The organism is Noviherbaspirillum album, from assembly GCF_035916955.1.
Taxonomy (GTDB): domain Bacteria; phylum Pseudomonadota; class Gammaproteobacteria; order Burkholderiales; family Burkholderiaceae_D; genus Noviherbaspirillum; species Noviherbaspirillum album.
The window spans coordinates 1-51,153 of sequence record NZ_JAWIIV010000039.1; the positions used below are offsets into that span (position 1 = coordinate 1).

34 protein-coding genes and 2 pseudogenes are annotated in these 51,153 nt (G+C 60.3%); 19 read left to right on the forward strand and 17 right to left on the reverse strand.

All coding sequences use genetic code 11. From position 1 onward, the window contains the following. Positions 1 to 2,083: DUF6861 domain-containing protein (locus RY831_RS27480; protein ID WP_326509527.1), on the reverse strand; the 2,083-nt coding region annotated here is incomplete at its 3' end. 82 nt (positions 2,084 to 2,165) lie between these two features. Beyond that, positions 2,166 to 2,441: pseudogene (locus tag RY831_RS27485) on the reverse strand (IS3 family transposase); the annotation flags it as partial. Positions 2,442 to 2,868: 427 nt separating this feature from the next. On the opposite strand from RY831_RS27485, the gene RY831_RS27490 reads away from it, so the two are divergent. Next, entirely contained in the window at positions 2,869 to 4,506 is a 1,638-nt protein-coding gene (locus tag RY831_RS27490; RefSeq protein WP_326509528.1) for a hypothetical protein, read from the forward strand. A 330-nt stretch (positions 4,507 to 4,836) separates the two neighbouring features. Here the strand turns inward: RY831_RS27490 and RY831_RS27495 are convergent, their stop codons facing one another. The 3 genes and pseudogenes from RY831_RS27495 to RY831_RS27505 form a co-directional block, all read right to left on the reverse strand. Beyond that, positions 4,837 to 6,264, reverse strand: a complete 1,428-nt coding sequence (locus RY831_RS27495; protein WP_326509529.1) for a hypothetical protein — start codon at positions 6,262 to 6,264, stop codon at positions 4,837 to 4,839. Positions 6,265 to 6,619: 355 nt separating this feature from the next. Then, positions 6,620 to 6,703, reverse strand: a pseudogene (locus tag RY831_RS27500) (IS6 family transposase); the annotation flags it as partial. Positions 6,704 to 6,768: 65 nt separating this feature from the next. Further along, on the reverse strand, positions 6,769 to 7,215 hold the full coding sequence (locus tag RY831_RS27505) for a hypothetical protein (protein WP_326509559.1): 447 nt from the start codon (positions 7,213 to 7,215) through the stop codon (positions 6,769 to 6,771). Positions 7,216 to 7,220: 5 nt separating this feature from the next. Between RY831_RS27505 and RY831_RS27510 the strand changes: the two genes are divergently transcribed. Next, the gene (locus RY831_RS27510) at positions 7,221 to 8,003 is read left to right on the forward strand and encodes a hypothetical protein (RefSeq protein ID WP_326509560.1); all 783 of its coding nucleotides are present in this window, start codon (positions 7,221 to 7,223) and stop codon (positions 8,001 to 8,003) included. Between the two features lie 211 nt (positions 8,004 to 8,214). Here RY831_RS27510 and RY831_RS27515 read toward each other — a convergent pair whose 3' ends face one another. Together RY831_RS27515 and RY831_RS27520 are read right to left on the reverse strand one after the other, a co-directional pair. Next, a complete protein-coding gene (locus RY831_RS27515) occupies positions 8,215 to 9,156 on the reverse strand; it encodes a DUF4214 domain-containing protein (RefSeq protein WP_326509530.1) in 942 nt (313 codons plus the stop codon). Positions 9,157 to 9,415: 259 nt separating this feature from the next. Next, on the reverse strand, positions 9,416 to 12,001 hold the full coding sequence (locus RY831_RS27520; protein ID WP_326509531.1) for a josephin domain-containing protein: 2,586 nt from the start codon (positions 11,999 to 12,001) through the stop codon (positions 9,416 to 9,418). A gap of 157 nt (positions 12,002 to 12,158) precedes the next feature. Here RY831_RS27520 and RY831_RS27525 point away from each other — a divergent pair, with 157 nt between their 5' ends. Beyond that, positions 12,159 to 13,556 (forward strand): hypothetical protein, encoded by a 1,398-nt coding sequence (locus RY831_RS27525; protein ID WP_326509532.1) that lies wholly within the window; start codon positions 12,159 to 12,161, stop codon positions 13,554 to 13,556. Between the two features lie 63 nt (positions 13,557 to 13,619). Here RY831_RS27525 and RY831_RS27530 read toward each other — a convergent pair whose 3' ends face one another. Continuing rightward, entirely contained in the window at positions 13,620 to 15,263 is a 1,644-nt protein-coding gene (locus tag RY831_RS27530; protein ID WP_326509533.1) for a DUF4214 domain-containing protein, read from the reverse strand. Between the two features lie 784 nt (positions 15,264 to 16,047). Here RY831_RS27530 and RY831_RS27535 point away from each other — a divergent pair. Next, positions 16,048 to 17,592 carry a DUF4214 domain-containing protein gene (locus RY831_RS27535; protein ID WP_326509534.1) on the forward strand — a complete coding sequence of 515 codons (1,545 nt, stop codon included), beginning with the start codon at positions 16,048 to 16,050 and terminating at the stop codon, positions 17,590 to 17,592. A gap of 37 nt (positions 17,593 to 17,629) precedes the next feature. Here RY831_RS27535 and RY831_RS27540 read toward each other — a convergent pair whose 3' ends face one another. The 4 genes from RY831_RS27540 to RY831_RS27555 all read right to left on the reverse strand — a co-directional run bounded on the left by RY831_RS27540 (position 17,630) and on the right by RY831_RS27555 (position 21,820). Continuing rightward, positions 17,630 to 19,252, reverse strand: coding sequence for a DUF8728 domain-containing protein (locus RY831_RS27540; RefSeq protein WP_326509535.1), 1,623 nt, complete (start codon positions 19,250 to 19,252; stop codon positions 17,630 to 17,632). Between the two features lie 121 nt (positions 19,253 to 19,373). Then, a complete protein-coding gene (locus tag RY831_RS27545; RefSeq protein WP_326509536.1) occupies positions 19,374 to 20,111 on the reverse strand; it encodes an SDR family oxidoreductase in 738 nt (245 codons plus the stop codon). A 3-nt stretch (positions 20,112 to 20,114) separates the two neighbouring features. Next, entirely contained in the window at positions 20,115 to 21,434 is a 1,320-nt protein-coding gene (locus tag RY831_RS27550; protein WP_326509537.1) for an FAD-binding oxidoreductase, read from the reverse strand. Next, positions 21,434 to 21,820, reverse strand: a complete 387-nt coding sequence (locus RY831_RS27555) for a GtrA family protein (RefSeq protein ID WP_326509538.1) — start codon at positions 21,818 to 21,820, stop codon at positions 21,434 to 21,436. Before RY831_RS27555 ends, RY831_RS27550 begins: the two co-directional genes overlap by 1 nt. Positions 21,821 to 21,869: 49 nt before the next feature. Between RY831_RS27555 and RY831_RS27560 the strand changes: the two genes are divergently transcribed. From RY831_RS27560 to RY831_RS27600, 9 genes are all read left to right on the forward strand, one after another. Further along, positions 21,870 to 22,754, forward strand: coding sequence for a decaprenyl-phosphate phosphoribosyltransferase (locus RY831_RS27560; protein WP_326509539.1), 885 nt, complete (start codon positions 21,870 to 21,872; stop codon positions 22,752 to 22,754). A gap of 9 nt (positions 22,755 to 22,763) precedes the next feature. Beyond that, positions 22,764 to 23,180: a divergent PAP2 family protein gene (locus RY831_RS27565; RefSeq protein ID WP_326509540.1), complete on the forward strand. Its 417-nt coding sequence runs from the start codon at positions 22,764 to 22,766 to the stop codon at positions 23,178 to 23,180. A 4-nt stretch (positions 23,181 to 23,184) separates the two neighbouring features. After that, on the forward strand, positions 23,185 to 24,747 hold the full coding sequence (locus tag RY831_RS27570; RefSeq protein ID WP_326509541.1) for an O-linked N-acetylglucosamine transferase, SPINDLY family protein: 1,563 nt from the start codon (positions 23,185 to 23,187) through the stop codon (positions 24,745 to 24,747). 207 nt (positions 24,748 to 24,954) lie between these two features. Beyond that, positions 24,955 to 25,845 carry a hypothetical protein gene (locus RY831_RS27575; RefSeq protein WP_326509542.1) on the forward strand — a complete coding sequence of 297 codons (891 nt, stop codon included), beginning with the start codon at positions 24,955 to 24,957 and terminating at the stop codon, positions 25,843 to 25,845. 142 nt (positions 25,846 to 25,987) lie between these two features. Beyond that, entirely contained in the window at positions 25,988 to 26,437 is a 450-nt protein-coding gene (locus RY831_RS27580; RefSeq protein WP_326509543.1) for a response regulator, read from the forward strand. Between the two features lie 137 nt (positions 26,438 to 26,574). After that, the gene (locus RY831_RS27585) at positions 26,575 to 26,913 is read left to right on the forward strand and encodes a DUF5710 domain-containing protein (RefSeq protein WP_326509544.1); all 339 of its coding nucleotides are present in this window, start codon (positions 26,575 to 26,577) and stop codon (positions 26,911 to 26,913) included. Between the two features lie 164 nt (positions 26,914 to 27,077). Beyond that, the gene (locus tag RY831_RS27590; protein ID WP_326509545.1) at positions 27,078 to 28,142 is read left to right on the forward strand and encodes a hypothetical protein; all 1,065 of its coding nucleotides are present in this window, start codon (positions 27,078 to 27,080) and stop codon (positions 28,140 to 28,142) included. A gap of 366 nt (positions 28,143 to 28,508) precedes the next feature. Next, a complete protein-coding gene (locus RY831_RS27595) occupies positions 28,509 to 29,477 on the forward strand; it encodes a hypothetical protein (RefSeq protein WP_326509546.1) in 969 nt (322 codons plus the stop codon). A gap of 256 nt (positions 29,478 to 29,733) precedes the next feature. Beyond that, positions 29,734 to 30,078, forward strand: coding sequence for a hypothetical protein (locus RY831_RS27600; RefSeq protein ID WP_326509547.1), 345 nt, complete (start codon positions 29,734 to 29,736; stop codon positions 30,076 to 30,078). A 41-nt stretch (positions 30,079 to 30,119) separates the two neighbouring features. Here the strand turns inward: RY831_RS27600 and RY831_RS27605 are convergent, their stop codons facing one another. Both RY831_RS27605 and RY831_RS27610 read right to left on the reverse strand, forming a co-directional pair. Then, the gene (locus tag RY831_RS27605; RefSeq protein WP_326509548.1) at positions 30,120 to 30,464 is read right to left on the reverse strand and encodes a PilZ domain-containing protein; all 345 of its coding nucleotides are present in this window, start codon (positions 30,462 to 30,464) and stop codon (positions 30,120 to 30,122) included. 350 nt (positions 30,465 to 30,814) lie between these two features. Further along, positions 30,815 to 31,492 (reverse strand): hypothetical protein, encoded by a 678-nt coding sequence (locus RY831_RS27610; RefSeq protein WP_326509549.1) that lies wholly within the window; start codon positions 31,490 to 31,492, stop codon positions 30,815 to 30,817. 615 nt (positions 31,493 to 32,107) lie between these two features. On the opposite strand from RY831_RS27610, the gene RY831_RS27615 reads away from it, so the two are divergent. Continuing rightward, positions 32,108 to 33,652 carry a DUF4214 domain-containing protein gene (locus tag RY831_RS27615; RefSeq protein ID WP_326509550.1) on the forward strand — a complete coding sequence of 515 codons (1,545 nt, stop codon included), beginning with the start codon at positions 32,108 to 32,110 and terminating at the stop codon, positions 33,650 to 33,652. 209 nt (positions 33,653 to 33,861) lie between these two features. On the opposite strand, the gene RY831_RS27620 is transcribed toward RY831_RS27615, so the two are convergent. Continuing rightward, the gene (locus tag RY831_RS27620; RefSeq protein WP_326509551.1) at positions 33,862 to 36,111 is read right to left on the reverse strand and encodes a protein kinase domain-containing protein; all 2,250 of its coding nucleotides are present in this window, start codon (positions 36,109 to 36,111) and stop codon (positions 33,862 to 33,864) included. 868 nt (positions 36,112 to 36,979) lie between these two features. Between RY831_RS27620 and RY831_RS27625 the strand changes: the two genes are divergently transcribed. Further along, on the forward strand, positions 36,980 to 38,446 hold the full coding sequence (locus tag RY831_RS27625; RefSeq protein WP_326509552.1) for a hypothetical protein: 1,467 nt from the start codon (positions 36,980 to 36,982) through the stop codon (positions 38,444 to 38,446). Between the two features lie 210 nt (positions 38,447 to 38,656). Here the strand turns inward: RY831_RS27625 and RY831_RS27630 are convergent, their stop codons facing one another. Beyond that, positions 38,657 to 40,192, reverse strand: coding sequence for a HupA family protein (locus tag RY831_RS27630; protein WP_326509553.1), 1,536 nt, complete (start codon positions 40,190 to 40,192; stop codon positions 38,657 to 38,659). 999 nt (positions 40,193 to 41,191) lie between these two features. Between RY831_RS27630 and RY831_RS27635 the strand changes: the two genes are divergently transcribed. The 3 genes from RY831_RS27635 to RY831_RS27645 are packed head-to-tail and all read left to right on the forward strand — an operon-like array spanning position 41,192 to position 45,835. Then, entirely contained in the window at positions 41,192 to 43,042 is a 1,851-nt protein-coding gene (locus tag RY831_RS27635; RefSeq protein ID WP_326509554.1) for a type I secretion system permease/ATPase, read from the forward strand. Positions 43,043 to 43,046: 4 nt separating this feature from the next. Further along, on the forward strand, positions 43,047 to 44,396 hold the full coding sequence (locus RY831_RS27640) for an HlyD family type I secretion periplasmic adaptor subunit (protein ID WP_326509555.1): 1,350 nt from the start codon (positions 43,047 to 43,049) through the stop codon (positions 44,394 to 44,396). Positions 44,397 to 44,398: 2 nt separating this feature from the next. Continuing rightward, positions 44,399 to 45,835, forward strand: coding sequence for a TolC family outer membrane protein (locus RY831_RS27645; RefSeq protein ID WP_326509556.1), 1,437 nt, complete (start codon positions 44,399 to 44,401; stop codon positions 45,833 to 45,835). Between the two features lie 491 nt (positions 45,836 to 46,326). Here RY831_RS27645 and RY831_RS27650 read toward each other — a convergent pair whose 3' ends face one another. Then, positions 46,327 to 47,199, reverse strand: a complete 873-nt coding sequence (locus RY831_RS27650; protein WP_326509557.1) for a sulfurtransferase — start codon at positions 47,197 to 47,199, stop codon at positions 46,327 to 46,329. A 178-nt stretch (positions 47,200 to 47,377) separates the two neighbouring features. Here RY831_RS27650 and dnaE point away from each other — a divergent pair, with 178 nt between their 5' ends. Beyond that, positions 47,378 to 50,827 carry a DNA polymerase III subunit alpha gene (gene dnaE / locus RY831_RS27655; protein WP_326509558.1) on the forward strand — a complete coding sequence of 1,150 codons (3,450 nt, stop codon included), beginning with the start codon at positions 47,378 to 47,380 and terminating at the stop codon, positions 50,825 to 50,827. Positions 50,828 to 51,153 lie beyond the last annotated feature (326 nt).

Here is a 51,153-nt window from a genome sequence, read left to right on the forward strand (position 1 = left end):
ATTCGTCATAGCGCAGGGCGGTGATGCCGCCCATGGCGTCGGTGACAAGCGAGGGCTTGCTCCAATGCGGGTCGTAGGCGATCTTCGTGACGGCGCCGTCGGGCTGCTCGATGGCAATGAGCCGGCCGCGCGCATCATGCCGGTAGCGGGTGGTGCGGCCGGCGGCATCGGTCACCGCCACAGGATGACCATGTTGGCTGAGCGCGATGGCGGTGGCGCCGCCGGAGGCATCGCGCTGGCCGGTCAGGCGCTGCTTGTCGTCGTAGCGGTAAGTCTGTGTCCTGCCGAGCTGGTCGGTGACGACCGTTTCACCGCGATGGTAGGCAAAGTCGAGCCGATGGCCGGCATTGGTCCAGTGCCGCAGCACCTTGCCGCGCGGGCTGTCTTCGCTGTACGCATAGTCGGCAACGAGGCCGCCTGGGGTGGCGTGGCGCACCAGCATGTGGTTGCGGTAGGCATATTCGCGCATGACTTCACCGGCGCGGTTGCGCACCGCCACCAGGTCGCCGGCGTCGTCGTAGTCGTACGCAACCAGCGGGATGTGCTGCTGCACCGGCAGACCGGTTTCGGCATCGACATGGCTGCGCTGCAGGGCCACGCCGCGCAGGCGGTGGTGCTCGTAGTGCAGCACCAGCGTGCGGCCGGCGCTGTCGAGGATGCGCGACGGCTGGCCATGCCTGTTGTACTGGATGTGGAGGCTGATCTTGTTGGCATTGCGCATTTCCACCAGGCGGGCATGGCGGCCGTCGCCATGGCGCTCGAAGATGTGGCCGAGGCCGTCGCGGTCGATGAGCGCATAGCGGGCCGCGCTCAGGCGCTGCAGGGTGATGTGCTCGAAGGGCGAGTACAGCGACTGGCCGATGCCGGGCTGCGAGAAGGTGACTTGCCGGTGCTGGGGATCGAGCACGATCACCTCGCCCTCGTCTTCGTTCAGCCGCAGGGCCAGCGAGATGGGCAGGCTCCAGCCCTGTCCGAGCATGCCGGCATGGGGATTGTCGGAGCAGTAGATGCGCTGCCAGGGCAGGGGCAGGGGCGCCGGCAGGTCGAAGTCGAGTTCGGAATCGCCTTCGAGCAGCTTGCAGCCGAAGATGGGGTTGACCGGATGCGCAGTTTTCACGCAGCTCTTGCAGGGCAAGCCTTCGCCCTGCTTGACAGGCTTGGCAGTCTCCGGGGATGCATCGGAGGTCTGTGCCGCCGGCTTGGGCGGCGTGCTTGCAGCTGGAGGCGGTGCCGGTACCTTCGCCTCGGCCTTGATGGGCGGCTGCAACGCCGAATGCCGCACCAGGCGTGTCTCATTGGCTTGCAGCCAGCTGCCGAATCCGGGACCGAGCCGGCTGTTGCCCAGTTCGCCCAGCAGGCGGGCCTTGCCGGCGCCGCCGCGCAAGATGGCCTGCAACATCGCCCGCAGCAGCGCGCGCACCAGCATCGCATGGCCGCGCGCGAAACTCTCGACCGCCTGCTGCATGTGGCGCGCCTGAGGCGCCGCCTCCCCGGGCCGCAGGCGTCCGGCCTGCCAGGCATGGGCAAAGCCGCCGCCATAGGCCTTGCCGACTTCCACGACCGCTTCGCCGATGTCCTCGGCCAGCCCCGGCAGGCCCATGAGCGCCATCAGGTGGCCGGCGACCTGCACGCCGACGGAGGCGCCGGCCATGGCTCCGGGCACCGCGCCGCCGCCGCCGGCGAGAAAGCCCAGCGCCGCGCCGCCGGTCCCGCCGATGACCAGGCCGCCGCCCAGGTACAGCGCCGCCTCGGCCAGGGCTTCCCACAGGCTGCTCCAGACCGAGGTCAGGTCGATGCCGTCGAGTTCCTGGCGCAGCAGCAGGCGGGCGCGGGGATTGGAATCATTGAGGGCGTGGAGTACGCAGCTGGCACTGCGCAGGGCGGGAATGCGGGCGTTGGCCTGGCGCACCAGGGAATCGAAGCCGAGGGAGGAGGAAAAGGACCAGGCGGCGAGGCGTTGCTCGATGGCCAGTCGCAGCGGAGCGGCGCTGTCGGTGGCTTGGCGCTGGTAGTCGTCGAGCAGGCGCTGGAGCTTGTGGAGGTGGGGAACGGAGGGAGAGCGCAGGAAAGCGAGACTGGACATGGCGGGCGAATGTTGTCTGAAAGGAATCAAAAGCAGCGCGCGATGTTAGCATTGTTTCAACTGTAGTGATGTTGTTTTGGCAACACATGAGCGATTTGGGCCATTCATGAGTGCGGCCGATCATTTCTCTGCGCTCAGCAGTCCCGCCTTGATGCGCCCGCTTTTTTAGAAAATCATTCTCCAGTGTCAATCGGCCGATCTTGGCGTGAAGCGTCATGAGGGCCAGTTCATTGACCGACTTGGTCGTTACGCCACCATCGAACACGTTGGCGGCCCGCTCGAGCAACAGCCATTTCCATTCTTTCACTTGATTCGCATGCACATCAAATTGCTGAAAGACCTCGGCAAGCGTCTTGTTCTCTTACTCATGCTTTGCTCCTCGGTACGGTCTTTCTTGCCGGTTTCATCAAGCAAAGCTCCACTTTTCTAGAGCGTTTTCACCCTGACCTGCCTGCCGATCCCGGACAGAATGCCGCCGGCACTGCGTTGTGATTCCTTGCCATGGCTTGGCCATGCCGCGCTTGGCCATGTCGCGTCGTCACGCCTTGTTTCAGCGGCATTCTGCCTCGGCCTCGACTAGGCCGGCCAGGGCGAAAACGCTCCAGCAGAACCGGCTTACTGCAACAGAGCCCTTAAATTTGCGGTGATCAAAAAAATCCGAAACCTCATGGAATTATTTCATCCGCCATGCCACTGACGTTTTCTTTGAATTCAGGAATTGCCGCGCAAGGGGTATCACCACTCGCGGTCCACGCAACGAATCTCAACCGCCAATAGAGTGACACATGAACATTTCAGGCCAGCACACACCACATGTACCATTAACCTTGGTGGCACCTGCACCCCAGCATCAACCTGCGGCTCAGCCCAACCCTGATCCAATACAAGGATCTTCTTCTGCAAGCTCGCCCTCGAGCAACAACGCGCGCCATCGCGTTCTCAACAGGATAGCGTCAGAGACCCAGAGAGAGTTGGGCCTGACCGATGCGGAAATGCATGGTATCTCCGACAGCACGTCGCCAACGCTTTCGAAGTGTTTCATGGATCTGCAAAGGAAAGGCCTTGATAAAGTGCAGGTTCTGGAAATCGCTCGCGGACCGCATGCTGCCCAGGCCCTGACAACTTTTCATGGATTCAATGCTCTCCGTTTCGAAATGATGCCCCTGCAGCGCTTGGCTCAGATTGCGAACAGAGATCACCATTTGAGCCAGGGAGCATGGGCTCGACAACAAACTTCCAACTCGGCTTCAAATGCCGGCGACCAAGTCGCACGCCATTCAAAAAGAATACGGATGAGATCAGCTGTACCTGCTCAAGTCGAGACGAGCGCACTTGCACCGGAACTTCCTCCGCCTCCACCGCAAGTGGAGGGAATGCGGGCATGGCGCATGAATTCGGCCCAGATTGCATATGTAAGAGACGGCGCAATCGCTGAACATCGGGAGGCAATTTTTAATCCTTCCGCCAACGATGTGCCATCGACTGCTAATGTCGAGGTCATTATCGCGACCGGTAAGCAAATCTATGACGCGCGCTTGCGATTCTTGTTTCCCATAAGGGACCTCGCGACCATCGACCAGGTCGCGCCTGCGTATGCCGATCCTGAAAACCCCTACCTTTGCTCCCCGAATGTAAGTGTCAAGAAGGTGATTTTTACCAAAACCATGGAGAAGAAACTCTGTGGGCTCGCGAGGGAAAATATTGGCAATGGCAAGATGTTCCCGGACAAAGAAACTTTTATTGATAAAGTCAAGGAATCGTGTTCAACCATGCTGACGCATTCGATGCGTGGAGCGGCGGCACCTGATTCCAATGGTTTGCAAATCATCGTCGTGAAAGAAGAGCATTGCGACAACGACATGGAGCGAAAATCATTGGTAGGTAGCTATGGAGCAAAACCTTCAGAGTATGCTCATGACGCCCAACCGGGAATCTGGTTGGGAAAAGTCGTATGTTTCTTTGGTGGGGTTAAATGCCTCGATCAAGAGGAACAGGCTGCTTACATGGCACACTTTGGTGAAGAGGAGGGTGAGAAGATCATGAAAGACTATGGCGTCACCGTCCCGCCCTTTGGAAAGAGCAAAAAGGTAGTTTATGCGCCATACGGCACCGGTGATGCGGGGCAGCTGATTAACTCCAGTTTTAAACAATTGAGTAATGGCCAACTGGTTGTCAACAGCCGGGAAACCAATGCTTTCTTCGACCCCGTAACATTTGAGCTGACTGACAAGGATGGAAAGGATCGTACTGAAACCATTGCAGTAGTCGTGCAGGATGAGGACGCCGAGCGGCAAATTAAAGTGAGCTACGGGGAGAAGTATAAGATGGGAACTCCTGCTAAACGAGAGCCGTCCTCGAAAGGCTGGGTCAGGGTTAGTGTCAGTCCCGAGCCGGATGGCGCTTCTTTCGATCATGGAGTATGAATCGGCAGGAGTGGAAGCCTCCGAGCTTGAGTCTTTCAGGCCGCGGCCAGGTTGGGGCGCATTATAGCGGCCCCAAGTTTGAGGCGGTAGTTTAATACCAGTCGCAAGTCATTCCATGACATGAGATCGCGTCTTTTTCCGCCTGGCCGCGTTGCGCTCGTCATCCATAGTCCGCTATGGATTCCTGATCCGCACCTCGGCCTCGCCAGGCGAAAAAATCCATCGATCTCATTTGTCATGTTATGACTTGGGATTGGTATAAGCTGTCAGCCGTGAAAGTGATCCCCACCCGAAAAATGAACTGTTTTTCGGGCGGAATCAATAATGTCTTCAATCCTGCGGTTCCTCCTTGATAACCGGAGCCCCGCTGGAAGAAGCCCCGCCCGCAGGGTTGGCGCGCCGGTCCTCAAAATAATTGCCCAGATAATCCATCAGTGCCTGCTTGTTGGGAGGAACCTCCTTGACCTGGTAAAGATGCGGCCTCACATGCTTTTTCCGGTTGCCATGCTTATCCGTCAGTTCGATGAACACGTCAACCACAATGACATGAGCCTCATCCCTGTCCTTATCCGCTTTGCCGTTGAACATCCCGGCCCGGCTACCTACGGGAGCAACATGCACGGTTCTGCCGGGTTCCTCCGGGTGTGCGCATTCCATCGCATAATTGTCGAAATAGTTCTCGCCATACCGGGCCGTGAACGCCTTCTTGTCTTCCACTTCCGTCCCGCCGAACGGCATGATCATGCTATTGACCTTCTGCTTCGCGCCAGGAATGCAAACAATGCCATACCCGCCTTTGAGCGCTTCATACTGCGCAGTGTAGTAGCAGTGCTTTTTCTCGATCTTAACCACTTCCCAAACGCTTGCCGATGGCGGTGGCCGATTCTGCTTGGCCGCTTCGTATTCCGCCATGATCTCGGCCGTCCATCGTGCCTTAAGTTCTTCAATCGGAGTGGTATCGCCAAGGTGTTCCGCCCATGACTTAAGCACATCAATACCTTCATCCGAGATCGCGGGCTCATGGATGACAACATTGGGATGGACTGCGTACTTGTCGTCGTCGGCCGCAAATTCCTTGGCGACATGCCAGGGTTCAGCGAAATCCCTGATCGGGAATCCGTTGAACATTCGTTGAATATCGACATGCGCCGGGTAACGATCGAAGATCTGCACTTCCCAATCGCCGCCAACGGGACGCAATTGCGTGCCCGTATTCCAGGAGCCGCCTTGTTGCAAGGCCAAGCTTGGAATGGCCTTGGCCTGTCCGACATTGGTCTGAAAGGTGCTTGCTTCTTCCGTGGCATCAATGACGGGATTGCTTAGATGTGGGAGAGGATCGACGTCGTCTTCCGTCTTGACGATCGCTTGCGCAGCGGCGTTGATATGCCCTTGGATCGTGGGCGTCTTGGCAAAGGCATCCCATATCTTTACAAAGTATGTTTCAAAACCAATTTCATTTCCTCGGCCATAAAGCGTAATGAACTCCTTTAACAATTCATTCCGCTTGGAGTGATTGAAGACATCTGCCGTAGACAGATTATTTATGGCCGCAAGGCAAGGTATGGTGTTAATAAAGGCTTGTAACACTATCCTGTATTTTTGATCCAGTTCGAACTCTTTTAAGGCCAGATTCAAAACCTCGTCCAATGGTAGTTCGTATCGCGCTTGCCGCCAGGTCGTTATGAAGGCTTTATGAGTTCTGCCCAGTACTTCCCTTCTTAATTTCATCGCTAGTTCAACGGCTTCTACTTTAGCCATGCTGCCGCCTTGGTATTGGCCCGCCGGCGTACTGGTAGAGCCGGAGGCCCTGATGGTGGACGATTCGCCCACATGGGACGGGCCGGGCGAACTCGCCGTTTCCGGGCCTTGCGGGCTCGGTGCCCGGGTGGGAGGGTGGGAAGCCAAGTGTGATCTGAGCGGAGAAGAATTGGTGGGACACATGATTGATCCTTGCTGATGAAAGAAAGGTGTTGTCAGCAAGGTTCGCCATGCCGTACGCCCTTCGCGCCAAGTAAGCCAAATGCACCCTGGCAAGTCGTTGATGGGCATGAGTGTTGTCGGCGCGTGGCAAGTTCCATTGGCAATGTCGATTCAACATCGCATTGCGTACTTGGTGCCGGCTTCTCGGCGGACAGGCGACGCACCAGCGCACGCAGGCCAGCACGACTTCCAGCGGATAATGCAATCGCTTGAGCACTCGGCGTTATGCGTCGTTCATCGGGATTTTTTTGCAATCAAGCCAGCCGCTTTGGTGAAGCCGGCCTATTGCAACGGAACCCAAAATGGAACTATCGCAATTTGTAACCCACATATGGGCCAACTTGCGTTTTTCACGATAAACCATGCCTGCCATTCCTCGCTCTCCATCTCCACCTGGCCCATCGTCGACGAGTCATACTCCACCGCGTGAATCGGAGCCAAAAAAGATCTTGCCCGGCCCGTCCGCAGTGGCAAGCAGTCAAAATGCCGGAAGCAGTCTTCATGTCCGGCAAGGAGGTGAAAGTGTTTGGAGAGTCCGCCTGCTTTCTCCAGCTCCAGCGCCAGCATCTCAGGCATCTTCACGACCCATGCAATGGGCTGAGGCGACAGCAACGACAGCAACGACAGCAACGACAGCAACGACAACTGACTTGAAAGGGAAGAAGCGCAGGCGGTCAGCGTCGGGAAGTGAAGACCTTGAAATTCACGATAAGCCAGGGCGATCCGCACATGGCGTGGCAGGTGAAGGACCAGATGCTTCTCAACCGGAGAGAAAGCGTCATCACCCCGGTTCTCGACAGGATGTCGGACTGCAAGCGCTGGCTACGAAGCCAACGGAGTCTTCGAACTTAAATGAGCATGCAGCTGAGAAGAATTTGAATCTGTCGCGGGTGGCGCTTGAGCACATAAGAAAGGAACTGTACAACAGGGAAAGGGGCGACAAGTCGTTCAATAAAGTGTTTCTTGATCCTGATCCGACAAAAAGGATGAATGAGATTCAGCGGGTTAAACGCGCAGCTGATTCGCTCGAAAGCATCAGGTCCATCAATGTATTGAATGGTGACGATGCTTCCGAATATTCAAGGAAAATATGGGAGTTGAAGAGTCAAACGTGCGATACGCTCGCACATATCGCAGAAGACCATATTAAAGCGCTTGATCCATCGGCGACAGTTGGAAAACTTGGAATCAGCGGCATGCATACCGCAGCCATCATCGGTCCCGTGCCGCCTGCGGTTGTTGCGCAGGACTTCGAACATTGGCCGGATCATTTGGTTATCTGCGATCCTTGGACGAAGATTGCTTGCATGGCAAAGGACTATCCGTCGGCATTCATGGCCAAGATGGAAAAATGGAGCAAGGATAACAAGGCGATCGTATTGAATGACGGCACACCGGTTAGTCCACTGGATGAACGATGGACAAGATTGTTGAAGGCGCCGAGATACGTCTATGAACGTCGGCAAGGGGCCGAGGGGCAGGTAGATTACAAATTGGTGGGCTCGTCATCTTCTTGAACCGACACAGCGTCCTCGAGTACTCGGGTGCAGCTGTCGATTTAATAGATGAAGATAGATGGATATAGATGGAGATAGTTAGATGTCGATTGATAGGGACGCGGGCTCATGTTCATGGCATATGAGCCCGCGTCCTGCAACACCGTGCGCCTCGCCCGGATCGGCGGGCATGACGGCGTCGTCAAACCCTCAGTAAGGTCTCGGCTAAGATTTAGCCGACCGGGCTGAATACGAAGCCATCCTGGATGACGCCGATGATATTGGCCTGGTTCTCGGCGGATTCCGAGAAGTTGACCAACAGCTGCGCGCGCGACATGCCGGAGTTGAGGGCGTTGACCTGCACGGCCAGACCGGGGGCATCGGGGGCGCGATCCAGTACATTGGCATACAGCTGAGTGACGAATGCCTCGTTGGAGAGGCCTGCGCCGTACCTCATCCCGAACTCGGCGGAGTCGATGAAGTTTTGCGCGATCTGCAGGAGGGACATGCCGTTATCGAGGCCGTTGATCTGCGCGCCGAGGCCGGGAGCGTCGGGCACGCGGTCGAAGGCGGCCTGGTAAAGCCGGTAGGCTTGTCCGCCATTGCCGGACGTATCGATGCCGACGGTGGCATCGGCAAAACGCAGGCGCTCGACGTTGACCAGGATATCGGTGCCTTCGTTATTGGCGCTGGAGTGCACGGAGTAGCCGGTGATCGTCGGGCCGTCGGTGATGGCCATGATCGTGTAGTCGGCCAGGTTGCCCGAATATACCGCGGTATCGATGCCGCCGCCGCCGTCGATCCTGTCGTCGCCGTCATAGCCGCGGATGAAGTCCTTGCCGGCGGATCCGGTGAAGGTGTCCGCACCGGCGAGTCCATAGGCATCGATTTCGGAGACATCGCCCGCGGCGATCAGGCTGTCGACCGTCTCTATGCTGACGGAAGTGCCCGTTACGCGGGAAGCCAATGCTCCGCCAACGAGCTTTTCATAGGCGTTGATGGTGCCGCCAAGCAGGTAGCCTTCGGGGCTGAACTGATAGGCGCCGATGTAGTTCGCGCTATTGGCGCCGTTGGTGATGGTGATTTCAGTAGTCGTTGCCCTGGTTACGGTGCCGGTGGACCAGGTCGCTGGACTGTTGCCTGTGACGGGCGTGAAGAAATTTACGGTAGCCATGGATGTTCGCGTCTTTCAATTCAAATGGAAAGCAGATGAAGTGTCTGTGCTGCAGAACCATGCCGGCATGGGCGCCTAAGACGCTGCCTAAGACGCTTTTCATGCGCGATGTGTTCTGGAACCATCGTGCCAGCAATGCCGGCAGGGAATTTGCGTCTGATTCAACACTTGGGCTCCGAACTTTGATATTTCTCGGACGCATCGGCGAAGAGGGCGGGGATGGGCCTGCCGGAGGTGCCGCGTCTCCGGCGATCCGAGGTTACTTCTGAAACAATTGAGAACCTTTGAATAAGCGGCGCATGGCCTTCAGCAGGGCGGTACGCGCATCAACATCGTCCGCAGGGGGGGCAAGATGCAGATTGAGCAGGCCACTGGGGAGGGAGCTGAACCAGATCCTTTCCTCAGGCATTCCTTCCTGCAGCCTCACGGAGGCCTCGTGCACCTCCCCATCGGAGCCTGCCACTACCGTGGCGCGACCTTGGGTAAATTCCTCGGTGCATAATTCCGCGAGTCGCCGCAGCATCGCTGGGCCGCTGTACGGCTGTAGCGATAATGTCGTTGCGCTCCAGCGTGCCAGCAGATCCCCAAACTCGTTTGCGCGCGAAGTCCAGTGAACTGCGCTCTGCTTGGCGCTGTAGCTCGCTGTGAGCGCAGACCCCGTCTGAATAACCTTGACATTGACGGGCACCTTCTTTCTGCTAAACATGGCTTCCAGAAGGACTTTGCGCGCGGCATTGTCGCCGGGAGGGGGCGCGAGACGTACGTTGGGCAGACCGCTGGGATAGGTCCCAAGCCAGATATCCACCGACGGCACCCCCTTTGCCAGCTGCACACGGACCTGACGCACCCGACCGTCGGAGTCCTCCACCACCGTACCGCGCCCTTGGGCTGCTTCCTGGCTGCCCAACTTCGCGAGTCGCTGCAGCAGGTTTGGGCCGGCATGCTTGTTCGAGTTCGTCGCTGCGTTCCAGGCCTCCAGCAGCGGTGCGAATTCTTGCTGGCGCTGCTTCGACTTCGTCCAGTGAGAAGTGGCGGTCCTGAAGGCGTATGTGCGTCCCGAGCTGGACTTTGTTTGGCTGCTCTTGGGTTTTCCACGCATGTTTGCTTGGTTAGGTACCGCGCTCCAGTCCAATATCAGCGGGGCAAACTCATCTTGGCGAGTTTGCGAGCCAATCCGGTTCGACGGTCCTGCCTCAAGGTCGGATCGATGCGCGCCGGTGCGATTGTCATGGGCGTCGAAACTTCTCTCAGACCCCGCTTCCGACGCTGCTTCCGCCCCGTGCGCGGCCGGGTGCGCCACCAGCCGGTGCTGCGGCCAGATCGCGTTGAAGTGGGTCGCGCCCTGGGAGCGCAGATACTGCGATGGCTGCACGCCGTGCTGCGGCACCCCGGCCAGGCTGTCGAGCAGCACCCACTGCTCGCCGTCCCGGCGCAAGGCGACCCAATGGGAGGCGCCCGTGTTGTCGTCCAGGGTGATCTCGGATTGCAGGAGCAGGCGGTCGGTGTTGAGCGTATCGAGGAAGTCGAACTGCGCTTGATCGGTACGCAGCGTCCCGTCCGCATCCGAGATGGCCACGGACGTAAAACTATGCGTAGGCATACCCATCCGCTCGAGAACGGCTTGCACGGTTTCGGGATGCACGCCCTGCATGCCCTGGAGATCCTCGGTCGCCTGGATGTGCTCCGGTGTCGGCTCCGGCCTCGGCCCCGGTCCCGGCACCGACCTCGAGATATCGACCGCCGCTTCGTGCCGGGCGAATTCGGTCATCGACAGCCATGGGGCGCCGACCATGGCACGACTGGCGTGAGCGGCGCAACTCCAGATACCCGGCGGTTGTATTTCAAGATAGAAGTGCGGATCGCCGAACTCGTCGACATGCGGCCCGTCGACCGTTGCGCCGGCATAGGCGGTTGCAACTTGGTTGTCTTGCGCAAGATGCGCCGTATCGATGACCAGCGGCTCGTCCTGGCGCAGGCTAGACAGCCATGCCATGCGTTGAGGCACCTGGATGCGCAACAGGGCTGCCTGGACCTGGTGCTGGCGGGCGGCTTCGGGATGAGGTGCATCCTGCGGCACATGGCTGGCGGCGTTCCAGACGGCCCGTTGCTGTTCCGGACTCAAGGCATGCCAGTTCATCTGGAAATGCTCCAGATACCGGTTGATCACGGTGCTTGCCTGGTTGTCCTGCGCTTGCTGCCGCAGGCCCGCATGGGTCCATGTCGCCGTCGCCGATGACGGGCCGGCCGTCGCATCCGGCTGCGGAGCGCGGGCCGGTGGTGGGGAGGGCGGCGTAAGCCGGTGCTTCTTCCCTGCGGCGGCATTGTCACCGTGGGGCGCGTGCGGCAGCAATCCCAGTGACGGACGCCGAGCCAGGGGCTGCGGGAGAATCTTTGGCGCAAACCAGCAGTTGTCGACTCTGCCCACCGTGTCGACCTGGAACACGCGCAAAGCGTTGTCGCGGCCGATCGACAGCGTCACCACCGGTTCACGCGGATCGTTCTCGCGGTTGGGGCGGGTAAAGGTAAGCGTGCGTCCTCCCTGCGCATGGTGCTGCGACGTCAACTGCCAGGCATCGGCCAGGCGGCTAATGCTCGAAAGCAGGTTGATGACCTCCTGGTCCGGCATGGTCGCCGGTTCCGTACGGCTGCGTGGCGGCACGATGAAACGCTCGACGGGCGCCTGGCCGGGTGCGCCGCCGAACTCCAGCATGAACTGGCCGCTCAGGCTGGTCAGTGCTTGCGGGTTTTGCGGCGCTGCCTGCGCCGTTGAAGACGGCGCGGCTGCGGCGGAAGGATGTGCGAAGGCGGCGGCGGATGAGGACGGCAGGCGATTGTGCGGGATCATGGCGCTGTTCGGGAATGAGAAGTCCCATGAGTGGGGCGAAGCCGCCATGAGTTCCAATCGTCGCATTGACCTCTAGGAATTGCATGGGATTGCGCGGGATGGGTGTATCAAGGCAGGCGTACGCATCCCAAGCCAGGGGCCGATCCGGAGGATCCGCATGGAACCAATTGTGTCGTTCTTCTACTTACAGCATCGTCATTCAGAAGAGAGGCAATCATGTTCCCGTCCAATCGGTCGAAGAAACGAAGCAGGCACGCATTGCGACTTGTATTGCAAGCCTGCGCACGGCAATACTTTTGTGGTGCGTGTTTTAATTTCCAGACCTGGATCGGGGCCGACAATGTTTAAATTGCCTCCACATTACTCACTTCGCCTTCCGACGATTCTTAAATCTGAAGAGGCCAGGCAAGCGCGAACCCGCCATGCCGACAATCTGCAGCTGAACGATTGGCAAACGACAACGATACCGAAGTGGGGACTGGGATTCGTGAAGACAAAAAAATCGCCCGCTCAATCAAAACTGGAGCAGGTAGCGCACTATATGAACGCGGTAGCGCACTGGGCACAGGCAGCCACCGATCCGAGCGAAAACCGGAGGGAAGCCGCCAGGCGGATAACGACTCTCCTGGCGAGTACCCGACAGCAAACCAGCCTATCCATCGAGAACCTGGGCCTGACGCAACTTCCTCCCTTGCCTCCCTGGATAAGAGAATTGAATGTCGAGAATAACAGGCTGGCAAGCCTGGCGATTCCTGGTGCACAGCCGAAAGACATCAGGATTCTCAGCCGTGGCAATCCACTCGCGAGTCCGTCGACGGCTGAGAACATAGGCAACCGGGATAAGAGCATTGCGACAGATGCCGTACCTGCCGCCTCTCTTGCCGCCGACACCGTGAATGAAGGGCCTGTAGCCGCCGGCGGCGGCCAGCGCGACGACGCGACAGGTAGATCGACGCCACTTGCACATGATTCCATTGAAGACCTTCCGCACGCTCTATCGCCTGACGGGAAGCGTTCCTTGTCCAGGGGTTCCAGTGCTTCCACAATCAAGCCGGGTCGTGCTGGCGCTGCTTCGGCCGCGGAAGTGATGGCTGGCGTGCCAGGCCAGGCGCATGGGGCTGGTGACCTTGCCCAAAGTCCTGGCAAAGATGGAGCCATGGACCGGGCCACGGCAACCGGGTCACCCGGTGGTTCACGCTCGATGTCGAGATCATCCCCTTCCAGCGATACCACAATCAAACCGAAGGATGTACGCGCTGCTGGCGCCACCGTTCAGGGTCTTGGTGAAGATGAAGCCTTGGCTTATCAGCAAGACCTCAAAGACTGGGTTGACTTGGCAACGCAAGAACACAAAGCTGAGCGAATCCATACGGCACACATCATCCTGGATTGGATAGAGCAAGGCAGACCAGACAATATGCTGCTGCTTCCTTCGCTGGATGTGGACGAAAGGATTCCTGTGCCCCGAGGATACCGCTTGGCGCTGCCGGATGATGTGGGCGCGGAGGGTGATGGGCCGCGTATTGAAGCCGAGAGTCTTGAAAACAGGAGATGAGTGTTCGCAAGGGCGCGGCTTGTTGCTTTCCGGCCCTTGCGGGATGGGCGATATCGCTGTTTTTCAGGTAAAAGGCAGGTACTCGATGCCGTTCTGAATGCCCACGATGGTGGCGTTGTAATTCTCGGTGCTCTCGGAAAAATTCACCAGCAGCTGGGCGCGCGACATGCCGCCATTGAGTGCGCCGAGCTGCACCGCATAACCGCCCGCATCGGGAGCCCGGTGGAGAACGTTGGCGTAGAGCTGGGTGACGAAGGCCTCGTTGGAAGGATTGGCGCCGTATCGCAGCAGGAACTCCTCGGAATCGATGAAGTTCCGGGAAATCTGGAGCAGGGATGTTCCGCTGTCGAGGCCGTTGATCTGCGCACCCAGGCCGCCGAGATCGGGCTTGCGGTCGAAGGCCGCCTGGTAGAGGCGAAATGCCTGTCCGGCATGGCCCTTGATATCGAGGGCCAGCGACACATCCGCGAACTGCAGCCGCTCGATGCTGAAAAGGCTGTCCGCGCCGCCGGCTCCGGCACTGTCCTTTACCGATATTCCCGATGCCGCGAGGTTGATCTGGTAGGCCGCCCGCTTGCTTGCAAACATGACGGTATCGATGCCGCCCGCGCCATCGATCCTGTCATTGCCCGACTGTGCGGCGATGCGCTCATTGCCGGCGCCGCCGGTGTAGTCGAGGCCGGCGGTTCCGATGACGATGCGGAATTCATCCGAGGCAGGGGAGGAGCCGGCCGCAGTCGCCAACGTCGTCGAATTCGCCGTGACGCGGACCCGGATGCCGGCGGCATCGGCGGACTCGGGCATGCCTGAAAACATTTTGGTCGCGGCGTCGAACTTCAGCCACGAGGGAAGAGGCGAACCATCCGCCAGGGTGGCGGCATAGACGAGCGGTTCGCCGGCATTGCTGCTCCTGAAGGTGTCGGCATCGAGGCTGATACTGAATGTTCGTCCCGCGGTGGCATCGGCATCGGGAATGCCTTTGTAGAGATAGGCGCCGCTGAGCAGGGTATCGTTGGCGGAGATGGCGGTGAGCAGTTCGTCGTACACGAGGCCGATATCCGCCCAGATGTTGGAATATGCCGTTCCCGCGCTCTTGACGCCGATGATCGACGGCATGCCGTTGCTGTCGATGACGTACAGCGGGCCGCCGGAGCTGCCGGCTCCCAGCAGGTCCGTGCCGGGACCGTCCGTGGCGACGTATACGGATGCCCACGCATCCCGCGTGACCCATGCCTTGCCGCTCATCAGGCCGGGTGCTCCCGATGCATAACCGAGGATGCTGGCCGATTGCGCCGCATCGACTCCCGGTGACAGTCCGAACCAGCCGGTCTGCGCGCCGATGGCCTTGCTCAAGCCGATGACCGCCACGTCGTACTGCGATTCATCGTAGCGGAAGGTGGTGTTGCTGCCGTCCGTGAATGCCTGGTCCGGCCAGCCGTGGGACTGCCAGCGAAAGCTGTCGAGCACGAAGGGAGCGTCCTCGATGCGGCTGGTGATGCCATTGAAATCGGCCCCGGGGTAAATGCTCAGGCTGGATGCCCATCCTCCGCGATCCGGGTTGTAGACGACATGCGTTGCCGTCAGCAGATCGTTGATGCCGACCATGGCGCCGGTGCCGGCGGCTCTCGATCCATCCGGGAAGGTGACCACGACCAGCGCTGTTGCGGTGTAGGGATAGATACTTCGGGTAGTGACTTCGGTGACCATGAATGCGAACGCCTTGCGATGCTTCCCTTGCCCGGGACATTTTGTTGACTCCAGGAAAGATTAGCATGCGGCTCTGATTGCATGGGCAACTTTCAGCGGGTTGTGCATCTCGCTGCAACGCATTGCGAAGGAGAAGGAGGGAGCGTTGCAGGGGTGTTGCATGAATGGCATGTCATTGCAGATTGGAATGACAAAGAATGATCTACCGCAGATTCGCGTGGCATTGCCGGCTTACACTGAAATCGACCCCTAGGAAGGTCAGCAGTTTTCTCTGGCCGGGATACTCGCGTATCCCGGTTTTTTTGCGCCCTGCATGTCATACCAATCCCAAGCCACTCCATGACATGAGATCGCGTCTTTTCCCGCCTGGCGGCGTTGCGCTCGTCATCCATAGCCTTGCTATGGATTCCTCCCGCTCCTTGCCAGACGAAAAAATCCATCGATCTCATCTGTCATGTCATGACTCGGGATTGGTATCAGCTGGATGCTTGAAACTCCGGATTGCAGGACATCGTTGCAGGACATGCAAGCCGGGCTGTGCCGAGCCTGCCGATTACCACCCGTCTTGTTTTCAACTTGCCATTTCAAGTTGCCAAGTGTGTTGTTAATGCGCCTTAGCGCTAGTGCCATTGCAAGTAGCGCGCTTGGCATTCATAAATGCATGCACGTAGAATTTCCGATTGGAAAGCAACGTGTCTGCATTTGCGACCTGGTTTCGCATTTGCGCGTCTTTGCTTCCTGATGCGCAAACAGGCGCCGTTTGATGTGAAAGAGTCTCTTCAACGTGGTTGCAACAACGCAGAACACCATCATCAGCAATACCATCAGCGGTGATTATCGAATCGATGTGCTGATCGAAGACACGGGATACCGATGGAACAAGGCAAGTCCCTTCGGCACTCCGGTCGAGGTGACCTACAGTTTCATGAGCGCCGCGCCGGTCTACACGGCGTACAGCAACAAGATTGGCTTCATGGCCTTCAACGCCGAACAGAAAGCGGCGACGCGACAGATTTTTTCGGAGATCCAGGCGCAGTTCAACATCTCCTTCAAGGAGGTTAGCGACTCCGCGTACAGCTACGGGCAGATCAGGCTGGGCAACAATTCCCAGGGCATGACTTCGGCCGCCTATGCCTACATGCCCGAGCCGGGCGGCAGTCTCGACGGCGGCGACATCTACGTCAACCGCGACGACTATTCCAACCTGGCGCGCATCACTCCGGGAAGCTATGCGTATGCGACGCTGGTGCACGAGATCGGCCATGCGCTCGGACTCAAGCATCCCGGCAACTACAATGCCGGCGAAGCGGCCAGCACGGAACCGGGAAATTACCTGGCGGCCGCGGAAGATACCGAAGCCCGTACCATTATGTCGTACAGCGGGGTTCTGCAAGGGCAGAACCGTACGTTCTATGGAACCTACGACATCCTCGCGCTGCAATACATGTATGGCGCCCGCCCGTACAACGCCGGCGATAACACGTATGCCTTCAGCAACGCGGATGGGCAGGCTCTGAAGATCATCAACGACACGTCGGGTGTCGACACGATCGATGTATCCGCCGTGTCGGCGGGAACGAAGCTTAATCTTCAGGAAGGCGGCCTCAGTTCCATCGGCAAGCTTGCGAACGGTTATACCGCCGCGGTCGACAATATATCGATTGCCTACGGAGTGACAATCGAGAATGTGATCGGCTCGGGTTATGCGGATCAGATCATCGGCAACCACGCCAACAATCATTTCCTGCCCGGCAGGGGCAATGATGTGGTCGACGGCGGCTTCGGTTACGACACGGTGGCTTACTCCGCAATGCGTTCAAGGTTCACCATCAGCCGTGACGGTGGCGGAGTCGCGGTCACCGACCAGTCGGGCGCCGAAGGCATCGACAAGCTGTTCGGTATCGAGCGTATCAAGTTCATGGATTCGGTCGTCGTGTTCGATGGCGACGGCGCGGCGGGGCAGATGTACCGGCTCTACCAGGCGGCCTTCAACCGTGCGCCCGACCGGGAAGGACTGGGGGCGTGGATCAACTATCTCGAGCACGGCGCCACGCTGCAGAATGCCGCGACCGGGTTTTTGAACTCGCTCGAGTTCAAGATCCGGTATGGCGAGAACTGGACCATCGAAGACTTCGTGACGCGCCTCTACAACAACGTCCTGCACCGCGCTCCCGAGCAGGCGGGCTTCGATGTCTGGGTGCATGCGCTTACGGTCGGCGCGATCACGCCCACGCTGGCGCTCACGGGCTTTAGTGAAAGCGAAGAGAACCGGGCCAACCTCGTCGGCGTGATCGAAAATGGAATCGAATTCGTTCCATTTCTCGGTTGAGGGGTACTGAAGCGGGAAGGCCGGGTTTTCCCGGCCTTCATGGCCTGCCGTTGCCCGCCTGCCCGTGCGCCGTCTTCCTGCCCAGCACCGCATACCCGTACCCGGACGCAATGAGCTTTTTGATGGACTCGTCCGGAAGGCCGCTGACATCGATGATATTCCTTTCGCCCCTGTCGTCCCGCGAGAGATTGACGAGATAGCGGACCGTGTAGGCGTCCCTGATCACGTTATGCGTAAGTCCCCAGGCCATGTCCAGGCTCGGAAGTATCCAGGCGGCGATCAGGTCGGGCTTCTTCGACAACACATATTGGGGATCGAACTTGTTGTGCCCGGCATGGAAGCTGCCGGTGTCGATCTTCTTTTTCCCGATGGTCTTGTCGTTCAGACCCAGCATGTCGATCGTGGTGAGGTTTGAGAAATAGGGCACCTTGCCGGCCGCATCGATGGCGAGGGTCTGGCCGGGATGATGCTTGCGCAGATGCTCGCCCAGCGTTTTCCAGCCGTCGTAGCGCTGGCTTGCATAGCTGAAGCGGCCATCCTGCACGACGGGAATCAACTGCAGGAACAGCAGCACGCCAAGCAGCGCCTTTGCCATCTGCGGCGGCATGCGCAGCGTCGCGCAGGCGCTCAGCAGCAGGAATATTCCCATCGGATAGATGCCGATGAAGAAGCGCTCGAAGTAGATATCGCCCCCGATGTACAAGAGGTAGGCGAGCCAGGCCGTGCAATACAGGATGGCGAAGTTCAGCTTTTGAAACAGTGCGGCAGGACGGCGCAGCAATCCGAAGACGGCGGCGGCAATGGCCGCGAAATACACCCAGAGCGCGCCGCGCGGCATGTTTTGCATGAAATAGGTCAGGCCCGAGCGGAAGCGGTCGAGCAGCGGCCCGGATACCTTGGCGTAGTAGGTATTGCCGATGATGTCGTCATAGTAGTAGAGCCGCCACAGCGTATAGAGGCCCATGCTGATCAATATGCCGGCGAAGCAGGCGAGGGCGGCGCGGTATTTCGACTTGGCGGCCAGGTACACGACGACAAGCATGGGAAGCAGGAAGCCGTCGATGCGGCAGAGGATGGACAGCACCAGGGCGGCGATCAGCAGGTGAAGATCGCGCCGGCTCTCCGTACGGAGATAGCGCTCCGCGAGTATCCATGCGAGCAGTATGCTGACCAGCACCAGCATGGTTTCCAGTCCCGTCGCCGCATTGGCCCAGATGAAGGGATTGATCGCGAGCAGCGCCGTGCCTGCGATCGCCATCCGCCGGCCCAGGGACCTCGACAGGAATCCATGGAACAGCAGTGCGGCGATCATGAACAGCAGGATATTAAGCGCCATGCTGAAAGGGTAGATGAAGTCCTGCGACACCAGCAGCGCGGGCGTGACGAGCAATACATAGAGGAAGTTGGAATAGCCTTCCACGTATTCGCCGGGATTGAATACCAGGCCGGCTCCCTTGAAGAAATTCAGCGCATAGCGATAGGAAATGTAGGCGTCGTCGCTGCCGATCGCATGGCCGCTCGTTTCATTCCAGGAGTGCCCGTAGAGCGCATGCAGGACGATGCCCATTGCCGCCGCGGCAAGCACGGCCGCAATGGAGGCGGGCATCCGGTTTCCCTTGCCATGATCGATGGCGGATTGCTGTTGGTTGTTGTTGAACATGGTGTGAAAAGCCGTGCCGCGGTTACGGTTACGTTTGCGGCCGTGGCTGTGGGAGGGGGACGGAAAACGCCGGAAGAGTGGTTAAGGACGCATGGCGATGCCTTGCAATGCACTGCAATGTTCAGAGCGACATCCGCTTGAAGATCGGCTCGGGTATCAGGCGGATGATCAGCATGATGAGCGCCCACCATGAAGGCAGGTAAGCGACATCGCGGCGATGCGTGACGGCCTTTTCGATGCCGAGCGCAACCTTCTCGGGGCTGGACCACAGGGGCCCTTTCGCAAAGCTTGCCGTCATCGGCGTATCGACGAATCCAGGCTTGATGGTCAGGACCTGCACCCCCGACTTGTAAAGGCGGTTGCGCAGTCCGCTGAGGAATACCGACAGCGCGCCCTTGGCCGTGCCGTACACATAATTCGATTGCCGTCCGCGGTCGCCGGCGACGGAGCCGATTACCGCGATGGTGCCCTGGCGTGAACGTTCGAATACATTGGCCAGGTGGGTCAGCATGGATATCACGCTGATGGCGTTGGTATTGAGTTCTTTCAACGTGAGCTCGAAGCTTTGTTCGCATGCCTTCTGGTCGCCCAGCGTGCCATGGGCGATCAGGGCCAGGTCGATGCCTCCCATGGCGGCGATGGCCTGGTCGATCACCGGCTGGTGGCTGGCGAAATCGTTGGCTTCATAAAGATGAACGCCGACGCTGGCCGCGCCGCGGATCTTGAGATCGCTTGCCATGGCTTCCAGGCGCTCGGGCGACCTGCCGAGCAGGTAAAGGCTTGCGCCTTGCTGCGCAAAGCGGCGCGCAGTGGCCTCTGCAATTGCCGAACCCGCTCCGATGATAAGTATTTTCTGCATTGTTTAGTCCAGCCCTAGTCGTTTTGATTGAAGCGATGCGAACCTGCCGATCGCTCCATAGTGTTCCCGTATCGCCTGGAAGCCTTCCCAGCGGCTGTACTGGCTTCTGAACGCGGCCGCGCTCATCCGCGCATCCTTGGCCAGGTAGACGCGTCCGCCGTGGTCGTTCACCATCGCATCGAGTTCGTCGAGGAGCGCGAGGACGCCGGCTTCCATCTTGAAGTCCAGCGCCAGCGTATGGCCCTCGAGCGGAAAGGAGAGCGGGTTGCCGTTGTGCGGGCCGAGCGCCTTGAGCACGGCCAGGAAGGAACCCCGGCGGGATGCGGTGATCCTCTGCAGGATGGCTTTCATCGCCTGCTTGCCGGCGGCCTTGGGCAGCACGAACTGGTACTGCACGAAGCCGTTCCTTCCGTAGAGCCGGTTCCATCCGTGGATGCCGTCGAGAGGGAAGAAGAACTTTTCATACGGCACCTGCTGGCGGGTTTCCGCTTCACGCACGCGCTGGTAATAGAGAGTGTTGAAGGCCTGTATGGAATAGCGGTTGAGCAATGCCGACGGCATGTCCATCGGAACGCCGAGCGGAGCGGCGGGTTGCGATCCCGCGCGGCCGGCCGGCATGGCTTTGGCGGACGGCTCGCCGGTCATTACCAGCGAGCGCCCCATTGCCTTGCCCGTGGCCAGGCAATCGATCCATGCGACGGAATAGGTGGCCGCGTGGTGGGTATCGAACAGGTCCAGCGCTTCATCCAGGCCGGCGGCCTTATAGGTGGTCTGCTCGATCAGCGTGCTGTTGATCCGGACCAGGCGGATACAGGCTTCGAGCACGATCCCGGTCAGGCCCAGCCCGCCGCAGGTGGCTTGAAACAGGTCGGCGTGACTGCTGCGCGAACAGGCACGCGTCATGCCGTCGCCGGTCAGTAACACCAATTCGTCTACATACTCGCTGAAGCAGCCGCTGCGGTGATGATTCTTGCCATGCACGTCGCTGGCGATCGCGCCGCCGACACTGACGAACCTGGTGCCGGGCACCACCGGTAGGGTCCAGCCACGCGGCACGAAAACGGACAGGATGTCTGCCAGCGTGACGCCGGCGCTGCAGCGAAGCGCGCCGGTGGACTCGTCGAAGTGGAGGAAGTGGTCGAGCCGGCGCATCTCGACGATGTTGCCGGCGAGCGCGCTGTCGCCGTAGCTGCGTCCCATGCCCCGTGCAATCCGCGCAACCGCTTCCTCGCGATCGAGCAGCAGGCTTGCCTGCGCATAGGTCGATGGCCGCTCGATGCGCGCATCAACGACAGGATAGCGTCCCCAACCTGAAATCAGCATCAGCCTTGCTCGCTTTTGAAAACATATCGCTTGTCAAGCTGATACTTTGCAACGTAACCGATGGCAAGACCGAGCATGCCGCCGATATATCGCAGCGCCTTCGATTGGAAGAGATAATCGAAGCCGAATTCGAATCCCCAGAATATCGCCGTTGTCAGTATTCCCATGGCGACGTACAGCAGGAAGGTACGGCCGTCATGGGCGGCATTGCGTGCCCGGAAGCGGAAAATGTAGCGCTTGTCCAGGATGTACTTGACGACAAGCCCGATCGCGGTGCCGACAATGACGGATAGCAGGAGGGCCGATGATCCATGGTAGGTGCGAATGGCGAGATCCTGGGCGCCAATATTTGCTGCGGTCGCAATTAATGCGAAAATTCCGTACATGAAGGCTAGCTTCATCGAAAAAAATTGAAGAATTGAAGGTTTGCAAAGTATGCATGATACCGCAATAGGTAATCCCATCGTCCTTGGACTGCGAGGTGCATTCGCCTTGATGCGCCCCAGGCAATGGATCAAGAATGGATTCGTATTCGCGCCGCTGGTGTTCACCGGCGAGTTTCTCGTGAAGGCATCGGTGCAGCATGCGCTTCTTGCAACATTCCTGTTCTGTGTCGCTTCTTCGGCAACCTACATCGTCAACGATATCCGGGATATCGAGAACGACCGCAGGCATCCGAAGAAATCCCGTACCCGCCCGCTGGCGGCAGGCATCATTTCCGTGCCGGTGGCCTTGCTGCTGCTGCTGGTGCTCTACGCGGTCCTGATCGCAGGATGGTTTGTCATGCCCAAGGTGATGCTGATCATCATCGGCTACCTTGCGCTCAACGTTGCCTATACCTTCGTCCTCAAGCATCAGCCGGTGCTGGATATCTTCACGATCGCGGCAGGGTTTGTGCTGCGCGTGTATGCGGGCGCGATGGCGCTGGCGGTGCCGGTGTCGGGCTGGATGTTCGTGACCACGCTGTGCCTGGCCCTGTATCTGGCGGCGGTCAAGCGCCGGCAGGAACTGAGCCAGAACGGCAGCGAAGGACGCAGGGTCCTGCAGAAATATTCCGTGGTATTGCTGGACCGCTATGCGGAAATGTCCGCCACCGGCGCATTGGTGTTCTACGGCATGTTCGTGATGTCCGAGCGCCCTGAAATGGTGGTGACGATTCCTCTCGTGCTGTTCGGCCTGTTCCGCTACTGGTTCGTCGTCGAGGAGCTCGATGGAGGCGAATCGCCGGCCGACGCGCTGCTGGCCGACTGGCAATTGCTGGCGACCGTGCTGCTGTGGCTCGCGGCCTGCGTATGGGCCTTGTGGCCGGCCAAGGGCTGAGGGGCAAACATGGATTTGTCCTATGCGGTCATGCCGTTTGTCGCCTGGCTGGTGGCAGGAGTGACGAAGTTCCTGGTCAACAGCATTCGCGCCCGCCGCTTCGCCTTCGACCTGGTCGGATATGGCGGGTTGCCGAGCAACCACAGCGCCATCGTAAGTGGCATGGCTGCCCTCATCGCGCTCAGGGAAGGCATCGCCCACCCGGCCTTCGGCGTTGCGCTGACGCTGGCTTTCATTGTCATGCTGGATGCCAGCAGCCTGCGCAGGCAGGTCGGCAGGCATGCCGCCTCGATCAATCGCCTTGCCACCGGCGACCCGGCGCACGCCGCGCTGCGGGAGCGCATGGGTCATACGCTTGCCGAGATCATGGCCGGCATCGTCGTCGGCGGCCTGGTTGCGCTCGGCGTGCATGCGGTATTCGGATAAGCCAATGCAAGACTGGCAATCGCAGCTCACCATCGCGCAGGCCGCGGCGCAGCGGGGCGAGTTTCAACTCTGCCTGGATACCTGCCAGGGCATACTCGACCAGCATTCGGCGGATGCCGGGGCAGTGCTGGCGGTCGGCTCGCTGCTGTCTTCGGCCGGGCTGATTTCCGCCGCGCGCCGCTGCCTCGACCACGTCCGCACCCTGGCGCCGAACGATGTCAGGCCCTTGCTGGAACTGGCCAACATCGCCAGCGCCGAAGGCAATCACGCCGAAGCCCACCGCTTGTATTCGCTTCTGCTCAAGCACCTGCCGGACAATGCCGTGGTGCGGAGAAACGCACTGACCATCCTGGAATACCATCCCGCCGTATCGATCGCGGAACGCCTGCAGCAGGCGCGCGCCTGGGGCGATTGGGCGATCGCGCGGGCCGGCGGCATGCGGCCGCGTCCGCCGCTTGCAATCGACGATGCGCGTGCCTTGCGGGTCGGCTATGTGTCGGCCGATTTCTGCCAGCATACGGTGGGCCTGTTCGTGAAGGACGTGATTGCCCGTCATCAGGCGCAACGCGTAAGTGCATATGCGTACAGTGCGGGCCGGGTGAACGACTGGGTGACGGCGGCCATTCGCGGCACCAGCCTGTTTCGCGACGTGTCCGCAATGGATGATGCGGCGTTGGCGGAGCAGATCCGGCAGGACGGCATCGATGTGCTGGTCGACCTGTCGGGCCATACCGGCGGCTCGCGGCTGACGGCCTTTGCGCAGCGGCCGGCGCCGGTTCAGCTGAGCTGGCTCGGCTATTTCGCCACCACCGGCCTGCCGCTGATCGATGCGGTGCTGCTCGACGACTGGCATGCGCCCGCGGGAACCGAAACGCAATTCATCGAACCCATCGTGCGCCTGCCGCGCGGACGCTTCTGCTACGTGCCGGTGCCGTTCGCGCCGGATGAAGTGGCGGCGCCGGCTTTCGAGAAAAACGGTTTTGTCACCTTCGGCTGCTTCAACAATACGGCCAAGCTGAACGCACAGGTCATTGCGCTATGGGCACGCATTCTCGCCGCAATGCCGTCGTCTCGCCTGATACTGAAATGGCGGACCTTGCAGGATGAGGCCTTGCGCGCATCGATCCGGCAGGCGTTCGCTTCTCATGGCATCGCACCCGAACGCATCGAGCTGCGCGGCGCTTCATTCCATGTGGACCTGCTGAAGGAGTATGCGGATATCGACATCGCGCTCGATCCCTTTCCATTCACCGGCGGGCTGACCAGCTGCGAGGCGCTGTGGATGGGCGTGCCCGTGGTGACCTGGCCGCAGGCGCAGGTCGTGAGCCGGCAGACGCATGCGTTTCTCAATGCGATCGGCCTGCCGGAGCTGTCCGCATCCGATGCGGATGACTATGCGGCGATCGCCTGCGGTCTTGCCGGCGACCTGCCGCGCCTGAAGGCGCTGCGCGTCGGCATGCGCGAACGCATGCGGGCTTCGCCCTTGTGCGACGTCGATGGCTTTACGCGCTCGCTGGAAGATGCCTACTGGTCGATCGCGCGGCGAGTTGCTGGCTCGGATGCCTGATGCAAGAGAGGTAAGAGAGGTAAGAGAGAGGACGCTTTCACTGTCTTCGTCTTGCGGGTTTTCGGTTTTGGTATTTGTAGCAATATCCCATGCCCGATATGGAGCGGGCGGTGTTGAACATTTCTCCATGGCTACAATTTGTTACTGCGGGCCGGTTTCGTATTGGGGATAATGCGGCCCCGTTTCAGCTTGTCCACGCAGTTCTTCATGCCGATTCAAAATTTCACCACCCTGCTTCAAAGCATGGCCGAGGTCCGCAACTGGATCGTCCAGCATGTGCCCACGGCCACTTCCCTCGTCGGATACGATCTTTTCCTCAAACTCGGCAATGACCATTTCGCAGGCTTGCCGCTCGATCTCAAGGCCTTGTACCGGAGCCTTCCTCATCCCCGCGAAGCGATCGATGCCTCGCTGCAGCAGATGCGGCAGGCCGGCCTTCTCGAATATGCGCTGGGCACCGACAATGCGCCCGCCAGCCTGGTTCTCAGCGACCGCTTCGTCGCTTTGCTGGCCGGTTATCAACGGAAGTTCGAAAGCCTGTTCATCCTGCGCAAGCGGCTGCGCGACGAGCAGCTGCTGGTTCATTGCGGCGACGCGGAACTGAGCCATTTCGCGCAGTCGCTCTACGACCACTTCTATGACCTGGGCTGGTTCTACCTGCACAACTTCGGCGCGGTGTGCTTCCTGATGGCTTCGCTGGTGAAGCGGGTGGCGCGGGCTCATGGCTACGATGCCCGCGTGGAATCGGGCCATGTCGAGATCACCGCGCCCGACGTGCATTTCAGCCTGGGTGGAAAGGGTTACGCCAAGCCTGGACAGATCGATGGTCATGCGATGTGCGTGATCAACGACAGGTTGATTCTCGATTTCGGCCTCGGCAATGTGCGCAAGGGATACCGGCGCGATTTTCCATGGGCATTGGGCTGCGAGTACCAGCCCCGGCCCGCTGAAAATATCCTTGGGGCCATCGTCGTGCCGAGCGGCGAGACGGCCACATGGAAAAACGACTGGCGTTCCCCGGGCACCGATGAAGAGCTGAAGAATTACGAGCCTGCGGTCGAGCAGCTGTTTCAGCGCTATGTTTCCTACTTCGGCTGATGCGTAGGTTGCGGTCGGCAAGGGGAGCCGGTAGGCGGCTCGGGAGACCAGTGAATACTGGAGCGGAAAATGCTACCCTGAGATGCGGGATGCAACCAGAAAGTCCCGTAATGTTTCGCGAACGATGCCGCTGATGCAGCCGATGCATATTCAATCAATGACGCAGAACACGCCGAAAACCCTGCTGATCGCGGTAAGAGAGGACGACATTTCGCTCGTGCAAGCCTTTGTCGGCGACGCCTACCGCATTGTCTTCTGCCATACGATAGCGGCTGCGAAGGCGGCGCTGGAAGAGGGGGTGGACATCGTGGTGGCGGGCGTGCATTTCGACGACGGCGCGGTGTTCGACCTGCTGCAGCATGTCCGGTCGAGCAGGGTATTCGGCAAGCTTCCCTTTTTCGTGATGCTCGATACCAGCCGGCGCTACACCTATTCCCGGGCGATCGTGCATGGCATGCGCTCCGCCTCCAAGGCGCTCGGTGCCACCGGGTTCACCGATGTTGGCGGAATGATCGAGAAGTTCGGCAGGGAAGAGGCGGTGAAGATGTTGAGGCGGGGCGTGGATGATTTGCTCGGTCGTCCAGGCACCTGAACGGGCTTGCATGCATGCAAGCTTGCAGAGATTTCAAGACGGCGGCTTCATCAACTCTAATCGACGGAAATTCGGTTAAAGTCCGGTACGCCGCCTGTCGGCGGCAATGCCCCCCACCACAATAGAAGTGATTTGATATGCCAGTCTCCGCGCCACCCTTTGACCCTCCTTACATCAGCATGCATGCCGGCGACGGAAACACCGAGTACATCGAAACGCTGGCGGACGGCTCGACGCGCGCCGTGCCGGCGGCGGCATTCGGCCCGGCCCTGCCTTCCGCGCACGATGTGGCGGTCTCCAGGACTGCAGCGTCATCTTCCACTCCCTCATCATCGAAGCTTTACCTGAACGTTCCCTACGCCGAGAAGGACGAGGCCAAGGCATTGGGCGCGCGATGGGATGCGGCGAAGAAGAAGTGGTATGCGCCGCCGGGCGCCGAAGCGGGCCGGTTCGAACGCTGGCTTCCGCAAGCCTGAATGAAGGGCAAGGCAGCGCGGGCGCCGGTTCCGTTGGCTGCCATTACTGCTGCCGATGGAACCGGCGCCCGCCAGCGCGCCACCCATCTTCAATGCAGCTGCGGCTTGCCGCGCTGTCTCTTTTGCCGGGCCTCTGTCGTTGGGCCTCTATCTCGGGATCGGCCATGGCGCTTCCGTGCAATGCGGTATTTCAAAAGCTGTTTTCCGTCATCGCGGCGGATGCCGGCACGGCCAGCGTTGCGCCGTCTTCCGGACCGACTCCCGCTGACACCTCTGCTGCTGCTGCTGCGTCTGCCGTTGCGTCCGCCGCTGCCTCTGCCTCCGCTGAAATCATCGAACGCCAGGGACGCGGTGCCAAGCCCAGGCATGGGCTTGGGTTCAAGGGGGAGCTGCTGAAATCGACGAAGGCGGCCGGCCCGGTGCCGAACCAGGATGTGCAGGACATGCACGACATGCACGACATGCAGGGCGGGCGCAATGTTCCGCACGAGGAACAGCGTTCGAAAGGACTCGCACAGCGGCTTTCCCACCTGATGCAGCATTGCCAGCACGCGCTCGATGCCAGCCTCGACGTTGGCGCCAGGATCAAATCGTTTCAGCGAATGATGGCGGGTATGCATTTCATGGAAAAGGAAGGCGATTTTGCCGGCTCGCACCGGCGCAGGCGTTCGCTGATCGATGAATTGTGGGAACAGGTGGACGACGACTGGGGCAATGTGCAACTCCTGTACCCCTTGATTGCAACCCTGCCTGTGCTGCCCAAACGGGAGGCGATGATCGCGCTCCGGCTGATCCGCTCCCTGCTCAAGCGGGCTCCGGGGCCGATGAAGACGGATGTGTGCACCGACCTCGCCGGACAGATCGAGCCGCTCTACGCGCAGCACCTGGACGGGCAGGTCGAACAGGCGCGTTACAAGGACCGCTTTCCCAGCCTGGGGCAGGGCCGTCCGGCCAACGCCGAAGTACCCTGCGGCATGGCGGCGGAAATCCTGGTGCGGGCAATCAAGACACATCCCCGCAACACGCTGTCGGATCGGCTGTTCGCCGCCGGCCTCGATGCCGCGAGAGCGCAGGCGGACTACTACCTGCGCACGAGCCAAGGGCAGCCGAGGGCAATCGCGAGAAAGGCGGACATCAGGGCCGCGCTTTTTGAAAGGGGGAGCGAAGAGCAGCGCTTCATGATCGATGAAGCTGCCCGGGCATCAACCGCAGGGCGGGGCGGCGTCTAGATCGCCCTGATCGAGCCGTCCCGGCAGCAAGTGCTGCGATCGCCGATGCGATTTCCATGGAACTGAATAAGGGATTTGCGCCACATAGCCGTCCGCATTGCAATGATTGAATCAAATTTGCAAGCGTTGCTGGCGCTCCGGCGGCGTTGCCATGCCCTGTTTCACGGTTAAGGCAGTGACATGGGTCGTGAATGCTGCTGAAGACTTGTTCAAATCAATTTACAAGCACCCATGAAACTTCCGTCGTTCTCAAATTTATTCCACACTAGTCCTCCCGCACCTGATGTTACTTATGCGCGGGTAGCCTCGCCTGCTGATCCCAGGCAGTCAACGACATCTCCGCCGCCTGACGATAATGGTCGGTTGATGGATCAGGCAAAGCTGAGCACGATTTATCAGTCGCCCGGTGCGCAAAGTTTCAAGACGAACCTGATGGCCTCGTTCCAAAATGCCCGGCTCATGGCTAACTTCAACCCGGTCAATGAAGGCCAGGTTCGGCCGACTGCTGCGCATGCCGCGCGCATGGGGACTTTGGTCGACACGCTGATGTTGCATTTACATAAAGCGGCGGATAGGGCTTCTACCGAACGGGACCGGGTCGCTGCGTTCGAATCAATGATAAATACCATGCACAGGATGACAATCTTTCCCGGTTTAGTAAGGCCTGGTCTTCATAGAGCCAAGCGCGACCTGATCGTCGAACTAAGGGATAGAATCGAAGGCGGCCTCCAACATGCGGAATTATTTCGCCCCGCCATCGATGTATTGCCCCTCTTGCCTAAAGACAGAGCCTTGTTCGCCCTGAAGTTTTTAAAGACTCTGATGAAGCGGTCTGAGGGCACATTGAAGGATCACTTGTGCGCGGATCTTGCAAGGCAAATCGCCCCTCTTTACCAGAAGCACATCGGCGTCGTGCCGCAACTGGGAATGTTCAGGGGAGCCCTTGGCAAACTCCCGTCAGTCAACATTCGCGAAGCCGATAAGCCTTCGAGCAAGGCAGCTGAAATCCTGGTTCGTTTCATCAATACCTATCTAGCCGGGCAGGTTCCGCAGGCATTGGTGGATGCCTGCAAGGATGCCGCCAGGGTCCAGGAAAATTACTACCGGGACCAGGGCAGGGGGAAACCGGTCATAATCGATAAAGCCAAGGACATCAAGGCTGCAATCCTTGCAAGAGCCAGCGACGATCAGCGTGAAACGTTTGGCCAATCCGATACAGGACTAGTGATTCCAACGTCGTTGGGCGAAACGCAAGCGCAAGCTCGGCCATCAATGGCTGAAAGCGAAGACCTGTACGGGATTCACATCGAGCCCCGCACTTCTGGCGTGCGGTAACGAGCAAGGCCGATCTGTCGTCTCATCAACAAGTTGTAAGCGTGAACCGAACCGCCGCCGTTCCCGCAACCACTCATGAATACAATCCCTAGGAAGATTGGCATCCTTTCAGCCGAGGCGCGCCAGCCCTCGGCTATATTTTGTCAGTTACTCTTGTTTGCTACCTGACGCATATTTATGGGATTGGCGTTTCATGCTGCGCCGCATATATTCATCCTTCCATGAAAACGGCAAAACGCTTGTCGGGGGGCGGACAATGGCAGATGCGTGGCAGGAAGTTCAGCGTGCGGTACGTGCATTACGGAAACAAGGCGACATCAGGATGCGCCTGATGGAAGCTTACCGGCCGCTGCTGCGGCTGCGGCTCAAGGATTTGCCGAGCGAGGCGCGGCATCATCATGAATGGCTGGTCGGAACGATCGACGCACGGACCAGCGAGCGTCTGCAGGCGGAAATCCGGGATTGCGTCGATACCCTGAGCGCTGCCCAGCTCAGCGAGGCGGTGCATCGTATCGTGGCGCTGCATGAGGCGTTGAAGGTGTACCAGCCCGATCTTCCGCCGGCGCGGAAGCCCTACCCTTGCGAAGACGGCAATGCCTGAATCAGTCCGGCGGCCTTCAACTGCCGCACGCCTTGCCGCAACTATTCCGCTTCGTTCGTGAACTGCCGCATGAAATACCGGCTGCGCGTATCCATGTCCGTGAATGCGATCCTGCAGTGATAGCGCGCGTCCGGCTGCCGGGTGACATCGACGACGACGCCCCATGCATTGATGCGCTTCATGCCTTCCTGCGTCTTCAAATCGAATGCGATCATGCAGGCGCTTCCCGGCAGGACGGACTGGGACGTGGCGATGCATACCCCGCCGATGGAGGCATCTATTGTCGTGACCGTAACCGGTACGGACTGCTGGAGCATGAACTGAGCCGGAACCTCCAGGGGAATCCGTGGAGTGCGCCTGCGATCATGATGAACGGCTTGGCTCATATGCGTAGAACCTGGCGCGGCCAAATGGCGCGACGAATAAAGTCATGAAGCGGGACTGAACGTCAAAAAACTTTCCTTGCGGTATGTATCCCATATTTGGCCGAGGTGCGCAATAGTCGAATAGGCAATAAATTGCGGGCGGCCGGATTTTTGTTCGATATTGGTGCAGGCAACGCGCATTGTTGTCACTTCTTCATCGGACGCCAGGCTGTCCCGGACATTGCGACAAGATGCGAACAAGCCCGCTCAGGCAGGCTCCTGCGGATACGATGGTTTGTATCAGGCGGGCCTGCGCACCCGACCCCGCCGCGCAGTCAACCACGCGGCCGGGGGAAACATGAGGTGTCGGTTCAGAACCGGTAGTTCACGCCCAGGCGCAATACGGGAAATGCCTTGTAGTTGTCAGCCTCGTCCTGCAGCGAGCGGTTTTCCGCGGCGACGTCGGCTGCGAACTGCGAACACACCAGCACCGGTGCCGCGCATCCGCTGTTGGTGAGCGAGGTCCGGGGCGATCCCTGGAACAGCACGCCGAGATCGGCCGTGAAGCCCCAGCCCTTTTCCTGTGCCCGCGAGGTGGCGTTGCCCCAGCCGATGCCCAGATACGGCGCGATGTTGCGGAAGTCGATCTGGCCGTTCAGGCTGCCGACGGTTGCGGCGGGATAGGTCCGGCCGTTGAGCGTATAGGTGCCTCCCGGGCCGGGCCGGCCTTCGGCGTCGATCTTGTTGCCGTTGTAGACGATGCCGCCGGTCACGCGAAAGCCGGTGCTCATGGGGTAGTAGTCGAGAAGGGCATCCACCGTGCGCATCTTCAGCTTGAGATCGTAATCCACATCCGAGGTATTGCCGTCATGCGAGTAATTCAGGCCATTGACGCCGAAGCGGGCGTCCAGCTGTGGCGCGAGGGGAACGCTGAGATGCAGGCCCGCACCGGTGGTGCCGAGCGTCGCACTGAAACCGACCTGGGCCTGCGCTGCATTTGCCATCGACAGGGCAATGCATGCCACGGTGAACGCATGTTTCAATTTCATTTCTTATCCTTTTTGATTGAGTTGCCCCGCATAAAAGGCAGCAATGTCGGTGAGATTGCGCAAAACGGATGGAAGCCATTCAAGGATAGCGCTACTTCACGCGCAAGCGATGTGCTTCGGCTCAAAGGTGTCGCGTCTTTTTGACACTTTGTTCACGCCGCCCTACAACGCCGCGCAGCCCTGCACATGACCCGGGAATCCGGAAACGGGCAATGTTGCATGAATGCTTCGTTTTAAAAAATGTGACGGCAAACACTGATTTTTCTCATGGTTTGAGGGCGATGCGGAGATACACTGAAATCGACCCCTAGGAAGGTCCAACATTCAGGTACCGGGATGCCAAGCACCCCGGTATTTTTTTGCCTGTTTTTTCCCTGTTCTTTGTCTTTTTTGCGCCCGCTTCCGCAAGCAGTGCAGCCCGCTTCCCCAGGCACTCCACCTCTGGATTGCATTCTCCCTTCGCTCGACGGCTTTCCCACCTGTCTACTTTTTCCGACAATCCGCTTGGCACGGCTGCATGCCCGCGCGTAAAATTTCCGAACGGAAAATCCTAGTCCGTTCCGGAGCATCTTTCCGGATGCGCCAGCGAATGCGGGCTTTTATTCGGAAGGGTTTATGGCAAACGTCGTTGCGGTGCCCCAGTCCACCGTGATCAGCAATCCGATCAGCGGCGACTATCGGATCGATGTGCTGCTTGCGGGCTACGTCCATCGCTGGAACGGTTCGAGCGCGCCGGGAACACCGGTCGAGGTGACCTACAGCTTCATGACGTCCGCGCCGGCCTATACGAGCCACAGCAACCAGGTCGGATTCATGATGTTCACGGCCGAGCAAAAGGCGGCCGCACGGAAGATCTTTTCGGATATCCAGGCGCAGTTCAACATCAGCTTCAGGGAAGTCGGCGATACCGCGGCCAGCTACGGCCAGATCAGGCTGGGCAACAATTCGCAGGGAAGCGACTCCGCCGCCTATGCCTACCTGCCGGAGCCCGATGGCGGACAGGACAGCGGCGACGTCTACGTCAACCGCGACTATGTATCCAACCTGAGCCGCGTCGTTCCGGGCAGCTATGCCTATGCGACGCTGGTTCACGAGATCGGCCATGCGCTGGGACTCAAGCATCCGGGAAACTACGATGCCGGAGTCGGGCCCGGCAGCGAACCCGGCAATTTCCTCTCGGCGGCGGAAGATACCGAAGCGCGCACCGTGATGTCGTACACGCCGGTCCTGCAGGGACAGAGCCGCAGCTTCTACGGCACTTACGACGTCCTCGCATTGCAATACCTGTACGGAGCGCGGAGCCATAACGCCGGCGACAGCATCTATTCGTTCAATAACGCGAGCGGCCAGCGGCTCGACATCGTCAATGACAGCGGCGGCGTGGATACGATCGATGTTTCCGCGGTGACGGGCAGCACCCGAATCAACCTGGCGGAGGGCGCGTTCAGCTCGATCGGAAAACTTGCCAACGGCATCACGCTCGCCCAGGACAACGTGTCTATCGCCTACGGCGCGAACATCGAGAATGCGATCGGCTCGGTCTACGCCGATCAGATCGTCGGCAACCATGGCAACAACCGCATCACGCCCGGCATGGGCAACGATGTCGTTGACGGCGGCGCAGGCATTGATACCGCCGTGTTCTTCGCATCGCGTTCCCGTGCAACGATCAGCCGCGATGCCGGGATGGTGGTCGTATCCGACAAGGCAGGGGTAGAGGGCATCGATACCTTGACGAACGTGGAGCGCCTGCAGTTCTCGGACATGAACGTGGCCTTCGACGGCAACGCGGCGGCATGCTATCGCCTTTACCACGCGGCCTTCGACCGCAAGCCCGATCTGCCCGGCCTCGGTCACTGGATCGCCCAGGCCGACCGCGGCCTCGGCGTGGAAGAGATCGCATGGAGCTTTATCGGTTCCATGGAGTTCCGGCTCAAGTATGGCGACGACTTGTCGGACAGCGACTTCATTACCGCCTTGTACGCCAATGTCTTGCACCGCGTTCCCGACACGGACGGTTTCAGCCACTGGTCAGACACTCTCGCCCGTGGAGCCATCAGCCGGCACGGCATGCTCGCCGCATTCAGCGAAAGCCAGGAAAATCAGCTGCAGCTCGCGGATTCGATCAGGAACGGGATTGACTATATCTTTTACGCCTGAGCCAGCCTCGGGTGAAGGGGGCGCATATGGCAGCGCCGAGGCGGAGGGGGCCACGTTCGTCGGTTCAAGCAGGGTCAGGCAGGGTCAGGCATAGTCAGACATAGCCAGGCAGAGTCAGTAGAGATCAAAGCTGCTTTCTTGTGTCTTCCACTGGTCCGGGATGGACGCGGCCCGCTGCACAGCGCAGGCCTGCCGCATGTTCCGTGCGATCAATTTTCGCTGGCCTGCATGCGGCGTATCGCATCCAGATGGCTTTGCATCGACGGCCCCGTCTCCAGTTTGCGCGCGCGCTCGCGCACGCTGCCCGGCCGCGGCATCGTCTCTTCGCCGGAAGCTGCCAGCAAGCGGTCCAGGCGCACCATTTCCTTCACCGGCCCCAGGGTTGCCCTGAGCATATTCAGTTTCGATGCCGTGTCCCGGTCATGCACGCCGCCGGGCAGTGCATCGGCCTGCAGCAGGAGCCTTTCCGCAAGACCGGCATAGCGTTCGAGCTCGTCGGCGCTGACCGTCTTTTCCAGCCGGCTCCAGATTTCCCTGGCGCGCGTCAGCTCGGAAGCGCCATGCCTGTTATTTGCTGGAAGGACGTGGACCAGTTCGTCGACCGGGGCAAGGCCTTTCCATTCGAGCAGTATCTCCGCGCGTGCACGGGCTTCCTGTTCCAGTTGTGTGCGCGCGCCTTCGGCGATGCCGTTGTCCTTCAAGCGCCTGGCGAGGGCGGCATCGGTCTTGCTGTTGTGCCGCAGTTTTTCAAGCAAGGCAAGACTCGGCGTCCGGCGCATGGCTTTCAAGTCCTGGATATTGCCTTCCTTGCGCTCGGGAGATGTTGCGCCGCCAGGCCTGGCTGTCTTCCAGCGCGCCTCGGGCGGCTTGGCGTTTTCCTCGTCGGCCATGCGCAGCACCTTGCGGATGACCGCTTGCGAGGCTTTCTTGTCGAGCATGCTGTCGTTGAGGAAGTCGAGTTGCCGGGCCCGGCGCGGACCCACGCGCCTATGCTTGTCGGGCTGGAGCAGGCGATCGGCGAATTCCGACCAGGCGCTTTCGATCCGGTTGCTTTGCACCTGCTTCAAGTGATTGCCGTGCGGGCGGTAGACCACGCCCCGGATGGCGCCGTCGATGGGCCGCAGCGTTCGCATGCGGCCGCTGTTGGGGCTGACGACATGCCTGAAAAAACCTTCGACCGCACTCACCATGGACGAGCCGACGGAATAGACATCGCTGCGCACGTCGCGGTTCTTGTCGAATGACGTGTAGCGCATGTCGCCCGCAATGTCCGGCGATCCCAACGCCGAGGCGCACCCGAAGTCGACGACCACCAGTTTTCCGGTGCGATCGATGATGCAGTTTTCCGGCTTGATGTCGTTGTGCAGGACACCCGCCTTCGCAAGATGCTGCACGGCGTCCAGCATGTCGCGGCCGCATTGCTGGACCGCGCTCCAGTATTCCTCGCTGCTGATCCTGCCGCTTTTCCAGGCCTGCCTGAGCACCCTGAAGAAATCGGCCCCGTTCGGTCCCGGAATCGCGTCCATCAGCAGGGCGCGCTCCATCCGTCCGTTCATGGGCACCTTGGCAATGCCGTAGACGTTGACGATATTGGGATGCGAGCCGGCCTTCCGGTACATGCGGTTGAAGGCGTCCAGTTCCAGCTTCAGTTCATCGCGGACCGGCGCGAAGGACGTCTGCGGCGCATGCTTCATGACCTTGGCCGCAATGCGCGCCTTATCCTGTGTGGTGAAGATCGCGACCTTGCCGAAGTTGCCGGAGCCGGCATCGGCCTTGTGAAGCGACAGGGACCCGATCCGCTTGCCCGTGCGCTCCATCAATGCATCATTGCGACTTTCCCATTGCACATTGCCCGCCTGGCGGCCGGCATGGCCGATCTCATTGCCGACGTTATTGCCGGGGGCATTTGCATGCGCTTCCCCGAACGCGTACGCGGGTGAAAATGCCCATCCGTTTTGGAGCTGCTCAAACATCCTGAAGGCGTCCTGGATGGACTTGTGCAAGATGTGTTGCGCCGGCATGCCGGCCAGCTGCCAGGGCTCGTGCCACATTGCGGACCACGCTCCCGGGAATGCGGATTGCCACGCTTGCGGACCGTTGAAGATGGTTGCGCTGGGCGTACCCGGCATGGACAGAAATCGATCCAACCACTTTCTGATCTCCTTCTCCAAGCCGTACGCACCTTGCAGCAGGCCAAAGTTATCTCCAGGGTGCGTGAAAGCGCCGCGGGCCGGGGCGTCATTGGATAGCGTGTGCCTCGTGCCCGTCGCCAGCCTGAAAAAATCGACCAGCTGGCGGGAAAGCGCGTTGGCCCCCGGGAAGGGCGGTATTCCACTTCCTCGCGGCTTGCCGGTGGGCTGAGCCGTCGGCGAGCCGGGCGCCTGCCGGCCGCTCCCATGCAGCATGGAGGTGACGGCTTCTCGTAGATGGGGGGTGAATTGGGAGGCGCTTATTCTCATTGCCTGTCATTTCCTCATGAAAGTCTTGCACCCCGTTGGACTGCATTGAAACGTTCCCAGTCATACAGGGAACACCCTCTACGGCCGCCGACTACGAGGCTTACCGAAGACCCCACTTCCCGCTCGGCGCACACAGTGCAAACGATGAAATTACGCATGTGTCGGTCCGGCCTTTCTGTTCCCAAGCCTTCTTGCGAAGGGGCCGGATACTCGGTTCGCTTAGCGGTGTTTAGGCCGCGAGTTGAACGTGATAAGTCGCATCATTTGCGTTTATCGATTTTTGCGCTATTTGCGTCAGACGCCTGACGTGCTGTATATCCGGATACTCATGCCGCCTGTCGAAACCTGTTCACCCCCGGCAGATGGCGACGGTGGAAATGCATTGGTGCGCACCATCGCCATGTGGTGGAGGTGGGGGGAATCGAACCCCCGTCCAGACAACCTTTCTCCTTCAAGTTCAGCGGGACGAACGCCCCGCACACAACAATCCCGTGACGGTCCGCTGCTGCTGTTTCTGCTGTTACTGCTGCGAACACGCTTGTGTTTTCAATCGTTCCTACTGAGCATGGGTGGCAGGACGAACGAATTGGTTCCATGCCCTTGAAACGAATATTTATAGATCCGGCCCGAAAATATGATGGGCCGGATCCCCTCACCCCGGCCTTCTCCCGGAGGGAGACGGTGAGGTTGCTCAACAATATTCATCCGGTATCCGGTCGATACCCGTGAATGATTTATCGTCGTCTGCAATACCCCGAATAGCGTCCTGTGGCTGGGACGGCGCCGAAACGCACGATGGCCATGGCCACGATCCCGTGCGTCGGGATCCCGACGTTAAAGAAATCGATTTTTAAGGGAGGCAGCGATCATGCCGATTTCTCTACTTTCTTCACATCGCACTTCACTGCCGCCGGATTACGCGGCGCAGCCGCAAGGTTCTGCGCCGGCCAGGGGCACCCATGCGGGCAGCTCCAGTCCGTCGCAAGGGTCTTCCGCGCCTCATCGTCACCTCAGGCCGCCGAGCCACAGCCACGGGCTTCAGGACGAGTACTTGCGAAAGGGGCAGCAGGTGTCCAGGGACTATTACAAAAAGCAGATCGCTACCTGGGCTTCCCTTGCCACCGAGACCTTCCTTCATGGAGACGACGAGATGAAACGGAAGTCTCTGCAAATACTGATGGAAGATTTTTTTCGTCCGCCAGGGGCGCTGGAGTGTACTCAAGCCGGCGAACTCAACAAGACGCTGGAACGCAAGCTGCATTCCTCCCAGCTGAAGGCATTGAAGATTATTGAGAAGCGCTCTTCCGATCTTGGTGGACGTAACCGGTACTTGCTGCTGGCTTCGTTCATATCAAACTTTCTCGAGCACATGGGGACTTCCGTCGATGCGAGTCGCGATGCGCAGCGTCAATCCATCAAGGTGCTGTCCGAAGTCATGGACACGATAGCGGAGCCAAACAACAGGGCCAAACTGCTGGTACGGCTCATGGAAAAGTTCAACAGCGGCGGTATCAAAACAGATCGGTTCGCCAAAGGCATGTTGGGACGCCCCGGCACGGTGAGCGATGTGACATTGCAGCTGATCGAGCGGGAACTGAAAGTCGCCAGGAGCAGTTATCGCCGGATCGATCAGGACACTCTGCAAGCCCTGCAGCGATGCTATGACAGGACGATCCTGACATACGATCCGACGGTGCAGGGAGAAACGCCGCTACATACCAAGGCATGGCGAGACGTGTTCAGGAATAAATACCTGAACCCGGCCAAGTTCGGGAAGTGGGAGAGTCATACCGCCAAGCTGATGTACGCGGCGAAGAAGGTCTTTGGCTTGGAAGGCTCCAAGGACAAGGTTGATAGGTTGCACGGCAAGCTTAAGGACGAGGTGTCGTCGCGCGGCTCCATGCCTCGGTTCGCTGATGCGCGAACGCGCGCCTGGGTGGATGATTTGAATAGTCGGCAGGCAGACAGCAAGCGTCTGGACAGCCTGCGGGACGAGCTGGCACGTTGGGATGAGGGGCTTGAAACGCAGAGTGCAGTTAGTGCCGACCTGGAGCGGCAGAGCACTACTGGGAACGGCAGCTCGATGTCCATGGTGGAGACGCTGCAAATGCGGAATCGAATGCAACAACGGGAGAATGAATATTGGGAAGCGCTGAATGCATTGGGCATCCTGAACCCGGATGGCAGTCTGAACAGGGAAATCTACAGGAAGGCGCGGGAAGGGAAACTCGTGCTGGAGGAAATCAGCGGCCGCGCTGGTAATTCCTCGGCATCCAACGGCAGTTGGGGCGGGCGGCGAGTGGACGGGAGCGTCCGACCGCCCCGCAACGCGTAATGAAAGTATGCTGCGGGCCGCATTGACAGCATTTTCCGGCAATGTCTTGCATCATTTGCAGATGCCGACCATCGCAAGCTTAGAGTCTCGAATCCCGTTGGAGTCATGAAAAAACGGTCCCGTCGCACATGGCGAGGGGACCGTTTTCCATTCCGAAGGCCAGCCACGGCATTGGCCGCCACGGCAATGGCGGGCCGGCCTGCTCTTGGCTTACCGCTTGTGGCCGATGAAGCCGCCGATGATCGACACGCCCGATGTCGCGTTCGAGAGCGTCATCGTACCGGCGATTTCGGCAGGGCCCGCGGTGGCGGCGCCTGCGTCCAGTACCGGACCGAAGTAGCGGCCGCTGAGGCCGCCGGTGAGCGCGCCTGCGGTTGCAGTGCCGGTCAGGTAGCCGGCGACGTTGGTACCGGTTGCGCCCATGGCCGCGGTGGTCTGGAACGAAGCCGGCACGGGTGCGCCCGCGGCGTCATTGCGCACGGTGTTCTGGAACGTCAGCGTGACCTGGCGGGTTGCAAAATCGACCGTGATGGTCGCCGTGCCGCGGAACGGATCCGGGTCCAGGGCCGGGTTGTTGCTGTACCAGCCATAGACGATGCCCGTATAGGTTGCCGTGCCTGTCGAAGGAATGGCTGCCGCATCGGTCACCGCGCCGAAAGCGGAGACGCCGCGGCGGTTGGTGTTGTGCTCGTCGGTGCCGGCGCCGCCGGTCCATTCAGCCATGGTTACCGTATCCTGCGTGACCCAGGCGCCGATGTTCGCATAGCGCATGCTCCAGGTATCGAGCGCGCGGTAACCCTTGGAGCCGGGGAAGGGAACGCCGATGCCGGTGCCGCCAGCCAGCCATGCCGGTGTCGCGCCCGGCAGCGCGTTGCCGGAGTGGATGTCGCCGTCATTGTGCAGTCGGGTCGAACGGGTGTAGTCCGGTTCTGTGCCGCCGGCGGTGCGCCAGTTGCCGGCCACGCGTGCAATGCCTGGCGCTTCGACCGTTGCGCAAGGCCCTGTCGTGCCGGGCGGGCAGCGCGAGGGTTCGGCACGCGGGAAGTAGGAATTGTTCGCGTAGTTCGCCTGCGTCGCGGAAGTGCCGCGCGTGGCGAAATCATAGAAACTGAGGTCGGTGCCCGGCGGCAGGGCGCCGCTGGACAGGGCGCCGGTGGATGTGAGGCCCACGCGGCCTTGCGTTGTGCGGAAGGTCTCGACGGTGGTGGGGCGTTCCGTCCTGCCGTCCCAGAAGATACCGAAATTGTTGAGCACCATGGCGCTGGTCTGCACCGTGCTATTGGCATCCTTGCTAAGGCGGATGTCGGCCACGCCGGTGGGTTCTGCAACAGGCGTGAATCCGGTAGCGATGGCCGGATTGACGATGGGGCTCGCGAGGTCATTGGTGGAGCGGCCGTAGACCTGCACGCCCGAACTCAGCAGCGAGACGCCGTTCTCGGTGCGGATGATGCTGTTGCCGGCGCACTGGACCAGCGGGCCATCCGGGCAGTTCATGACCATCGATGCATTCGCGGCGACAGGCGCCGGCGAAGCGACGGGCGCGCCCGGCGTGGTGGGTGTCGTCGGTGTGGTGGGCGAGGTCGGTGTTGTCGGCGTCGTTGGCGTCGTCGGCGTGGTGGGTGCTGAAGGCGTTGTCGGTGCCGCGACCGTGCCGCTATCGCCGCCGCCGCCGCCGCAGGCTGTCAGTACGCTGAGCGCGATCAGGGCGGAGCCCAGCGATTTGATATTCAAGTCGTTCATCTTCATGCCTGTGTCTCCGTGATGTCGAATGCGTGTGCTCTTGTTTCTGCCGATGCTTGTGTGATTTGTGAAATGAAGCCTGCAATGAATGGCAGTGCCGCAGCCGGGTGGCTGAAGAAATCCATTGAAATGTCCTCCGTAGCGATAAGGCGTCCTGCAATGACTAAGTAGTGAATGGTTTTTACTTGTGCCGGTACCCATGCATTCAATGCATGCGACGCGGGTGGGCGCGTGAGGCGCGTGATGCGTGCAATGCATTTAGTGCAGCGTGACGATATGGGTACGCATGCCGCGCACATCTGCGGTGCGTGGCATTAATGGCAAGAATACCGATTGAAGCGCGGCTGAAAAGAAGAACTCGCCGCACGATTGAGAGCCGTCAACGGCGTAACCGGGTGTATCCGCACCCATGTCGGACGGATGCAACGCGCAAATGAGGCAGGTCAAAAAAATTCCCGGGATTCATCGTGCAGCCGCCGGGGCGGGGCATCCATCTCCATGTTCAGGCGAATTCGCATCATTAATTAATGCACAAGCGAAATCGTTTACAGAATAAATTTGTTTCCACCCGGGGAAACTGTCGCATCGGTCGCATGTCAGAAACGACTTCCGGTCAGGCAGGTTGATGCCATGATGAAATATGCAACAGCGGCACACATGCCGTTGTTCGATGGCCATGATCAGGCGGTCAAGTCACGGAAATAGCAGTTTCACACCATCTTTGCCGACTTTTGGCATAAAAACCGTGGTTTTTCATTCTTCCGAGAAAAACTGTGGTACGCCAAATTTCGCTGTGGTAAGCTTCGCCAAATGTGATAACCGTCACATTTTTCGAAAGACAACAAGCATGTTTATGGATTGGCAAATTTCGATAATGCGACGGCGTCCGGCGGCGCGCGGCCAGTCGATACCAGGGTTTTCAAACCGATACCGATTGTTCCCGAGCCGCTTTGTTCTTCATGGATATATCTGCCCCCCGGCATTCACCAGCGCGTCAAATCCTAGATGAAATCTAAACTTCAACTTCCCAACAACGAAATCGCCCAGGCGCTTGCCAGCTTCAAGGGCGCGTTTCGTACCGTCGGCATTTTCAGCGCGGTCATCAACCTGATCATGCTGACCCCTTCGATCTACATGCTGCAGGTGTACGACCGCGTGCTCCCGAGCCAGAACGAAATCACGCTGCTGATGCTGACGCTGATCATGCTGGGAGCCTATGTATTCATGAGCGCGCTGGAATACGTGCGCAGCTTCGTGCTGGTGCGTATCGGCGCCAAGCTGGACATGCAGCTCAACAAGCGGGTCTATACGGCGGCCTTCGAACAGAACCTGCGCCGCGGCGGCGGCAATGCCGGACAGGCGCTGCAGGATCTGACCAACCTGCGCCAGTTTCTGACCGGGAATGCGCTGTTCGCCTTCTTCGACGCCCCCTGGTTCCCGATCTACCTGATCGTCATCTTCCTGTTCGAGCCCTCGCTCGGCGTCTTCGCCCTGTGCGGCACGGCGGTGCTGGTGGCGCTGGCCTTCATCAACGAGAAGGTGTCCAAGAAGCCGCTGAGCGAAGCCAACGCGCTGGCCATCGCCTCGTCGAACCTTGCGACCAACAACCTGCGCAATGCGGAAGTGATCGAATCGATGGGCATGCTGCCCAACCTGATGCAGCGCTGGTTCAAGCTGCATGGCCGCTTCCTGCAGCTGCAGGCCGAGGCCAGCGAGAAGGCCGGCATCGTGACCGCGGTGACCAAGTTCGTGCAGACGTCGCTGCAGTCGCTGGTGCTCGGCTACGGCGCGCTGCTCACGGTGGAAGGCAAGATCACCCCCGGCATGATGATTGCGGCATCCATCCTGATGGGCAAGGCGCTGGGCCCGGTGCAGCAGGTGATCGGCGTCTGGAAATCCTGGAGCAGCACGCGCAGCGCCTATCAGCGCCTGGCCGAACTGCTGACCAGCAATCCGCCGCGCGCCGCCGGCATGCAATTGCCGAAGCCGCAGGGCCAGCTGACGCTGGAAGCCGTGATGGCCGCGCCTCCCGGCGGGCAGGTCGCGGTGATCAAGGGCCTGAGCTTCGGCATCCAGCCGGGCGACGCGCTCGGCGTGATCGGCCCGAGCGGCTCCGGCAAGTCCACGCTGGCACGCCTGCTGGTCGGCGTCTGGCCGGCGGCTGCGGGCAAGGTGCGCCTCGACGGCGCCGACATCTTCCAGTGGAACAAGGATGAACTCGGCCCGCATATCGGCTACCTGCCGCAGGACGTGGAACTGTTCGGCGGCACCGTCAGCGAAAACATCGCCCGCTTCGGCGAAGTCAATGCCGAGAAAGTGATCGAGGCCGCCAAGCGCGCCGGCGTGCATGACATGATCCTGCATTTCCCGAAAGGCTACGACACCATCCTCGGCGATGGCGGCGCAGGACTGTCGGGCGGCCAGAAGCAGCGCATCGGCCTGGCCCGCGCGATGTACGACGATCCCTCGCTGATCGTGCTCGACGAACCCAACTCCAATCTCGACGATGTCGGCGAACAGGCGCTGGTGAACGCGGTGATGGATCTGCGCCGGCGCGGCAAGACCATCGTGCTGATCACGCATCGCACCAGCATCATCGGCGTGACCAACAAGCTGCTGCTGCTGCGCGAAGGCGTGGCGCAGATGTTCGGCCCGACCAACGACGTGCTGGCGGCGCTGCAGCAGCAGGCCCAGCAGGCGCAGCAAGCCCAGCTGGCGCAGCAGCAGGCGGCGCAACAGGCAGCGCAGCAGGCGCAGCTGGCAGCTCAACAGCAGGCCGCGGCGAAGCAGGCACAACAGCCCCAGGCTCCGGCGCAGACCGCCGAGCAGGTTGCCACGGCAGCAGAACAGGAATAAGCGGATGAAACTCTTGAAAAGCAAAGACGCGACCGAAGTCGTCGCGCACGATGTAGCGGCTGTCGATATCGACACCGATCCTTCGCGCCATGCCCGGCTGGGCTGGCTGATCGTCCTGCTGGGCGTCGGCGGCTTCCTGCTGTGGGCCATCTTCGCGCCGCTCGACAAGGGCGTACCGGTCAGCGGCACCGTGACCGTGTCGGGCAGCCGCAAGGCCATCCAGCACCAGACCGGCGGCACCATCGAGCAGATCCTGGTCAAGGAAGGCGATATCGTCAAGGCGGGACAGCCGCTGGTCAAGATGAACGATGTGCAGGTCAAGTCGGCCGCCGAGATGACCCGCGTCCAGTATTACTCCGCACGCGCCACCGAAGCCCGCCTGATCGCCGAGCGCGACGGCAAGAAGACGATTGAATTCTCCGCCGAGCTGGATGGCGCGAAGAGCGATCCGCGCGTCGCCAACAACATCATGCTGCAGCAGCAGCTGTTTTCTTCCCGCCTGTCGTCCCTGCAGAGCGAGCTCGCCGGCGTGGATGAAAGCATCGCCGGCCTGAAGGCTCAGCTGAGCGGCCTGAAGGAAGCGCTCGACAGCCAGAAGCAGCAGCAGGTCTTTCTGAAGGAGCAGCTGGCCGGCATGCGCGACCTCGCCAAGGATGGCTACGTGGCGCGCAACCGCCTGCTCGACCTGGAACGCACCTATGCGCAGATCAACGGCGGCATCTCCGAGAATATCGGCAACATCGGCCGCACCCAGCGCCAGATTTCCGAGCTGACCCTGCGCCGCCTGCAGCGCCAGCAGGATTACCAGAAGGAAGTGCGCTCCCAGCTGAGCGAGGTGCAGAAGGAAGCCGAAGCCCTCGAGAACCGCCTCAAGAGCCAGGACTTCGACCTTGCCAACGTGCTCGTGCGCGCGCCGGTCGATGGCACCGTAGTCGGCATGAACGTTTTCACCCAGGGCGGCGTGGTCGGCAGCGGCTTTCGCATGATGGACCTGGTGCCGGTGGACGATCCGCTGATCGTCGAGGGCCAGGTGCCGGTCAACCTGATCGACAAGGTGCATCCGGACCTGGAAGTGGAACTGATCTTCCCGGCCTTCAACCAGAACACGACGCCGCATATCCCCGGCGTGGTCACGCAGATTTCAGCCGACCGCCTGGTCGATGAAAAGACCGGCATGCCGTACTACAAGATGCAGGCGATGGTCACGCCCGAAGGCAAGAAACTGCTCAAGGACCATCAGGTGCGCGCCGGCATGCCGGTGGAAGTCTTCGTCAAGACGGGCGAACGCACGATGATGAATTACCTGTTCAAGCCGATCATCGATCGCGCCAAGACATCCCTGAGCGAGGAGTAAGCGTGGCGGCATTGAAGAATAAACGCCTGCTGGCGGCGGCGATCGCCGCCGCATTGCTCGCGCAGGCGGGGCAGGCATCGGCCATCGGCCTGGTGCAGGCCTATGAAGCGGCATTGCAGAACGATCCGACCTATCGTTCCGCGGTGCATGAGAACGAGGCAGGGCAGCAGAACCGCGTTCTCGGCAGGTCCAACCTGTTGCCGAACGTGGCGGCGAATTACTCCAATTTCAAAAACAAGGGCGATATCACCACGCCGAGGACAGTCTTCGGCGGCGGCACCGAGCCTCTCGACTACAACAGCAAGTCATCCGGCATCACGCTGCGCCAGCCGCTGTTCAACCTGGACGGCTACGCACGCTACCAGCAAGGCATCGCGCAGAGCAATTACAGCGAAGCCCTGTTCAGCGCGCGCGGCCAGGACCTGGTGATCCGCCTCGTCAGTGCCTATGCGGAAGCCAAGTACACCGAGGACCAGCTCGCGCTGGCGACCATACAGCGCGACACCTTTGCCGAACAGCGCAAGGTCAACGACCGCATGTTCGAAAAGGGCGAGGGCACGAAAACCGACATGCTGGAAACCCAGGCGCGTTACGACCTGGCCGAGGCGCAGCTGATCGAGGCGCAGGACAACATGACCACCGCGCGCAACAGCCTGGCGGCCATCGTCGGCATCGACGTGGCACAGCTTGATCCGCTGGCCGAGGATTTCCGCGTGAAACCGATGGAACCGGCTTCCTTCGAAGAGTGGAAGGCGCTGGCACTGGAGCGCAATGCGGAGATCGAGGCGCAGCGCTATGCGGTGGAGGTCGCCGAGCAGGAAATCAAGAAAGCCCGCGCCGGCCATGCTCCGCGCGTCGACTTTATCGCCCAGTACAACAAGAGCGGCTCGGAAACGGTCACCGCGCGAAACCAGGATACGGATGTTCGCGCGCTGGGCGTGCAGGTCAACATCCCAATCTATTCCGGCGGCGCGGTGAACGCGTCGACCACGCAGGCGGTGGCCAACCATCAGAAGGCCAGGTCCGACCTGGATGCGAGGACCAACCAGGTGCTGGTGGAGCTGCGCAAGCAGTTCGACCTGCTGCTGAGCGGCGCGTCGCGCATCAATGCGCTGGTCAAATCGGTCAATTCGGCCAAGCTGCTGGTGGAAGCGACGCAGCAGAGCGTCAAGGGCGGCGTGCGCATCAATCTCGACGTGCTCAATGCGCAGCAGCAGCTGTACACCGCGCAGCGCGATCTGGCGCAGGCTCGCTACAGCTACCTGATCAGCTATCTGCGCCTGCGTTTTGCGGCGGGTACGCTGAATTCGGACGACCTGCAGACGGTTGCGGCGTATTTTTCGCCTTCGGCGGCCGGCGAGGCGATGCCGGTGGGGCCGGGGGTGGGAAAGATGTCGAAGGTGTCGGGTGATCTGGTTTATCCGAGAGCCGCGAAGTAATCCTTGAGTCTCTTGTACAAGCAAACGCCTGCAGTGATGCAGGCGTTTTTGTTTTTGTAGTTCGTTAAATAATGGCACCTCGCTCCCGCAGGCGGGACAAAGACAGAAATAGGGAAGTTGTGATGACCTTGCTAGGTCTCTTTACCGCCCTCATCCCCAGCCCTTCTCCCGCCTGCGGGAGAAGGGAGTTTGTTTCTGGCAAACTCAACATGTAGAGGCTGTTTCTTCCCGCTTTCGGCAGCGCTCTTTTGGGGACCCCGCAGGGGCGCCGGCAGCGGGGTCGCCTTCTTTTGCTTACTTTTCTTGGCGAAGCAAGAAAAGTAAGTGGCCCGCCGGGGCCAGACCCGGCAAGTCTCCACAGAGAAAGCAAGGTTCAAAATATCCTGAACATTACCCCTATCGGTACCCGCACTCTGCAAACCCTCCACCAACAAAAAAGCCGGCCCGTCATCAACGGCGCCGGCTTTCTCCTCAGCCCATCCAAACCACCATCAAGCCGCCTGCGACTCCTGCGTTTCCCTCATCTCCTTCCTGCAATGCGGGCAGGAGCGCCCGGGGATGTAATACGGCGACAGCTGCTCGCGCGGCGTCACCACGGCGCGGCAGGCGAAGCACTGCTTGGTGTCGGTGGCTTCGAGATTGGGATTGAGCGCGGTGCGGTAGTCGAAGACGAAGCAGTCACCCTTGTAATGCGCGCCGCCGACTTCCTCGAAATACTTCAGGATGCCGCCTTCGAGCTGGTACACGCTGTCGTAGCCGACGTTCTGCATGTGGATGGCCGCCTTCTCGCAGCGGATGCCGCCGGTGCAGAAGGTGACCACGGTCTTGCCGTCGAGCTCGTCCTTGTGCTTGACGACCACGTCAGGGAATTCGCTGAACTTGTCGATGCGGTAATCGATGGTGTTTTCGAAGGTGCCGACATCGACCTCGAAGGCATTGCGGGTATCCATCATGACCACCGGCTTGCCGTTGTCGTCATGGCCCTGGTCGAGCCAGCGCTTGAGGGTCTTCGCATCGACGGCCGGCGCGCGGCCTTCCTCCGGCTTGATCAGCGGATGCTTCATGGTGATGATCTCGCGCTTGAGCTTGACCAGCATCTTGGTGAACGGCTGGCGGTCGGAAAAGCTTTCCTTGACTTCGATGTCGGCGAAGCGAGGGTCCGAGCGCAGGAAGGCGAGGAACTTGTCGATGGGTTCGCGCAGGCCCGCCAGGAACAGGTTGATGCCTTCCGGGCTGAGCAGGATGGTGCCTTTCAGGCCGAGCTCTTCGCACAGGGCACGGAATTGCGGGCGCTTTTCAACGGTGTCGTCGAAGGTGATGAACTTGTAGGCGGCGATATTGACGTAGAGATTGCTGGACTGCATAAGGGTATGGAGAAGGTAAGTCTTTGATTTGCCGACATTATAAACGCTGGCAGGCAAGGGGAGGTACTGCTTTTGCCGGCCGCGGCATGGTTTGTCAATAGGGAAACCCGCAACAGCCCGGAGCCGCAGGAAATGGGCTTGCCCTCTGGAAGCAGTGCGCTCGCGGTAGAATACCGGGATGACCTCCCCGCAATTCATCCATCTCCGCCTTCATACCGAATACTCGATCGTCGACGGCCTCGTGCGCATCGACGATGTGGTCAAAACGGCATCGAAGGACCAGCAGCCCGCGCTCGCCATCACCGACCTCACCAACCTGTTCGGCATGGTCAAGTTCTACAAGGCGGCACGCGGCAAGGGGATCAAGCCGATTGCGGGCTGCGATGTCTGGATCACCAATGACGACGACCGCGACAAGCCCTCGCGCCTGTTGCTGCTGGTTAAGAACCGCAATGGCTACCTGCAGCTGTGCGAGCTGCTGTCGAAGGCCTGGCTGACCAACGTGCATCGCGGCCGCGCCGAGATCCGCGCCGAATGGCTGGAGAACGACGGCGCCACCGACCTCATCGCCTTGTCCGGCGCGCAGATGGGCGATGTCGGCATGGCCATCGACAACGGCAATGCCGCTTCCGCGCAGCGCTGCGCCGAACGCTGGGCGCGCATCTTCCCGAACCGCTACTACATCGAAGTGCAGCGCTACGGCCAGCCCAACATGGAAGGCTACGTGCGCCAGGCGGTCGCGCTGGCGGCGAAGCTGAAGCTGCCGGTGGTGGCCACGCACCCGACCCAGTTCCTGAAGGCCGAGGAATTCATCGCCCATGAGGCGCGCACCTGCATCGCCGAAGGCGAGATCCTCGCCAATGCGCGCCGCGTCAAGCGCTTCAACGAACAGCAATGCTTCAAGTCGCAGGCCGAGATGGCCGAGCTGTTCGCGGACCTGCCGGCGGCGGTGCAGAACACCATCGAGATCGCCAAGCGCTGCAGCCTGCAGCTCGAACTCGGCAAGCCCAAGCTGCCGCTGTTCCCGACGCCCGACGGCATCTCGCTCGATGAATTCCTGGTCATCCAGGCCAAGCAGGGACTCGAGGAACGCCTGGTGCAGCTGTTCCCCGATCCGGACAAGCGCGAGAAGCATCGGCAGCGCTACGAAGAGCGGCTCAAGTTCGAGACCGACACCATCATCAAGATGGGCTTCCCCGGCTACTTCCTGATCGTGGCCGACTTCATCCAGTGGGGCAAGAACAATGGCGTGCCGGTCGGACCGGGGCGGGGCTCCGGCGCCGGCTCGCTGGTCGCGTATGCATTGAAGATCACCGACCTCGACCCGCTTGAATACAACCTGCTGTTCGAACGCTTCCTCAACCCGGAACGCGTCTCGATGCCTGACTTCGATATCGACTTCTGCCAGGAAAACCGCGACCGCGTGATCCAGTATGTGAAGGATCGCTATGGCCGCGAAGCCGTGTCACAGATCGCCACCTTCGGCACCATGGCGGCCAAGGGCGCGGTGCGCGACGTCGGCCGTGTGCTCGACATGGGCTACAACTTCTGCGACGGCATCTCCAAGCTGATTCCGTTCAAGCCGGGCAAGCTGGTCACGATCGCCGATGCGATCGAGGAAGAGCCGCTGCTCAAGGAGCGGATGGAAAAGGAGGAAGAGGTCAAGCAGCTGCTCGATCTCGCCCAGCAGGTCGAAGGCATTGCTCGCAACATCGGCATGCATGCCGGCGGCGTGCTGATCGCGCCCGGCAAGCTGACCGACTTCTGCCCTCTCTATACCCAGGGCGGCGACTCCGGCGTGGTGTCGCAGTACGACAAGGACGACGTCGAAGCCGTCGGCCTGGTCAAGTTCGACTTTCTCGGCCTGACCACGCTCACCATCCTCGACCGCGCGGTGCGCTACATCAAGCAGCTCGATCCAGCGCTGCAGGACTTCTCGCTGGAGAAGCTGCCGCTCAACGACAGGGCGTCATACGAGCTGCTGACCAAGGCTAGGACGGTCGCCGTGTTCCAGCTTGAAAGCCGCGGCATGCAGGGCATGCTCAAGGATGCGCGGCCCGACCGCTTCGAGGACATCATCGCGCTGGTGGCGTTGTACCGCCCGGGCCCGATGGACCTGATTCCCGATTTCTGCCGCCGCAAGCACGGCGAGAAATTCGAATACCCCGATCCGCGCACCGAAGTCATTCTTTCCGAGACCTACGGCATCATGGTCTACCAGGAGCAGGTGATGCAGATGGCGCAGGTCATCGGCGGCTACTCGCTCGGCGGCGCCGACTTGCTGCGCCGCGCGATGGGCAAGAAGAAGGCCGAGGAAATGGCGGAACACCGTCAGATCTTCCGCGAAGGCGCGGCCAAGAACGGCCTGTCGCAGGAGAAGGCCGACGAGATCTTCGACTTGATGGAAAAGTTCGCGGGCTACGGCTTCAACAAGTCGCACGCCGCCGCGTACGCGCTGCTGTCGTACCATACCGCCTATCTCAAGGCCCACCATCCCGCCGCATTCATGGCCGCCAACTTGTCGCTGGCCATGGACGACACCGACAAGATCAAGATCCTGGTCGAGGATGCGATCGATGTCTGCGGCCTCAAGCTGCTGCCGCCCAACATCAACCTGTCCGACTACCGCTTCACGCCGGTCGGCGAGCCCGGCAAGAAGGCCACCCAGATCCGCTACGGCCTCGGCGCCGTCAAGGGCTCCGGCCAGAATGCGATCGAGGCCATCCTCGCCGCGCGCGAGGAAGGGCCTTTCAAGGACCTGTTCGACTTCGTCAAACGCATCGACAAGCGCCAGATCAACCGCCGCACCATCGAATCGCTGATCCGCGCTGGCGCGATGGATTGCTTCGGCGTAGATCGCGGCGTGCTGATCGCCTCGGTCAACTACGCGATGGAATGCGCGGAGCAGGCGGAAGCCTCGGCCAACCAGGTCAGCCTGTTCGGCGGACCCGACGACGGCATGGAAGCGCCGCTCGAATACGTGAAGGCCGAGCCCTGGAGCGAGAAGCAGCGCCTGACCGAAGAGAAGGTCGCGCTCGGCTTCTACCTATCGGGCCACCTGTTCAATGCCTATGAACAGGAAGCCCGCAAGTTCGCCCGCGCCAAGCTGTCGAGCCTGGAACCTGCGCGCGAGCCGCGCCTCATGGCCGGCATCGTCAGCGCCATGCGCACCCAGATGACCCAGCGCGGCAAGATCCTGATTGTCACGCTCGACGATGGGAGCGCCACCGTCGATGTCACCGTCTACAACGAGCTGTACGAGCCCAACAAGCAGCTGTTCAAGGAAGATGAATTCCTGGCGGTGCAGGGCAAGGTATCGGAAGACCGTTTCGCGGGCGGCCTGCGCGTATCGGCCGACAAGGTCATGGACATCGCCATGGCGCGCATCGCCTTCGGCCGCCAGTTCGCGTTTTCGCTCGACACCAGGCCCGATGCCGCGCAGATGAAACAGCTCCTCGCGCCTTACCGGTCCGAATCCGGCTTGCCGCTGATACTTCGCTACATGCAGGCCGGCGTGGGCAGCTGCGAACTTCGCCTGGCCGATGACTGGCGCGTGTCGCCCGCCGACGGCCTCAAGCAGAGCCTCGCCGACAAGCTCGGCATCAAGGGTGCGGCGGTCGAGTACTGACCTGCTGATCCGCGCGTCCCGGCGCAATCGACTCCTAACTCCCTCCGGCGTGCGCGCCCGCGCACGTCTTTCATCGTTTCCATCGCGCTCCACCGGCTATTCCTAGCGCTTTCTTCATATTCGCACTACTTGCCTCAACAGATCGAGTGTCGCTTGCACACGTCAGATGTTGCAATCTTCTTAATAAAAACAAGGCGACATGTTACTATCCATGCAACTTTTATATTGCATTTAAATTAACTTCCAGGCGTCGCAACGGCTTGAATCCAGGGCGCGGGAACGCAATACCGTCGGAGAATACATGTCGTTTAAACCGTTCGATGATC

Coding starts and splice junctions, on each gene's coding strand:
- RY831_RS27490 (WP_326509528.1), top strand. CDS start 2,869: ATGAACATTTCAGGCCAGCACACACCACATGTACCATTAACCTTGGTG.
- RY831_RS27495 (WP_326509529.1), bottom strand. CDS start 6,264: ATGGCTAAAGTAGAAGCCGTTGAACTAGCGATGAAATTAAGAAGGGAA.
- RY831_RS27515 (WP_326509530.1), bottom strand. CDS start 9,156: ATGGCTACCGTAAATTTCTTCACGCCCGTCACAGGCAACAGTCCAGCG.
- RY831_RS27520 (WP_326509531.1), bottom strand. CDS start 12,001: ATGATCCCGCACAATCGCCTGCCGTCCTCATCCGCCGCCGCCTTCGCA.
- RY831_RS27525 (WP_326509532.1), top strand. CDS start 12,159: ATGGAACCAATTGTGTCGTTCTTCTACTTACAGCATCGTCATTCAGAA.
- RY831_RS27530 (WP_326509533.1), bottom strand. CDS start 15,263: ATGGTCACCGAAGTCACTACCCGAAGTATCTATCCCTACACCGCAACA.
- RY831_RS27540 (WP_326509535.1), bottom strand. CDS start 19,252: ATGTTCAACAACAACCAACAGCAATCCGCCATCGATCATGGCAAGGGA.
- RY831_RS27545 (WP_326509536.1), bottom strand. CDS start 20,111: ATGCAGAAAATACTTATCATCGGAGCGGGTTCGGCAATTGCAGAGGCC.
- RY831_RS27550 (WP_326509537.1), bottom strand. CDS start 21,434: ATGCTGATTTCAGGTTGGGGACGCTATCCTGTCGTTGATGCGCGCATC.
- RY831_RS27555 (WP_326509538.1), bottom strand. CDS start 21,820: ATGTACGGAATTTTCGCATTAATTGCGACCGCAGCAAATATTGGCGCC.
- RY831_RS27560 (WP_326509539.1), top strand. CDS start 21,870: ATGCATGATACCGCAATAGGTAATCCCATCGTCCTTGGACTGCGAGGT.
- RY831_RS27565 (WP_326509540.1), top strand. CDS start 22,764: ATGGATTTGTCCTATGCGGTCATGCCGTTTGTCGCCTGGCTGGTGGCA.
- RY831_RS27570 (WP_326509541.1), top strand. CDS start 23,185: ATGCAAGACTGGCAATCGCAGCTCACCATCGCGCAGGCCGCGGCGCAG.
- RY831_RS27575 (WP_326509542.1), top strand. CDS start 24,955: ATGCCGATTCAAAATTTCACCACCCTGCTTCAAAGCATGGCCGAGGTC.
- RY831_RS27580 (WP_326509543.1), top strand. CDS start 25,988: ATGCATATTCAATCAATGACGCAGAACACGCCGAAAACCCTGCTGATC.
- RY831_RS27585 (WP_326509544.1), top strand. CDS start 26,575: ATGCCAGTCTCCGCGCCACCCTTTGACCCTCCTTACATCAGCATGCAT.
- RY831_RS27590 (WP_326509545.1), top strand. CDS start 27,078: ATGGCGCTTCCGTGCAATGCGGTATTTCAAAAGCTGTTTTCCGTCATC.
- RY831_RS27595 (WP_326509546.1), top strand. CDS start 28,509: ATGGATCAGGCAAAGCTGAGCACGATTTATCAGTCGCCCGGTGCGCAA.
- RY831_RS27600 (WP_326509547.1), top strand. CDS start 29,734: ATGGCAGATGCGTGGCAGGAAGTTCAGCGTGCGGTACGTGCATTACGG.
- RY831_RS27605 (WP_326509548.1), bottom strand. CDS start 30,464: ATGAGCCAAGCCGTTCATCATGATCGCAGGCGCACTCCACGGATTCCC.
- RY831_RS27610 (WP_326509549.1), bottom strand. CDS start 31,492: ATGAAATTGAAACATGCGTTCACCGTGGCATGCATTGCCCTGTCGATG.
- RY831_RS27615 (WP_326509550.1), top strand. CDS start 32,108: ATGGCAAACGTCGTTGCGGTGCCCCAGTCCACCGTGATCAGCAATCCG.
- RY831_RS27620 (WP_326509551.1), bottom strand. CDS start 36,111: ATGAGAATAAGCGCCTCCCAATTCACCCCCCATCTACGAGAAGCCGTC.
- RY831_RS27625 (WP_326509552.1), top strand. CDS start 36,980: ATGCCGATTTCTCTACTTTCTTCACATCGCACTTCACTGCCGCCGGAT.
- RY831_RS27630 (WP_326509553.1), bottom strand. CDS start 40,192: ATGAAGATGAACGACTTGAATATCAAATCGCTGGGCTCCGCCCTGATC.
- RY831_RS27635 (WP_326509554.1), top strand. CDS start 41,192: ATGAAATCTAAACTTCAACTTCCCAACAACGAAATCGCCCAGGCGCTT.
- RY831_RS27640 (WP_326509555.1), top strand. CDS start 43,047: ATGAAACTCTTGAAAAGCAAAGACGCGACCGAAGTCGTCGCGCACGAT.
- RY831_RS27650 (WP_326509557.1), bottom strand. CDS start 47,199: ATGCAGTCCAGCAATCTCTACGTCAATATCGCCGCCTACAAGTTCATC.
- dnaE (WP_326509558.1), top strand. CDS start 47,378: ATGACCTCCCCGCAATTCATCCATCTCCGCCTTCATACCGAATACTCG.